The 57,671-nt window shown below is 69.7% G+C and carries 42 protein-coding genes and 4 pseudogenes (2 of these 46 only partly in view); 15 read left to right on the top strand and 31 right to left on the bottom strand.

Annotated features, from left to right (window positions below; translation table 11 throughout):
* Both JNO44_RS33130 and JNO44_RS33125 read left to right on the top strand, forming a co-directional pair.
* On the top strand, window positions 1-374 hold the 3' portion of the coding sequence (locus JNO44_RS33130) for a winged helix-turn-helix transcriptional regulator (RefSeq protein ID WP_205367541.1). 79 nt of this gene lie to the left of the window's left edge; the window shows 374 of its 453 coding nt (coding positions 80-453); its start codon lies off the left edge, out of view; the stop codon is at window positions 372-374.
* Window positions 375-566: 192 nt separating this feature from the next.
* Window positions 567-986 carry a hypothetical protein gene (locus JNO44_RS33125; protein ID WP_205367540.1) on the top strand — a complete coding sequence of 140 codons (420 nt, stop codon included), beginning with the start codon at window positions 567-569 and terminating at the stop codon, window positions 984-986.
* Window positions 987-1,140: 154 nt separating this feature from the next.
* On the opposite strand, the gene JNO44_RS33120 is transcribed toward JNO44_RS33125, so the two are convergent.
* The 3 genes from JNO44_RS33120 to JNO44_RS33110 all read right to left on the bottom strand — a co-directional run bounded on the left by JNO44_RS33120 (window position 1,141) and on the right by JNO44_RS33110 (window position 5,147).
* Window positions 1,141-3,276 carry an alpha/beta hydrolase gene (locus JNO44_RS33120; protein WP_205367539.1) on the bottom strand — a complete coding sequence of 712 codons (2,136 nt, stop codon included), beginning with the start codon at window positions 3,274-3,276 and terminating at the stop codon, window positions 1,141-1,143.
* A gap of 482 nt (window positions 3,277-3,758) precedes the next feature.
* Window positions 3,759-4,319, bottom strand: coding sequence for a cysteine hydrolase family protein (locus JNO44_RS33115; RefSeq protein WP_205367538.1), 561 nt, complete (start codon window positions 4,317-4,319; stop codon window positions 3,759-3,761).
* Window positions 4,320-4,619: 300 nt separating this feature from the next.
* Window positions 4,620-5,147 carry a hypothetical protein gene (locus tag JNO44_RS33110; RefSeq protein WP_205367537.1) on the bottom strand — a complete coding sequence of 176 codons (528 nt, stop codon included), beginning with the start codon at window positions 5,145-5,147 and terminating at the stop codon, window positions 4,620-4,622.
* A 104-nt stretch (window positions 5,148-5,251) separates the two neighbouring features.
* Here JNO44_RS33110 and JNO44_RS45265 point away from each other — a divergent pair.
* Window positions 5,252-5,764: pseudogene (locus JNO44_RS45265) on the top strand (hypothetical protein); the annotation flags it as partial.
* A 176-nt stretch (window positions 5,765-5,940) separates the two neighbouring features.
* Here JNO44_RS45265 and JNO44_RS33105 read toward each other — a convergent pair.
* The 5 genes and pseudogenes from JNO44_RS33105 to JNO44_RS33085 all read right to left on the bottom strand — a co-directional run bounded on the left by JNO44_RS33105 (window position 5,941) and on the right by JNO44_RS33085 (window position 10,691).
* Window positions 5,941-6,990, bottom strand: a complete 1,050-nt coding sequence (locus tag JNO44_RS33105; protein WP_240167762.1) for a chitinase — start codon at window positions 6,988-6,990, stop codon at window positions 5,941-5,943.
* Window positions 6,991-7,260: 270 nt separating this feature from the next.
* Window positions 7,261-7,787: pseudogene (locus JNO44_RS33100) on the bottom strand (dienelactone hydrolase family protein); the annotation flags it as partial.
* 55 nt (window positions 7,788-7,842) lie between these two features.
* On the bottom strand, window positions 7,843-8,964 hold the full coding sequence (locus JNO44_RS33095; protein WP_338058616.1) for a cytochrome P450: 1,122 nt from the start codon (window positions 8,962-8,964) through the stop codon (window positions 7,843-7,845).
* A 126-nt stretch (window positions 8,965-9,090) separates the two neighbouring features.
* Window positions 9,091-10,467 (bottom strand): annotated as a pseudogene (locus JNO44_RS33090) (NAD(P)/FAD-dependent oxidoreductase); the annotation flags it as partial.
* Window positions 10,464-10,691: a ferredoxin gene (locus JNO44_RS33085; RefSeq protein ID WP_205367536.1), complete on the bottom strand. Its 228-nt coding sequence runs from the start codon at window positions 10,689-10,691 to the stop codon at window positions 10,464-10,466. The gene JNO44_RS33085 and the pseudogene JNO44_RS33090, both read right to left, overlap by 4 nt.
* Window positions 10,692-11,280: 589 nt before the next feature.
* On the opposite strand from JNO44_RS33085, the gene JNO44_RS33080 reads away from it, so the two are divergent.
* Window positions 11,281-11,838, top strand: a complete 558-nt coding sequence (locus JNO44_RS33080) for a GNAT family N-acetyltransferase (RefSeq protein ID WP_205367534.1) — start codon at window positions 11,281-11,283, stop codon at window positions 11,836-11,838.
* A 107-nt stretch (window positions 11,839-11,945) separates the two neighbouring features.
* Here JNO44_RS33080 and JNO44_RS33075 read toward each other — a convergent pair whose 3' ends face one another.
* The 6 genes from JNO44_RS33075 to JNO44_RS33050 form a co-directional block, all read right to left on the bottom strand.
* Window positions 11,946-13,247 carry a cytochrome P450 gene (locus JNO44_RS33075; RefSeq protein WP_240167761.1) on the bottom strand — a complete coding sequence of 434 codons (1,302 nt, stop codon included), beginning with the start codon at window positions 13,245-13,247 and terminating at the stop codon, window positions 11,946-11,948.
* Window positions 13,248-13,727: 480 nt separating this feature from the next.
* Window positions 13,728-14,294 (bottom strand): DUF6529 family protein, encoded by a 567-nt coding sequence (locus tag JNO44_RS33070; RefSeq protein ID WP_205367533.1) that lies wholly within the window; start codon window positions 14,292-14,294, stop codon window positions 13,728-13,730.
* Between the two features lie 4 nt (window positions 14,295-14,298).
* A complete protein-coding gene (locus JNO44_RS33065; protein WP_205367532.1) occupies window positions 14,299-14,802 on the bottom strand; it encodes a hypothetical protein in 504 nt (167 codons plus the stop codon).
* 2 nt (window positions 14,803-14,804) lie between these two features.
* Window positions 14,805-15,284: a copper-binding protein gene (locus tag JNO44_RS33060; protein ID WP_205367531.1), complete on the bottom strand. Its 480-nt coding sequence runs from the start codon at window positions 15,282-15,284 to the stop codon at window positions 14,805-14,807.
* A gap of 241 nt (window positions 15,285-15,525) precedes the next feature.
* Entirely contained in the window at window positions 15,526-16,452 is a 927-nt protein-coding gene (locus JNO44_RS33055; protein ID WP_205367530.1) for a DUF4232 domain-containing protein, read from the bottom strand.
* A gap of 753 nt (window positions 16,453-17,205) precedes the next feature.
* Complete coding sequence (locus JNO44_RS33050) at window positions 17,206-18,018, bottom strand: maleylpyruvate isomerase family mycothiol-dependent enzyme (RefSeq protein WP_205367529.1); 813 nt, start codon at window positions 18,016-18,018, stop codon at window positions 17,206-17,208.
* A 472-nt stretch (window positions 18,019-18,490) separates the two neighbouring features.
* On the opposite strand from JNO44_RS33050, the gene JNO44_RS33045 reads away from it, so the two are divergent.
* A complete protein-coding gene (locus JNO44_RS33045; protein ID WP_205367528.1) occupies window positions 18,491-19,507 on the top strand; it encodes a glycoside hydrolase family 16 protein in 1,017 nt (338 codons plus the stop codon).
* A gap of 118 nt (window positions 19,508-19,625) precedes the next feature.
* On the opposite strand, the gene JNO44_RS33040 is transcribed toward JNO44_RS33045, so the two are convergent.
* Complete coding sequence (locus JNO44_RS33040; RefSeq protein ID WP_205367527.1) at window positions 19,626-19,832, bottom strand: hypothetical protein; 207 nt, start codon at window positions 19,830-19,832, stop codon at window positions 19,626-19,628.
* An 830-nt stretch (window positions 19,833-20,662) separates the two neighbouring features.
* On the opposite strand from JNO44_RS33040, the gene JNO44_RS33035 reads away from it, so the two are divergent.
* A complete protein-coding gene (locus JNO44_RS33035) occupies window positions 20,663-28,162 on the top strand; it encodes an SDR family NAD(P)-dependent oxidoreductase (RefSeq protein WP_338058590.1) in 7,500 nt (2,499 codons plus the stop codon).
* 185 nt (window positions 28,163-28,347) lie between these two features.
* Window positions 28,348-29,715, top strand: coding sequence for a cytochrome P450 (locus JNO44_RS33030; protein ID WP_205367523.1), 1,368 nt, complete (start codon window positions 28,348-28,350; stop codon window positions 29,713-29,715).
* 67 nt (window positions 29,716-29,782) lie between these two features.
* On the opposite strand, the gene JNO44_RS33025 is transcribed toward JNO44_RS33030, so the two are convergent.
* Window positions 29,783-30,829, bottom strand: a complete 1,047-nt coding sequence (locus JNO44_RS33025) for a hypothetical protein (protein ID WP_205367522.1) — start codon at window positions 30,827-30,829, stop codon at window positions 29,783-29,785.
* Between the two features lie 219 nt (window positions 30,830-31,048).
* Here JNO44_RS33025 and JNO44_RS33020 point away from each other — a divergent pair, with 219 nt between their 5' ends.
* Window positions 31,049-32,644: a helix-turn-helix transcriptional regulator gene (locus JNO44_RS33020; protein WP_205367521.1), complete on the top strand. Its 1,596-nt coding sequence runs from the start codon at window positions 31,049-31,051 to the stop codon at window positions 32,642-32,644.
* The gene (locus JNO44_RS33015) at window positions 32,644-33,231 is read left to right on the top strand and encodes a transcriptional regulator (protein WP_205367520.1); all 588 of its coding nucleotides are present in this window, start codon (window positions 32,644-32,646) and stop codon (window positions 33,229-33,231) included. Before JNO44_RS33020 ends, JNO44_RS33015 begins: the two co-directional genes overlap by 1 nt.
* 104 nt (window positions 33,232-33,335) lie before the next feature.
* On the opposite strand, the pseudogene JNO44_RS33010 reads toward JNO44_RS33015, so the two are convergent.
* The 3 genes and pseudogenes from JNO44_RS33010 to JNO44_RS33000 all read right to left on the bottom strand — a co-directional run.
* Window positions 33,336-33,956 (bottom strand): annotated as a pseudogene (locus JNO44_RS33010) (alcohol dehydrogenase catalytic domain-containing protein); the annotation flags it as partial.
* A gap of 53 nt (window positions 33,957-34,009) precedes the next feature.
* Complete coding sequence (locus JNO44_RS33005; RefSeq protein ID WP_205367519.1) at window positions 34,010-35,161, bottom strand: FAD-dependent oxidoreductase; 1,152 nt, start codon at window positions 35,159-35,161, stop codon at window positions 34,010-34,012.
* A 98-nt stretch (window positions 35,162-35,259) separates the two neighbouring features.
* Window positions 35,260-36,153 (bottom strand): NADP-dependent oxidoreductase, encoded by an 894-nt coding sequence (locus JNO44_RS33000; RefSeq protein WP_205367518.1) that lies wholly within the window; start codon window positions 36,151-36,153, stop codon window positions 35,260-35,262.
* Window positions 36,154-36,223: 70 nt separating this feature from the next.
* On the opposite strand from JNO44_RS33000, the gene JNO44_RS32995 reads away from it, so the two are divergent.
* The 4 genes from JNO44_RS32995 to JNO44_RS32980 all read left to right on the top strand — a co-directional run bounded on the left by JNO44_RS32995 (window position 36,224) and on the right by JNO44_RS32980 (window position 40,592).
* Entirely contained in the window at window positions 36,224-36,793 is a 570-nt protein-coding gene (locus JNO44_RS32995; protein WP_205367517.1) for a TetR/AcrR family transcriptional regulator, read from the top strand.
* A 220-nt stretch (window positions 36,794-37,013) separates the two neighbouring features.
* A complete protein-coding gene (locus tag JNO44_RS32990; protein WP_240167759.1) occupies window positions 37,014-38,255 on the top strand; it encodes an FAD-dependent monooxygenase in 1,242 nt (413 codons plus the stop codon).
* A 312-nt stretch (window positions 38,256-38,567) separates the two neighbouring features.
* Window positions 38,568-39,509, top strand: coding sequence for a VOC family protein (locus JNO44_RS32985; protein WP_205367515.1), 942 nt, complete (start codon window positions 38,568-38,570; stop codon window positions 39,507-39,509).
* Between the two features lie 102 nt (window positions 39,510-39,611).
* A complete protein-coding gene (locus JNO44_RS32980; RefSeq protein WP_205367513.1) occupies window positions 39,612-40,592 on the top strand; it encodes a helix-turn-helix transcriptional regulator in 981 nt (326 codons plus the stop codon).
* A gap of 40 nt (window positions 40,593-40,632) precedes the next feature.
* On the opposite strand, the gene JNO44_RS32975 is transcribed toward JNO44_RS32980, so the two are convergent.
* From JNO44_RS32975 to fabF, 8 genes are all read right to left on the bottom strand, one after another.
* Complete coding sequence (locus JNO44_RS32975) at window positions 40,633-42,321, bottom strand: MFS transporter (RefSeq protein WP_205367511.1); 1,689 nt, start codon at window positions 42,319-42,321, stop codon at window positions 40,633-40,635.
* Between the two features lie 493 nt (window positions 42,322-42,814).
* Window positions 42,815-44,308: a class I adenylate-forming enzyme family protein gene (locus JNO44_RS32970; RefSeq protein WP_205367509.1), complete on the bottom strand. Its 1,494-nt coding sequence runs from the start codon at window positions 44,306-44,308 to the stop codon at window positions 42,815-42,817.
* Window positions 44,301-45,350 carry an agmatinase gene (gene speB, locus JNO44_RS32965; RefSeq protein WP_240167758.1) on the bottom strand — a complete coding sequence of 350 codons (1,050 nt, stop codon included), beginning with the start codon at window positions 45,348-45,350 and terminating at the stop codon, window positions 44,301-44,303. Before speB ends, JNO44_RS32970 begins: the two co-directional genes overlap by 8 nt.
* A complete protein-coding gene (fabI, locus tag JNO44_RS32960) occupies window positions 45,344-46,120 on the bottom strand; it encodes an enoyl-ACP reductase FabI (RefSeq protein ID WP_205367507.1) in 777 nt (258 codons plus the stop codon). Before fabI ends, speB begins: the two co-directional genes overlap by 7 nt.
* A gap of 220 nt (window positions 46,121-46,340) precedes the next feature.
* Entirely contained in the window at window positions 46,341-46,427 is an 87-nt protein-coding gene (locus tag JNO44_RS45260) for a class III lanthipeptide (protein ID WP_205370947.1), read from the bottom strand.
* A 216-nt stretch (window positions 46,428-46,643) separates the two neighbouring features.
* A complete protein-coding gene (gene lanKC / locus JNO44_RS32950; RefSeq protein WP_205367504.1) occupies window positions 46,644-49,226 on the bottom strand; it encodes a class III lanthionine synthetase LanKC in 2,583 nt (860 codons plus the stop codon).
* Window positions 49,226-49,906 (bottom strand): GNAT family N-acetyltransferase, encoded by a 681-nt coding sequence (locus tag JNO44_RS32945; RefSeq protein ID WP_205367502.1) that lies wholly within the window; start codon window positions 49,904-49,906, stop codon window positions 49,226-49,228. Before JNO44_RS32945 ends, lanKC begins: the two co-directional genes overlap by 1 nt.
* A complete protein-coding gene (gene fabF, locus JNO44_RS32940) occupies window positions 49,903-51,183 on the bottom strand; it encodes a beta-ketoacyl-ACP synthase II (RefSeq protein WP_205367500.1) in 1,281 nt (426 codons plus the stop codon). Before fabF ends, JNO44_RS32945 begins: the two co-directional genes overlap by 4 nt.
* Before the next feature lie 273 nt (window positions 51,184-51,456).
* Here fabF and JNO44_RS32935 point away from each other — a divergent pair, with 273 nt between their 5' ends.
* Together JNO44_RS32935 and JNO44_RS32930 are read left to right on the top strand one after the other, a co-directional pair.
* Window positions 51,457-52,404, top strand: a complete 948-nt coding sequence (locus JNO44_RS32935; protein ID WP_205367498.1) for a ribonucleotide-diphosphate reductase subunit beta — start codon at window positions 51,457-51,459, stop codon at window positions 52,402-52,404.
* 37 nt (window positions 52,405-52,441) lie between these two features.
* Complete coding sequence (locus tag JNO44_RS32930) at window positions 52,442-52,681, top strand: acyl carrier protein (protein WP_205367496.1); 240 nt, start codon at window positions 52,442-52,444, stop codon at window positions 52,679-52,681.
* Between the two features lie 145 nt (window positions 52,682-52,826).
* Here the strand turns inward: JNO44_RS32930 and JNO44_RS32925 are convergent, their stop codons facing one another.
* The 4 genes from JNO44_RS32925 to JNO44_RS32910 all read right to left on the bottom strand — a co-directional run.
* Window positions 52,827-53,729, bottom strand: coding sequence for an ACP S-malonyltransferase (locus JNO44_RS32925; RefSeq protein WP_205367494.1), 903 nt, complete (start codon window positions 53,727-53,729; stop codon window positions 52,827-52,829).
* A gap of 31 nt (window positions 53,730-53,760) precedes the next feature.
* Window positions 53,761-55,479 (bottom strand): thiamine pyrophosphate-binding protein, encoded by a 1,719-nt coding sequence (locus tag JNO44_RS32920; protein ID WP_205367492.1) that lies wholly within the window; start codon window positions 55,477-55,479, stop codon window positions 53,761-53,763.
* Window positions 55,476-56,735 (bottom strand): aldehyde dehydrogenase family protein, encoded by a 1,260-nt coding sequence (locus tag JNO44_RS32915; RefSeq protein WP_205367490.1) that lies wholly within the window; start codon window positions 56,733-56,735, stop codon window positions 55,476-55,478. Before JNO44_RS32915 ends, JNO44_RS32920 begins: the two co-directional genes overlap by 4 nt.
* A gap of 92 nt (window positions 56,736-56,827) precedes the next feature.
* On the bottom strand, window positions 56,828-57,671 hold the 3' portion of the coding sequence (locus JNO44_RS32910; RefSeq protein ID WP_205367488.1) for an MFS transporter. The gene runs 392 nt beyond the window's last position; 844 of the gene's 1,236 nt are visible here — the last part of the coding sequence; its start codon lies off the right edge, out of view; its stop codon occupies window positions 56,828-56,830.

Genomic DNA, 57,671 nt, shown 5'->3' with positions numbered 1-57,671 from the left:
TGCTGATCGTGCGGGACGCCTTCGATGGAAGCCGGCGCTTCGGGGAGTTCCAACGCAGCCTCGGAGTGGCGAAGAACATCCTCACCGCGCGTCTGCGCACCCTGGTCGCCGGCGGCGTCCTCGAATCCGTCCCCGCCTCCGACGGCAGCGCCTACCGCGAGTACGTACTGACCCCGAAGGGCCAGGCGCTCTTCCCCGTCATCGTGGCGCTGCGACAGTGGGGCGAACAGCACTTCTTCGCCCCCGACGAACCACACTCACAGCTGGTCGACCGCCGCCAGGGACATCGCCTCCGCCCACTGGAAGTGCTGTCTGCGGACGGGCGGCGACTGAACCCCGACGACACCGCCGTCCACAAGATCTCCACCCACTGACCCGAGCCGAACACCCGACGCCGACACGCCGCTCCACCGAAAAATGACGCAACGCGGGGCAACGGCGCTTCCCCGTTCGCCGTCTCACAGGATGCATCGGCGAGTTGATACGGCGCCTGCGGGCCGAGGAACGGCTTCGCCTCCCTGCCCTATTCACCGCTGCCGAGCGCAAGACCATCCGAAGGGGGAGACATGGCGATGGCGATGGGCGTTCTCAACCGACGTGCCGCGCGTGCGGCCGTCGTCGCGGCAGTGGGCATCTCCGCACTCGGGCTGAGCGCGGTGACGGCTTCCGCGAAGATCAGCTATGAATTCAAGGCGAGCCCGCACACCGTGAAGGCCGGCGCGCGCATCCACGTGAAGGGGTACGCCTCGAACGACGACGACCTCTTCCAGAAGTTCTGTGTGCAGCAGCGACAGGCCACCGGAACCTGGCACACGGTGAAGTGCGCTCATGGCGCGGTCTTCGACGGCGGCGCGGTCGACACATGGGTCCGGGCGAACCACCGTGGCACGCTGCAGTTCCGCGGTGCGCTGTACGAGACGACCTGGAACTCGAACAAGCTCCACCTGCAGATGGTCACGCCCACCGAGACCGTCAAGGTGCGCTGACCGGGCCTTCGTCGAGAACGCTCGACCTTGGGCGCGACGGGCCAGCTGATGCAGCTGGCCTCAGACATGCCGACGTGGCCCGTCGTAGGCGTGCTCCAGCCGTCGCGCCGGCTGCTGGAGCTCGCCTGTGCACGGGCGCATGGGATCGCTTGGCTCACGGTGGGGGGAGGGTGCCGCGCAGTGGGGTGTCTCCTGCAGTGCCTGTCACGGACGCCGGGGTGCGGGGAGTGAGGGTGTTCCAGGTGACGTCGAGGGTGACGTCGGAGTCGGAGCCGGTGGTGGCGGCAGTTTCGGTGCCGGAGTCGCTGTCGGGCGTGATTCTCAGGTGCGCGGTGACGGTGCCGTTGGTGCGGTCCCATGTTGCGGTGCCGTTGACGGTGGCGTCGGTCACCCAGCGGATGTCGGTGAGGGTGAAGTGCGCTTGGGGAGCGCCGGTGACGGTCAAGGTGCCGCCGCGCAGTCCGGTGTCGCGATCGTGGGTCAGGTAGCCGCTTCGGACGATCGAGTCGCCGACGGCCGATGCGCCGACGGAGGCCGCGCGCAGAGCGCCTGGGCGGGCCTGGTTGCCGGGCGCGGGGGTTGCGGGGGTGGTGTCGGCGAGGCGGGTGGGGTAGTCGGCGAGGGCGGGGATGGCGGGGGTGTGCCGGGTGCAGGACACGTCCAGGTGCTTCAGGTCGGCCGGGTTGCGCAGGAATTGGCGGTAGAGGGACTGTCCGCACGCTTCCGGTCCCGGCCGGGTCCGTTCGGGCATGGCGGTGATGTGGGTGACGTTGGGCACGGTGATGAACCGGGCGGAGCGCCCGAGTTGGGCTGCGACGCGTCGGCCGCCGGCGGTGGGGGTGAGGGAGTCGAGATCGCCGCCGAGGACGAGGGCCGGCAGGGTCGGGGGCACCAGGGGCGGGTGGGTCGTGATGGGGGTGTGCGTACGTTGGGGGGCCGGCCAGTTGAGGCAGCCGTCGTAGGCGTTGGTGTAGGCGTTGACGGTCGTCCACTCGGCAGCGGTGAAGGGAGCGAAGGTGCCGGCGGGTTGGGCGGCGATCCGGTTCTGGAGTTGGCGGGCGCGCTCGGTGCTCGGGCTGGTCATGGCGAACAGCTGCGGATAGTCGGTGCAGGCCACGGCGAAGTACAGGGTGCTGGAGAAGTCCGGGGGCGGCGCGTTGGTCCCGTCGTGGGCGGTGGTCTGTTCGGCCAGGCGGAGCAGCGGGACACTGTCGCCCCTGGTGAGAAGTGCGTGGGCCGAGGCTTGCAGGCTCCGGTAGATCCCTGGGTCGGAGCCCGCGTCGTTGACCAGGTCGACCAGAGTGGTCACGGTGACCGTTACGGCGGTGGGCTCTCCGTCGAGGCCGGTGGTGGTGCCGGTGAGCGGTGCGGTGCGCAGGCGGGCGGCCAGGGCGGAGAGGAGGGTCCACGCGTCGGTGGAGGTGTGGGCGGCGCACTGCGGCGAACGTCGGCAAACAGCGGCGAAGGCGTCGCGGGCGGAGGTAACGCCGCTGGTGTACCAGGGGTCCAGGCCGAGGACTTCGTAGGTGGCGTCCAGGGTGAGGGAACGGAGCAGGGACGGGTGCCGTGCGGCGAAGACCTGGGCGAACCAACTGCCGTAGGAGTCGCCGTAGAGGTCGACGCCGGAAACGCCGAGCCGGGTGAGGACATCGGCGAGGTCCTGGGCGGAGTCGGCGGACCCGAAGAGCTCGGAGGCGTGGATCCATCTGCCGTCGGGGCGCTTCCAGGTGTGATCGAGCCGGTCGCCGCAGGCGCCGACGGTCCGCGCGAAGTCGGGCCCTGAGGGCTGGTCCGCGTAGTGCTCCAGGTCGGGGCAGGTGAGGGCCTGTGAGCGGCCCGTTCCGCGCAGGTCGAACAGCAGCAGGTTCCGGCTGTCCCGAAGCGGCCCGAGCATCTCCAGGTAGGCACTGCGGGAGTGGCGCGTCGCCCAGCCGGGGCCACCGTCGACCACGACCGCGGTGCCCTGGGGCCGTCCGGTGGCCGGTACCCACTCGAAGCCGACGTCGATGGTCGGGCTGTCGGGGGCCCGGCGGTCCAACGGGAGTGCGGCGGTTCCGCACCAGCCGCTCGGGGGCTGTTCGCACGGGGTGAGTTGGAGGGAGCCGAGGCGGAGTCCGGGGCTCGTTCCACCGGTGGTGGCATGGGACGGCGGGGCGAGCATTGCTCCGAGGAGGGCGAGGGCGGCCGCGAGGACGGCGACGGCGAAGAGACCGCGGTGGTGCGGTGTCCGGCGGATCACGGTGGAACGTTGGTAGGAAGGGCGGTTGGTGGCATCGGCGGCAACGGTCATGTGGATCCTCTGGGGCGGCCTCGGTGCGGCTACGAGTCGGCGCTGCACGCAGTGCCGGCTGGTCGAGCACATCCCCCGGCTCATCTATGCCCGACGCGGCGGCATCAACTCGCACTGGGGGAAGCCGGTGTGAGGAGCGACGGAATGCCGCCGCGTGCCCGCCGGGCTCGGGCGATCGAGCCCCTGCATTCGCGAAGTAGCCGGCCAGCAAGGCTCGTTGAGAGAATTCGTTTCGTAGCTACGCACCCGCTGCCCACGACTCCCTTCCGTCGAGCCCGGGAGCAGCGGCCGGACGCCGGGGCGGGGGAGCGGTCTTGAGCTGGAGCGCGGTCGCTTCTCGCGCGCCGGGCGGAGCGGGGTGGCCGATTGGTGCGTGCGTGCGCGTCACGCTGGTGCCCTGGCCGGCCCTCCCCGTGGCGACAGGGAAGGCCGGCAGGCCCGCCGGAGTTGATGGTTGAAGTGGCTGTGCGTCTGGCTTGTTGCTATTGGGGTGTGATGGTGGTGAGCCAGTTGTTGATGGTGGTGACGTCCGCCCATTGCGGGAACAGTTGCTCGATCAGCATGTGGTGTATGCGTGGGTCGGTGTCGAGACAGCCGTCGGAGAGGACGGTGAGGTTGAAGTCGAGGTCGTTGGCTTGGCACAGGGTGTAGAGCACTACCGCGCTGGTGGCGATGCCGGTGAGTACGAGGCTGTCGGTTCCGCGTGCTCTGAGGACCATGTCGAGGTCGCTGCCGGAGAAGGCACTTGCTCGTTTCTTGGTGACCACGATGTCGCCGGGCTGGGGTGCCACGTCGGGGTGGATCTCGGTGCCTGGGGCGCCTTCGACGTAGAGGCCGGCCTGTGCGATGGCGGCGAGGGCTCTGTTGTGCGCCCCGACTTCAGGGAAGCCGGGGCGCAAGGCGATGACCACGTAGATCACGGGGATGTTCGCGGCCCTGGCTCCCTCGATTGCCTTGCGCAGGCGTGGCAGATAGCCGGAGCCGTCGTCGGCGATGTCGACGATGGCCTGTTGGACGTCCATCACGAGAAGGGCGGTGCTCATGTCGCCTCCAGGAACGAAGTTGATTGGGCGTGGGAACGGATGAGGTCTTCCGCGTTCGTATTCAGCCTGCCTGCCTGCCTCCGCCGATCGTCGCCGCTCATCCCGTTCCACCGACGGTGAGGTGGAAGGAAGGCGCGGGCGCGGCAGCGGGCGTGCGCAGCGTCATGGATCCGCGTGGCCAGCCCGATGCGTGACCAGCCCTCTGCGTGCCCCGTCCGACAGCAGCGGCTCGATCCGCGCCCACGCGTACCAGTTGACGACATGCCCGAACCATCGATCGACCGATCCCAACGAAGCCGCCTACGGCGTCGGCAGGCTCCATTCCCCCGAATGGCCGGGCGGGAGCGCGAGGTCGCGCCGAACAGCCGCGTAATACCCCTCTCGCGCGGCGCGCTGCTGCACAAGCATGGCCGACCAGGTCTCGGGGCTGTGCGTCCGGTCTCGCAGGAACCGTTCCATGTCCATGACCGTGACGACCCATTCCCGTGCCTTCGTCACCACGTCGGGGCTGCCGAGCATGAGTAGCGCCTCTCCAGCGGGATCCCGGGCATCGGTTGCGTTGGTCAGATGCGGAGCGGCCTCCTCGGGCGACAAGGGGTGCGGATGAGGATCGTTGCCCAGGTGGGCCGCAACGCGATAGGTCAGGGTGACGGTCTGCTTGAGCACCCTCGCGTATTCAGCGTAGACCGCCAGCCGGCGCTCCTCCCAACGAGCTGTCTGCTCACGCCGGAAGCGGGCTTGATCGCCACGAGTGACTGCCAAGTATGAGCCGATGGCACCGATGATGACCCCGACCAGTGCGGGAAGCTGTTGTATGAACGCGGACATGATCCCAAGCTACCGGCCCGTAGTCGCGACAGCGCACCGTTCCCGGGCGAACTGTGCGCGATCGCTGCCAGCCCCCCGGCTCCCGAGGTCACACCGCCTGCACCATGGGGCCGTTGTCGCACTTCAACCAGTTCGGCAACCGCCCGCTCACCGTCCCGCGGCCCTACGACCCATGCCGTCCCGCGCAGCTTCAGGTGGCCCGCGTGGGGCGGACCCATAAGTTACTGACCGGTTGGAGTGCTGGAAAACCGCAGGTGGCACCCAGGAAACCAGCCCTGAATCCGGAGCCCCGGCGGCCCCAAGCACACCTTCCCGGGCGTTGTTCCGGCATGGTCTGGATGCTGGCCGCCTCCCTGCTGATGGCGTCCGTGATCGTCGTGCCACTGGTGCTTTCCGGCGCGCGACGCATGGTGCTGCGCACCGGCCGTCCCAGGTGGTTGCGAGGGCTTGTGCGCACATTGACGACGGGCGGTGGCGGCACCGGTGCGGTGGCGGCCCTCGCCGATGAGCTGGCTGCCGCATTGAACCCGAACAAGCGGGTGGAGATCGAGCAGCGCCGCACGGAGCAGTTGGTCCGTCATGACAGCGAGACCGGTGCACGGCCACACGTCACCGGGGTGGACCTCCGCGGGGCCGGGCCGTCATCAGGCGCCGCTAGACCTCTCACGAGGGCCGTCAACGGCCTTGCGCGGGACGGAGATCGAGGATCCTGTCGACCTCGGCCGGTGTGTCGGCGGCGTCCCCGGCCGAGTGCAGGAGCGCACCCTCGACGACGCGCCGGCCACAGCGGGCGTCAGCCGTTGCTGAGTGCGTCGGTGAAGGCGAACGGCGATTGGGCGACGCCGCTGCACACCGGCGAGGAAGCCGGCCTCATGATGCGCGCGGGGTCCATGCCGCCATCGGCCAACGTCTGGGCCTTCGCAGCCGCGCCGCACGCTTGGTCGCGGCTGACGGACCAGTAGGACATCCGGCCGACCCCGTTGCTCGCCGCCCAGCTCGCCACCGAAGCGGCGTCGGCCAGGCTGAAGGTGGAGCCGTCGTCGTTCACGCCGATCATCGGGGTGATGCCGAGGTTGGCGTAGGTGTAGCCGGAGTCCACGGACTGCATCTGCGCCAGGGTGGCCTTGCCCGCGCTGATCGCGGCCGCGCCCATGTCGGTGCCGGTCCCCTGCCCGTAGTCCATCGTCATGATGTTGACGTTGTCCAGCTTCACACCGGCCGCCTTGGCGGCCTTGAGCACGTTGACCCCGTCGGCGGTCAGGCCGGTGGGCATCACCGGCAGCGTCACCGAGGCGGTCAGCCCGGAGTTACTCGCCTTGAGGTCCCTGATCGCGGTCATCTGCCGAGCCACGCCCGCGGTGTCCGCGACGGCCGCGCCCTCGATGTCGAAGTCCAGGGAGTCGGTGCCGTAGGCGGTGAGTTCCTTCTGGTAGCCCGCGTCGATCTGGCTCTGGTCGGTGCAGGTGAAGGCCAGCGGTTCACCGCTTGCTCCGCCGGAGGAGATGATCACGTTGGCGCCCTCGGCCTTGGCCTTGGCGATCTCCGGGTCGACGTTCGGGTCGTTGCCGACGGGCAGCGTGTCGCCCCAGATGTTGTTGCAACCGGCGCCGATGGTGAAAGCGGCGGTGTAGGTCTTCACGCCATGGCTGGTGATGGCCGCATCGAGCTGGCTCTCGGCGGAGTTGCTCATGTCCACGAACGGGGCGAACTGTCCCGCGTCAAGGTGGGCCGTCGGGCGGATCGCCTGCAGGTGCGTGGTGTCCGCGCTGGCGGCGGTGATTCCGAGGGTGGACAACGCTCCGGCGGCTGCCGCCGCCAGGGCTATGCGGGGGGATTTCCTCATCAGGTGTCCGGTCCTTCCGTGGGGGAGGAAGAAAAAGCATGACCGTTCACCGACACAAGCTGGACTAGACCAAGGCTGCCGTCAAGAGCTCTGAAGGCCGCAACCATCCCACCTTTACAACGGCTTGGGGCGTTTCTGAAGCCGAGGTTGCCGTTGGCACGGAGAGCGAGGTGTCCTCCGCGATCAGCACGGCGGAGGCCGGCGCCGATGATCGTGACGGGAGGGTGCATGGGGTGGTGCTTCGCCGGAGAACCGGGCGCCGAAGTCCGGCGCACCGCGACCGGCGATGGGCGGGTCTTCCGACCCGACCCCGGCCCACACCTTGCAGCGAATGCGCGCCGCCTCGCCCGGTCGGCCAGTGGTCAGGGCGTTGACCGTCCCGATCACGCGCAGGTCGACGCCGTCGCGCCCGAGTTCCAACACGATGGCGCCGCCGGTGCCATAGCCGATGCCGGCGATCCGGTCGGGGTCCGTCCGCGGTTCGGCGCGCAACACGTCCAGCGCCGCGTGGCCGATGCCCCGCATCCGGTCGGGGTCGGCGAGCAGGGGGGCACACGCGCCAGTATTTCCTCGGGGTCGGTGAACCAGCGCCCGCCGTGGAGGTCGAAGGCCAGCGCCACGTACCCCAGTTCGGCGAGGGCGTCGGCCCGGCGGCGCTGGAAGTCGTTCAGGCCCGGCCCCTCGGGCCCGATCAGGACTGCGGGCCGGCGGCCGACACCGGCGGGGAGCGCGAGGTGACCGATCATCGTCAGGCCGTCGGCCGGGTATGCGACCGTGCGCGTTGTGACCGTCGTCATGAGACTGGACTGTAGCGACTGTCGAACCCGGTCGGGCCTGCCCTCGGCTGCCGCGTCAACCGTGCCCCTGCTCGACGTCCAGATGGATCGGGCCCCGAAGAACGGGGCTGGGCCGGTACGGCGGCGGGTCGGCGACCAGCCTGGGGCGGTCGAGCCGGCGCACCAACTCGGTCAGCGCGATCTGGGTTTCCCGCCGGGCCAGCGGGCCGCCGAAACACAGGTGGATGCCGCTGCCGAACCCCAGGTGCTGGTTGTCCGGCCGATCCGGGTCGAAGCGGTCCGGATCGTGGAAGCGCTTCGGGTCGCGGCTGCCCGAGGCCAGCATGAGCATGACCTGCGAGCCTTGGGGGATGACGGTGTCGGCGACGGTGAGGTCGCTGTACGTCGTCCGCCAGGGAATGATGTGCACGGGGGGCTCGTAGCGCAGCAGTTCCTCGACCAGCGGCACCACGAGGTCCGGTTCGTCGCGCAGTCGCTGCAGCACCTGCGGGTGGCGCAGCAGCGTCAGCATGCCGTTGGTGATGAGGTTGACGACGGTCTCGTGGCCGGCTATGAGGAACAGTCTGGCGGTGGCGACGATTTCGGCGTCGGCCATCCGACCGTCGGGCCCGTCGTCGTTGGCCAGCCGCGACAGCAGGCCGTCTCCCGGCCGGCCGTGGCTCCGTTCCACCAGCTCACTGAGGCACTGGAGCAAGTCCTTACGGGCCTGTACGCCCTTGTCCAGTTTCTCCTTCGGGTCGGTCTCGGGGTTGTAGTCGATCGAGTGCATGATGTCGTGCACCCAGCGGTGGAACCTCGGCTCGTCCTCGTACGGCACGCCGAGCAAGCGACAGGTCACGGTTACGGGGAGCGGGAAGGCGAAATCATCGACGATGTCGATCCGTTCCCTGCCCGCCAAGTCGTCGATCAGGCCACCGACGGTGGCGGTCACGAAGCCGTCAAGCCCGGTCACCAGCCCAGGGGTGTGCGGGGGGCCGAACTGACGCATCGCCATACGCCGCAGACGATCGTGCTCGGGCGCGTCCATGTGGATGAACGACGACGTGGCACCTCCCTCGGGTGCGGGCGGCGGACGCGACAGATTGCGCAGGTCGGAACTCAGATGCGGGTCGTTCAGTACGTCCGTGATCTCGCGATGGGTGCTGATGACGTAGCTGCCGTCCTCCTGCCGAGCCACCGGCGTCTTGCGCAACTCGGCATACAGCGGGTAAGGGTCGGCCCGGGCGGAGTAGTCGAAGATCCGTTGCAGCGTGCCGGGCGTCCCGGTCGTGGTCGTCCGGCCTTCCCCCTGCCGATGCCGGTGCACGGTCGTGACGCGGCGCTCACCCGGGTCATGGTCTGCGACGACCGCCGTGGCGCCCTGCGCGAGCAGGGCGGGGCCGGGGAAGTCGACGGGCACCGGTTTCCTGTCGGCCGGCTGGTCCGGCGTCGGGCACGAGGGCGGGAAAGGCGCGGCCGTCTCGATCAACCGTCGGTAGTAGTCAAGCCACTTACCGTTGTTGAAGCTCACGGCAGCCGTGACGCGGCCCCGATAGCCATATGCGGTGACGAAACGGCGGTCGTCCGGCGATCCCTGGGTGACGACCACCTCGTCGGCGAAGGTCGGCACGCCGACGGACTTGATGTTGACGCCGAACTGGATCGACCAGAACAGCGGGATGGACAGGTGGGGCCGGCGGTCCGCCCGGGCACTGACCATGTTGTGTGCCGCGACCCCTGCCTGCTCCACGGCGTTGGCCCAGTGCTCCAGCGAGATGAGCCGGTCTTCGTAGAGGGGGTTCGGGCAACGTGCCACGTCTCCCGCGGCGAAGACGTCGTCGGTGACGCGGCCGTTGATGTCGAGGGCGCGGCAGCCCGTGTCACAGGTGATTCCCCATACGCCCGCCGCCAGTCCCGACTCCCGCAGCCACTCGGTGTTGCGGATGCTTCCGAGCGCCACCACCGCCACTTCGGCGTCGACCGTACTGCCGTCGTCGAAGTGAGCACGGCGAAACCGTCCCTGCGCGTCGCCCTCCAGCCGGGCGACCTCGACACCGCACCGCAGGTCGACACCGTGAGCGCGCTGCATGTCGGCCGCAACCTCGCCGATCATGGTGCCGAGCGCCCCGACCAGCGGGGCCGGCGCGAGTTCGGCGACGGTCACCGGGATGTCCCGCTCGCGGCAGACGGAGGCGATCTCGGAGCCGGTGAATCCCGCACCGATGACCAGCACACGGGAGGGCCCGGCGGCGAGGGCCCGCTGCAGGCTCTCGGCATGCTCACGGGTACGTACGACGAACACCCCGTCCAGGGCCGCCTCGGACTCGACGAACCACGGCCGGGCTCGTACCCCGGTGGAGATCAGCACCCGGTCGTAGGGAACCTCGCGTCCGTCGGCGAGACGCACGTGGTGCGCCGCGAGGTCCAGCCCGCTGGCGGGCACACCCAGCAGCCACTCCGCATCGATGTCACGACGGCGGGGCAAAGCGGTGCCCCCGGCCGGCACCCACCCGGTCAGTACCTGCTTGGACAGGGGAGGCCGGTCGTAGGGCTCGCCCAACTCGTCACCGATCATGGTCAACGATCCGGTGAAACCCTCGTCCCGCAGAGCCTCCGCGGCCCGCAGCCCCGCCAGCGAAGCCCCGACGACCACGATGCGGCCATCGCGCCTGAACGCACGCAGGTCGTCGGCACCGGTCATGACGGGGACGCCTCCGCCGGTGCGTGCCGCGCCTCCAACCGGTCGACCAGGATCGCCTGGACCGGACAGGCCGCCGCGGCGCGTAGCACCTGGTCGCGCTGGGCGTCGTCGGGGTTCGGGGTGTACATGAGCGCTTCCTCACCGTGCATCCGGAACGCCTCCGGAGCCAGGAACGCGCACTGCGCATACCCCACACATCGGGAGAGATCAACGACAACTTTCACCCCGGCCTCCACAGGGAGTGGGAGCTGCAGACCCTTGAGCCAGCGCCACTCCGGCGCGCAACGAGGGAGGACCCGGCCGCTGCCCACCCCTGCGAAGTGCGAAGGGGTGCACCGCGCTCGTCGGGCCCCATGGAAAAATTGATGATCGCGGCTAAGGCGATCGGCGCCTGACCAGGGACGTATCCCTGGTTGCGGCTGCATTTTGGTTACCCAAGCGGCGCTCTTTTGGATTGCCGTTTCGACGGAAACCGTGGGGCACGGTGCGCCGGAAAACCGTCACAAAATCAGCGTAACAGCGGCACCGATACCGGCGAGTCCGATGGCCCGGGAGGCGACCGCCCGACATCCAACGAACTCCTTAAAGCGGTGACTGGGACGGGCGCTTGGCCGGGCCATGGAAACCCCGTCGATCGCGTGGTCAGGCTCCGACGACGGGATCCCGACGTTCACGCAGTCGGACTTGCGCCCGCTGCGCGACCCCGCGGCTCGGGACGAGGACGACGATCAGCGGTGAGACGGAGCACGGCGGGCAACGCCTGCCTCGGCGTGCCTGTCGGCCTCGCGCACACAGCAGCGTTCAAATAAGGGCATGGCATCGTCCTGGACCGGAAATCGGGTACGCCTGCGCGCTGTCGAGCCCGAAGACTGGACGGCGTTCGCGCGTTTCGCCGACGATGACGAGCCGCGAGGGGGCCGGCTGGATCTGCCGCGGTCCGCCGAGAGCTACCGTGCCCGGGCGAAGGAGCAGGCCGTTGCCGAGTGCGATGACGACCGCTTCCGGTTGGCGGTCGAAGCGAAGGTCACGGGAGAGCTGGTCGGTACAGTCGGCTCACATCGCACCGGCCGTCGCTCAGGCTGGTTCGAGTTCGACATCACCATCGGCGCCGGCCACCGGCGCAAGGGCTACGCGGCGGAAGCCGTGGTGCTGCTGCTGCGCTTCATGTTCGCCGAGCGGCGCTACCACAAGTGCCTGGCGGCGGTTTTGGCCCACAACGAGGCATCGCTGGCACTCTTCCGTGGGCTCGGCTTCACCGAGGAGGGGCGCTTGCGGGAACACGTCTTCTTCGCCGGCCGGCACCACGACCTCGTCATGATGGGCATGCTCGTCAACGAGTTCGACAGGCGACACGCGATGAGCGAACCATGAGCCGGTGATCCGAGCGCGTGTGGAACGGCACTCGGACTTGATCGACGTTCGTTGTTGCGGTGGGGGAGTGGCCTGCGAGGCGGCCGCCACCGAAAGGAGGACTGCCCTCAGCCGCGCAAGGTGGCACGCAGGTGCAGGCCGGCGGTTGCGAGACCTTCGAAGGTGGTGACCCGGTACCCGGGTTCCGCGCCGGGTGGCTCGCTCAAGTGGTAGCGGCGGGCCGTCTGCGCGGTCATGAGCGTGAGCATGGCCATGGCCAGGGCGGCTCCCTCGCAGCCGTGCGGTCCGGTACCGAAGCCGAGGAAGACCCCGGGTTTCGCCGGCGAGCCCGAATCGTCGAGCCAGCGTTCGGGCCGGAACCGGTCCGGCTCGGGGTGTTCCCGGGCGTCGCGGTGGGCGGTGTAGGGGCAGACGAGCACGGTGGACCCGGCGTCGATGGTGTAGTCGGCGAGCTGAGTCTGTCGCGGAGCACGCCGGGTGAGCAGCCAGCTCGGGGGGTGCAGTCGGAGCACTTCGCGCACCAGCGCCTGGGTGTATTGCAGGTTGTCGAGGTGGGTGCTGGTCGTCGTGGCCGGGTCGGCGGGCAGCAGGTCGGCTTCGGCCGCGACGCGGTCCGCGGCCTGGGCGTATCGGGCCAGGTGGAGCAGGACCCATCCGGCTGCCCGGGAGGGCGTCTCGAACGTCGCGACGGTGATTCCGGGGAGGGTGTCGAGGACGGCTTCTTCCGACAGGGCGCCGTAGCGGGCGGAGGGCCGGAGCATCTGTCCCAGCACGTCGTCCCCGAACCGGCCCGATGAACGGCGTCGGCGGACGATGGGCCGCAGAGCGTTGGTGAAGGCGACTTGCCGCCGTGTGCGGAACCGTCGTGCCGGTGTGGGGACCCAGCGCGGCCACACCCAGCGCGAGGGGCGTACGAGCACCTCCCGGGCCACGAAGAGCTGCCAGGCGAAGGGCAGCAGGACGGGAGCGTCTTCGGAGAAGAGGTAGCGCACGCCGATCTCTGCCAGGACGGGCCGGACCAGGGGCAGAATCTCGACGTCCCGGTCCGTGGGCCACTGGTCGGCAAAACGAGCGGTCCCGGGCGCGATCTCACCGATCCGGGCCGCAACCGCCTGCGGACGCAGTCCGCGCATCCGAGCGGCACGAGCGTGCGCACGCTCCTCGGGCGTCGGCGCTCCGCCGGGCCGCTTCAACGGCGGGAAAAGGGGCGAGGACGGCTTGGGAAAGTCCTGCGCGCGGTGCAGGACCGCTTCACACACCCCCGCCGTAGCGGCTACGTAGACACCCGGCTCCAGCTGCCAGACGTCCCCGCACTCATCGGCGCCACGGCGCGCCAGTCCCAGCCGGTCGCGGCTCCAGGCCGCGAAGCTGCCTCCGGGCAACCGCGGCGGCTCGTTCACTGGGCCCATGGGACCGCCCCTGACTTCTCGCACCAGTCAGGCCGATAGCGTCGGCAGCGCGGCCAGGAGCCGGCGGGAGCCCGTGGCGTCCGCCGACCCGTGTGGTCACACCCTGTCGTCGCCGGTGTGCGTGCCCCAGTCGTGGGCCCCGTATGCACCGTAGTTGCGGGTGAAGGACAACTTGGCGAGCAGCTTGGCGATCATGAGGCGCTCCTCTCGCTTGCCTTCAGCGCCATGTGCCGCACGTGCAACTTTTTCACACATAGCACATATGCCCTATTTTAGGGCATCGGTCGCACGCGTGGATACAAGGCACGTGCTGGCGGGCCGGGCCCGCAGCCGGCTCAAGACCGGCGGCACCAAAGCCCCGCAGGAACGGAACGGCTTTCGCATGAACCGGTCACCTCGCACCCCGGCAAGGCGGCGGGTTGGCGAGCCGTGACCACTGCCGATAGTGGCCGACGACGGCACCGATTCGACGTCGTCCGCCTACAGGCCGGGCACCCGGAAGCCGTTCAGGTACCACAACGCCGCCGAGTACCAAGCCAAGGCGATCACCGTGACGAGCGTGCCACCGGCGAGCGGAAGCGCCCAGCCCGGCCAGCGGCGGTGGCGCACCACGACGACCTTGGCGACGAATGCCCCGTAGAGAAAACAGCCGGCGAGCGAGTGCAGCGCCTGGCGGGGCCCGGTCAGGCTGACGCCGTAGGCGAGGATGCATTGCCGGGCGATCGGGATGGAGAACAGGAAAGCGAACACACCGATCACGCGGTGCACGGTGCCCACGGGGTGCGGCGCGGCGCGCAGGCCGGGCAGCCGGCCGTACATCCACAGCGCGAGGACCAACTGGATCAGAGCCAGTCCCAACAGGGCGCTGCCCAGCTGGGACTTGAGCAGGATGACGGCGGGGCCGTGCGTCCCGAAGAAGCTGCGCCGGTGCTGCGGGGTGTGTACCAGGCCGAACCAGAGCAGGGCAGCGGTCACCGCCAGGGGCAGCAGCAGCCACAGCAGCCCCAGGAGCTGCCGGGGTTCGGCGCGGAGGGTGAGGCGTGGCACGTGATCAGCCGCCCCCGCCGTCGGCCTTGTCGCTCTGAGGAGCGCCGGCCCGAGTCGACGCAGAGCGCGGCGGGCCGGTGATCAGAAAGCCGCCGAGCGCGGTCATGGCACCGACGGCCTCGGCGATCGCGCTGGCGGTCTTATCCGGCCACCAGACCGGCTCGTACATGTTCGGCAGCGGACCGAGCGGGCCCACGTTCACGTACCGATAGAGCAGCACGGTGCCCAGGGCGGAGACGGACACCAGGAAGGCGAACGCCCACACCGGCCGTCGGCGACCGAGGAGCAGGATCAGCAGCGCGGCCAGGGACGCCACGGCGGCTTCGAGGCGGAACAGCGTTCCCTGGCTGATCTGCTGCCCGACCGGGTCAAAGGCGGCGGCGAGGCCGGCGTGCACGTAGGCGTTCACGGCCAGTGCGGCCGCGGTCACCGCTTGGAGCAGCACGCGCGCGACCGTGCGCCGGCTGATGGTGGTGCGGTGCGTGCGGCCGCCGGGTCCGGGAGCCATCGCTACTGCCCGGTCGCGGTCGCGGCGGGGCTGCCGGGGGCCGGTGACGCCGGTCTGTTCCCGCCGACCTGGAGGTGGGTGTCCATGCCGAGTTCCCGGTGTTTGCCGATGGGACACCACAGTTCGTAGCTGCCGGCCTTGAGGGTGACGGTGAGCCGCGCCTGGCCGCCGGGCGGGACGGTCGAGGTGTGCGCGTCGGACACGCCGGGCCCCGCGACGGTCAGTGCGTGTGCGACGGCGCCGGCGTTGTCCGCGACGAACGTGACGGTCCCCGCGGCCGCCTGGGCCGGCGAGAGGGCCAGCGAATACTCCTTCATCGTGACGGTGATCGTCCTGGCCGGCTTCGCGCTCGCGCTCGGACTCCCGGTCGGGGTCGGGGCCGAACCGTTGGAGCACGCGGTGGCGGCGGTCAGCACGAGGAGCGCCAGGAACTTCACTCCGTCGCGGGCGGGGCGCGGAGATCCGAAGCAGTGCACGGCCATGTTCGGCGGGCCTCCCTTCCGCGACGAGACTGGCCCACGTTCCTGGCCGCGCCAACGCCGACACTCTCCGCGGGCAGGCCATCACCCGATCGGGCCGCCGCGGCCACCATCAGCAGTGAAACGGCCGCAGCCCCAACCGCGGCCGGTGACCGACTGCCTTACGCAGGCGAAAGGTCCTACGCAGGTATGCCGGCCGGTCGACGTCCACCGCCAGGTGCACGAGGCCCTTTGTGGATGCGCCCTAGTGCTCCGCCTTCGCCCATGGTTTGACTCCGAGCTTTCCGGTGGTTCCCAGGTCGAGGTCCGGGGTTACCGTGACCGGTGCGGCGCCGGTCTTCGCCCGGACCCGCACCGAGGGCACGTTCAGCGGCGTACCGGACCCGGTGGTGTTGCGCCAAACCAGGCCGGCGGTCGCCGACTCGCCGGGTTTGAGCGTGACGGGCCGGGGCTGCTCGTCGGGCCCGGCGCTGGTGGTGATCTCGCCGCTGCCGTGGAGGATCTTGATGCCGTGGACGGGCTGGAGGTCGCCGTCCAGGAGTTCCAGCAGCGGGTAGCCCTCAAGGGCGTAGTCGCGTGTGCCGCAGTTGTCCAGGTGCAGGCTCACGACGCGCAGTCCCATGGCTGCGTCGCCCCGGTCGACATTGACGCGGACTCCGGAGGCGGGGCATGTGCCCGGCTCGGCCGGCGCCTCACTCGCGGGGACCTTGGTCACTTTGAGGACCTTGGCCCGTGTCACCCGCGGCGCCGCGGACGGCAGTTCTCCGGCCCGGACTGTGCCTCGCACGGTCTTCCCGGGGCCGACGTCGCGCACGATCACGGTCTGATTGGTCACCGCCCCGCCATCACCACCCATGAAGGTGAACATGACCGAGTAGGCCAGCGTCTCGGTGCCTCCATTGGTCACTTCGTAGGAGGCAGAGGCCCCTGAGCCCGTGGCGAGGTTGTCGGCGGAGACGGAAGTGCTGCGGGTGGGCGGGGCGGAGGCCGCCGGGAGGGTCAGTGAGGTGATCCGCACGCCGTCCTTGCCCGGATCGTCGACCTGCGTGGGGGATGGCGGCACGGCTGCGCGGGCGCCGGTGTTCCCGGCACCCGCACGCTCCGTCCCACAGGCCGTCAGGAGCAGGCCGGTCGCGGCGAGAGCCGAAATGAGGGAAACAGGTCGTCGCATTCGATCACTCCACCAAGGCATGGACTGCGCGGGCGTGATGGAGGCCATAATTCCGGTCACAGGAGTGTCACAAAGCCGGGCTGCTGCGGCCATATGGGGTGAATGCGGCGACGCCGATGGCGCCGTCGCCGCCCAGAACCGAGCGCTCGGTGAGTTCTGTGAGGACCTGCTCCGGGGTGTCCGACCGGCCTGTTCCGCGATGTCCGCAGGCGTCGGCGCGTAGCCACGGAAGCCAGATGAGCCCCCGCAGGCCGACGTCGGCTGAGCTGGCGCCAAGTGCCGCGCCAGCTCAGCAAAACGCCCCGCCTTCGCGTTCACGAAGACGGGGAGTTGTGCACCGGAGAAGGTGTACGCATGGCCATCCTGGACGCATACGGTGCGTTCGGCATCTTGACGAGCATGGCCTGTAGGCCGTTTGGTCGAGCGCCTGGATGGAGCGGGGCCGGCGAACCCATGCTTTTCCTTCGATCTCCCTGCTCACGCAGCGGGTGGGCTGCGCCGAGCCGGCCTCACGGGAGAACGCGCCCAGGTGGTACTTGACCGTCACCGGTGCCACATCGTCGCGGGCGAAGGCGGTGCCGTCGTAGAGCGCGGCGCGGGTGGCACCGCCAGGAATCCGCCGCTGTGCACGAAGACCTTGACCGGGTTGCCGTGGGCGCCGGGTGGGGCCCATACGTCGAGCGCCAGGTAGTCGGAGCCGGGAACCCGACCCGGACCGAAGCACGGTGTCACCGGCCCGCGCTCCGGCGCCGGTCAGAAGGCTGTATGGGCGAACCAGCGGTCGAGTGCGGTGGGCTCTCCCGAGACCTCGAATGCGGCCTCCTGGTAGGACCTGCGTCCGTACAGCAGCAGCAGGAGGTCCGCTGCCTTCCCTCGTACAGCCGCTTGCGGATCGGTCGGCGGGACACGGGTTCCTGCCTGCGGCAGCAGGCGGAAGCCATCCGGATCCAGTCGCACCTGCCACTCCTTTCCGGCTTCACCGGCGGGATCGGTGCACCGGAAGGCAATGGTCTCGCCGTTGCCGCGCAGTTTCGCCACAGCCGGGGCGAAGATGCCCGCGTAGGGCAGATTGACCAGGAATTCGTCCACCCCGTCCGCCGCCAGCGCGGGGTCGATCTCCGATTCCCGACCCAGGGCGTGTTCCGCGTCCACCCGGTGCACCAGCGTTTCGAACAGCATCCGGCGGGCCCAGAACCGCGCGTGCTGGTCCTCACCCCAGGCCCACATCGCCGCCTGGGGGTCGATGGCCCGCAGCACGCCAACCACTTCGGGTACGCCCGTGGCCAGCCAGTCGGCATACTCCTCCACGCGGTGCGGCAGCCCCAGCTCCACGTCACGGCTGGACGGAGGTTCCTGCACCATCCGGGTCAGCAGTGCGCAGAACCAGCGTTGCACCGCTCCCACGTGCCGGGTGAGCTCGGCCAGTGTCCAGTCCGGGCAGGAAGGCACGGCGGTCGCGGGATCCGCACCCCTGACCACCTGGGCGAAATGCAGCGTTTCCCGCTCGATCGCCTGCTGGTAGATGCCGTACGGCAGAGGGTGCCCCGCCCGGCCTGTCGTCTCCATCGCCTGCCACCTTTTCTGTCTTCTCTGTCCGCAGCACGGTCTCGTCGTCAACAGTGTGAAGGTTGGAGCGCGCTCGAAGGCAAATCCGACAGCACAGGGCGCGTGCTCATCGCCCAGGGGGCCGACGCGTGATGGAAAGCCACGCCTGCCTGGTGGCTGCCTGTGCGGCCGAGCGTGAGCTGATCGTGTTGTGAACCAACAGGGGACCGGCCGGCTGTCGGCACGAACGGCGGCAGCCGCACCACTGCCGTCGGTGAGCAGTCCACAGCCCGCAGCTTGGTGCCGACGTCGAAATCACTGGGGCCGAGTGGCGCACGGCGACAGCGACACATACAAGTCCGTTTCTTTCGTTGCCACTTGACGGCACGTCGCCGAATGGGCAGGGTGCGCCGGACCGGGGTGGGAGCGCTCTCATTCCGGGTACGACTGCACCGAACTCCTCACCCCCCACCACATCGAGGAGCAATACGACATGGGCCTGAAGAAGAAGACGGTGTTCTGCGCCGCGAGTGCCGTGATCGTCACCGCGTACGCCCTCGCCCTCCCCACAGTCTCCGGAAGGGCGGTGGCTGCTCCTGCGAGGCAGGCCGCTGCCTTCGAGCAAGTCTGGCGTGCGGATTTCGACGGTGCCGCCGGATCGTCTCCCTCCGCCGACGACTGGATCGTCGACACCGGTACCGGGTACCCGGGAGGCCCGCCCAACTGGGGCACGGGTGAGCGTCAGACGTACACCGACCGTCCGGAGAACCTCCAGCTCGACGGCGCGGGCCATCTCAAGATCACCGCGCAACGGGACGGCGCCACCTGGACCTCGGGTCGGATCGAGACCCGGCGTACCGACTTCGCGGCCCCCGCCGGGGGCAGGCTCCGGATCGAGGCGAGCATCCGGGTGCCTGAGGTCTCCGGTGGCTCCGCGCTCGGGTACTGGCCGGCCTTCTGGACGCTCGGCGCCGACTACCGAGGCAACTACCAGAACTGGCCGGGCATCGGTGAGTTCGACATCATGGAGAACGTCAACGGCCTCAACAAGGTCTGGGGAACGCTGCACTGCGGCGTCAACCCGGGTGGGCCGTGCAACGAGACCCAGGGCAAGAGCAGTTCCCGTGACTGCCCGGGCAGCGCCTGCCAGGCCGGTTTCCACACCTACGCACTGGAGCTCGACCGCACCGACCCGGCCAACGAAGCACTGCATTGGTACGTCGACGGGCAGCAGTTCCACACGGTCAACGCCTCCGAGATGGACGCCGACACCTGGGCGAAAGCCACCCACCACGGCCACTTCCTGCTGCTGAACCTCGCCATGGGCGGGGCGTTCCCGGACGGCGTGGCAGGATCACCCACCCCCACCGACGCCACCAGTGCCGGCGGGTCGATGCTCGTCGACCACGTCGCCGTCTCCGTGCAGCAGCCTGCCGCCGGCAGCGGACCGGTTGTCCCCGTCGCCAGGCACGCGCCTGTCGAAGCGTTCCGGGTGTTCCGCGGTCGGTGAAATTCTCCTTGCGCGTCAGCAGCGCACCGATGCCCGGCGCCGGGCAGGTGCGACGGCGACCTGCCCGGCCAGCTTCCCACAGCGGGGCTGGTGCTTGTTCCCGTCGGCGGGACGCACCCTAGGAGAGAACGTTCACGTTCGGGTTGTCGAGGTTGTTCCGAGCCACCAGGCACGCGACGTTCTGCAAAGGATCAATGGTGCCCATCAAGGAACCTGGCTCGCTGGGCGCACCCGACGTGGTGCAGTCGCGGGACAGCGGCAGCTCACCCCCGCCACAGTGGTTGAGCGGAGTATCCGCCGGAGCAGCCGCCACCAGTCCGTCCACGGTCCCGCTCCCGTGACGGGTGTCTGCGTTGGCACGTGAGGCTGCGTGATGGTTGGCACAGCCGTTGTCGAACGATGGCGACAGGATGACGCCGACGCCGCCGGCGAAAGCGGGAGCGCCAGTTGCGAGGGATGCGGCGAGTGCTGCTGTGGTGAGCCCAACGGCTGCGGAAGTCCTACGAGTGGTCACACCCGGTCAACGAGGCGCAGGCCGTTCCGGAACCGCTGCGTCGCCCGTATGGGCGCAGCCCGAGTACGAGGACCGGCGGATTCCAGTCGCCGGTGCCGTGGCAGCAACGGCTGATGCGGCCCGCACTCCGGCGGATGAGCGCCGATCCGTCGGACGCGTCGTCGCCGTCGCGTGCCTCGTCGTGGTGCAGGCGGGTGTTGGGGTCGGTGATCCCACTCCAGGGCCCAGGGTCGCAGGGGCGTGATCTGGTCGTCGGTGAGGCCGTAGGCGGGGAGGCCCGGTCCGCTCTTCATCATTTGTCACGGCTGCCTCAATGAGGTCTTATCCCCACAAGGGTGAAATTGTTTTCACTCCGACTGCCCGATGCCCTCGTTCGATCAAGTAACGGTGCAGTTCAGCAAGTTGAGCTGGCTTACGAGTCGGGCGCCGGGGGCGCGGTGCGGATTTCCTGCCCTCGTGCCGCGTCTGGGTTTCTTGGAACATGGCGGTGTCGGCGTTAGTGGGTAGCGGCGACAACCGGCCGCGCATGTCTCCGTATCCGTCTCCAAAGGCGCAACCTTCACACGGAACCGGAAGGGGCGGCTGACCTGACCCCTCGGAGCAGCTGGCATTCCCGGATCCGCCCCGGCACAACGTGAGGAATGCACATGAGCTTCAGCCACGTCCCTGGACCGAATCATCCGATCGCCATCGTAGGGGCCGCATGTCGACTGCCCGGCGGCATCGTCGATCTGGAGGGATTGTGGCGGGTTCTGAAAGAGGGACGGGACCTGATCGGTGAAGCGCCCGCCGAACGGTTCGACCCCACCCGGTTCATCGATACGAGCGTGCCGCGCACCGGGAAGAGCTATACCGTCGCAGGTGGATTCCTCTGCGATATCGCGTCTTTCGATGCCGAATACTTCGGTATCACGCCGAAAGAGGCGGCGCAGATGGACCCCCAGCACCGGCTGCTGCTGGAGCTCGCCGCGGAGGCGCTGGACGATGCGGCGATCTCCCCGCGAGTGCTGGCGGGTTCGGACGCCGCGGTCTACGTCGGAATCTGCGACGCCTCCTATGGTGCGCTGCAATTGATGAGGCCGCGCTCGGCCAACGCCTACACCATGGCAGGAGCCTCCTCGTCGCTGGCCGCGAACCGTCTCTCGCACTGCCTGGACCTACGCGGCCCCAGTCTGGCGATCGACACGGCCTGCTCGTCCTCGCTGGTGGCATTGGACCACGCGTGTCGCACACTGTGGAACGGCACCAGCGGACTGGTACTGGCCGCGGGTGCGAATGTACTGCTCAGCCCGTATCACTATGTGGGTTTCTCGCAGGCGTCCATGCTCTCCAAACGGGGCAGATGTGCGGCCTTCTCGGCCGAGGCGGACGGTTTCGTCAGGGCCGAGGGCGGCGGCCTCGTCGTCCTGAAGAGGCTTGAGGACGCACAAGCCGACGGCGATCGGGTACACGGTGTCATTCTCGGCAGCGGCACCAACAGCGACGGCCGCACCGCCGGTATTTCGCTGCCCAACCCCGATGCGCAGGAAGCGCTGTTGCGCACGGTGTACGAGCAAGCACGCGTCAATCCGGATGAGTTGGTGTACCTGGAGGCACATGGAACCGGCACCCCGGTCGGCGATCCGGCCGAGTGCCGCGCCGTAGGCCGCGCGCTGGGCCGCCGTCGGCACGTGGGGGCGTTGCCGATCGGATCGGTGAAGTCGAACGTGGGCCACCTGGAACCCGCCTCCGGAATCGCCGGGCTGCTCAAGGCACTTCTGGTGCTGCGCCACGGCACCGCCCCGGCTACGCTGCACAGCCAACCGGCGAACCCGGACATCGACTTCGCCGGCCTGAACCTGGTTCCGGTGGTCGAGGCCCTGCCCCTGCCGGATGTGGCCCGGCCGGTTGTGGGAGTCAACTCCTTCGGTTTCGGCGGTTCCAACGCCCATGTCATCGTCGGCGCCGCCAAGGACGTACCGCGCACCGCGGGCGCGGCGGCAGCTGCCATGGACGCGGCCTGCCCGGTGCTGGTATCGGCTCGGACCCCGCAGGCCCTGCGCCAGACAGCGGTCCGTATGACCGAACGACTGGCGCGGACCGAGGCCGAACAGTTCCACGACCTCGCCTACACCACGACCATGCGACGCGGTGCGCACAGGCACCGGGCCGTGGTGATCGCGACTGGGCCGAAGGAGGCGGCCGACCGGCTGGCGGCGACCTTCCCGGGCGAGGGAGAGCCGCTGGAAGCGGCCGAGGAGGTGCCTGGGGCGAGTGGCGGCGCGGTCGGGGAGGCAACGGAGCGCGGGCGGGTCGCGTTCGTCTTCTCCGGCAACGGGGCCCAGTGGGCGGGTATGGGAGCCGACCTGTTGGGAGGCGGAGGCCCCTTCGCCACTGCCCTGGCCGCGGTGGACGAAGCGCTGAGGCCGCATCTGGGCTGGTCGGTGGCCGACAAGTTGGCCACGGTGACAGAGTCCGAGCTGCGGGCGACCGAGGTGGCCCAGCCGCTGCTGTTCGCCGTGCAACTCGGTGTGACGGCCGTGCTGCGTGACCGCGGCATCACACCGTCCGCCGTGATCGGCCACAGCGTGGGCGAGGTCGCCGCCGCCCACGTGGCCGGGTCGCTGAGCCTTCAGCAGGCGGCGCGGGTCATCGCGGAGCGCTCCCGGGCGCAGGCCGCTACCGCTGGCTGTGGTCGGATGGCGGCCCTGGCCCTGTCCCAGGAAGAGGCGGTCGCCGCCCTCGCCGGCTACCCGGGACTGGCGGTGGCGGCGGTGAACACGGACCACGACGTGACCGTCTCGGGCCCCGAGAGCCAACTGCTCTGCCTGGCCGCCGATATGACCGCTCGGGGTGCCTTGTGCACCGTGCTGGAGTTGGACTACGCCTTCCACAGTGCCACCATGGACGCCCTACGGGAACCGCTGCTGCGGTCGTTGGAGGACCTGGCGCCCTCGGCGACCCGTCTACCGCTGTTCTCCACGGTGACGGCACAGCGGATCGACGGCAGAGAGCTGGACGCCGCCTACTGGTGGCGGAACGTGCGGGAGCCGGTGCAGTTCGGCCCCGCGATCGAGGCCGCGATGGATCACGGGGCGGACGTCTTCCTGGAGATCGGGCCGCACCCCGTCCTGCAGACCTATCTGCGCCGCACCACCGGTCGCGCGCGTACCGGCGCCCGGGCCGTCGTGCCCACGCTGCGACGTGCGACGGGGGGCGACCAGGCACTGCGTACGGCGGTCGAGGGGGCGATGGCCGCCGGCGCTGACATCGACTGGACGCCGTACTTCCCGCGCCAGGGCCGGGTGGTGGACCTCCCTTCCTACCCCTGGCAGCGCGAGCGCCACTGGAGTGGCTCGCCGCGCGGCTGGGTGTGCAGCAGCGGCAACGGCCAGGTGGAGCATCCCTTGTTGGGGGAGCGGATGCCCGGCCCGCATCCGGTGTGGCACGGTGCCGTCGAACCGGTGCTGGTGCCGTGGCTGCCCGATCACAGGTTGGCAGGGTCCGTCGTCGTGCCCGCAACGGCCTATGTGGAGATGATCCTGGCCGCGGGCGAGCGGGCGCTGCGGAGCGCGGTGGCGATCGACCACCTGGACATCAGCAGCCCGCTGATGATCCCCTGGGCGGAAGCCTCCAGCGTCCACACCCAGCTCGCGCTCAACCCGGACGACGCGGTGGTGACCATCACCAGCACCGACGAGAACGCAGCTGAACCGCGGCAACATGTGCGCGCACGAGTCCGTCAACGCATCGGCCGCGCCCCCGGCCCCTTGGACCTGGCCGGCCTCCGGGCCCGGTGCCCGCGCCACATCGCGGCCGCCGACCAGTACAGGGCACTGGCGGAGCGGGGGCTGGCCTACGGGCCGGCGTTCCAGGTCCTGACCGATCTGCAGGTGGGGGCGGGCGAGGTGCTGGCCGCCTACCGACACACGGAACCGCAGGACCAGTTCACGGCACACCCCGCACTGCTCGACGGCGCTCTGCAGGCCGGTGCACCGCTGCTGGACGGGCTCATGGCCGACGGTGGCGCCTACCTCCCCTCGGCCTTCAACGCCGTGCACGTCTGGCGTACCCCCACCGCCGAGGGGCTGGTGCACGTACGCGAGCGGTCCAGTACCCCGACCGAAGCGTGCTGGGACATCACCGTCACCGACGAGGACGGCGCTGTCGCCGTCGAGATGACGGGCTGCCGTCTCCGCCGCCTCGTCAACCCCACACAGGCACCCGTGACCCGGCATCACACCGTGCTCCGCGCCGCCCCGCATCCCGATGTCCCGGCCGAGGCGAGCCCCCTGCCCGCCTCCCGGCTGATCGCCGCCGCCTGCGGGGAACGGATCGCCGAACTACGCCGGGCCTGGCGGCCATGGAGGGACGCCGGGGGAGTCGAGTTCGCCCAGGCATACTTCGCGGCGTGCATCGCGGCAGCCCTGGAGCGCCTCCTGCCCGGCCCTTCCCGCCCCTTCACCCCGGCCGCGCTGACCGAGGCGGGGATGCTGGCGAAGCACATCCCCCTGTTGGAGACGGAACTGCCGGTCCTGGAACGGCACGGCTTCGTCACCCGCGTGGCCCCCGACCACTGGCTGCTCGCGCCCGCCGAACGCCGGCCTTCGGAGCTGCACCGCACGACGTTGTGGGATTTCCCTGCCTCCGTCAACGAGGCGGCACTGGTGGAACGCCATCGCGTGCGGATCCTTGCGTTGCTTCGCGGGGAATGCGACCCACTGGAGCTCCTGACCGGTGAGGGAGCGGGACACGCCCTGGAGCTGTTCTTCGACACCGCGCCCTTCAGCCGCTTCCACAACCGCATCGCACAGGCGCTGGTCGGCGAAGTGGTGCGGCGCTGGCCGGCCGACCGACCACTGCGCGTCCTCGAAGTCGGTGCCGGCACCGGCGGACTGGCCAGCGCCTTGCTGCCCGCCCTGCCGGCCGACCGGACCATGTACGTATACACCGACGTGTCCGCCTTCTTCCTGCCACGCGCCCAACAGCGCTTCGCACGGTACGACTTCGTGCAATACCGCACCTTCGATCTCGACGGGGATCTGGCAGATCAGGGCCTGGCCGACGGCGGCTTTGATCTCGTAGTGGCCTCCAACGCCCTGCACACCTGCAGGGATCTCACCGCGACCCTGCAACGGATCGCCCGCCTCCTGACCCCCGGCGGTCGCCTGCTGAACTTCGAGAACCACAGCGCCGAGTGGCTGGCCCCCTGGTTCGGGACCCTGGACGGTCTCTGGCACCATCACACCGACCGTGAGCTGCGCCCGCGCTCGGCCCTGCTGTCCGCGGGAGACTGGCTGCCGCTGCTGGAGCGGTGCGGCTTCACCGATATCGCCCAGCTCGGGGACGACTGCGCATCGGACCTCGCCGCCTCCGTCGTACTGGCCACCGCCCGCCCGAGGCCGCGCGTACTGCGCCCCGCGCTTCCCGTCGGTCCCAGGACCGCGGAATACGTCATCGTCCCGGAAACGCCGGCCGAGGCACCGCTCGCCGACTCCATGGCGGAACTGCTCGCCGCGTCGGGACGGCATGCGGTACACCGCGCCCAGGCAGACGAGGACGTACCGCAGTGGCGAGGCGGCAGCGACGAGCCGGCCGAGGAACGCCACCTGGTGCTGGTCCTGGCCGACACCACACCCTCCGACGTCGACGGGCTCACGGCGCGTGCGGCACAACGCGCCACCCTGCTGGGCAAGTTGGCGCGGTCCGAAGGAGAGCACGGGCCCCACGGCCGCGTCTCGCTGTGGCTCGTGACCCGTCCCAGCGGCGCCCTCCCCGCGCCCGAGCGTGCCCAGGCACCCGCCGACGCGGCCGCCTGGGGCATCGCCCGCACGCTGGACAACGAGTACCCGGACCTGACCGTCCGACGCGTCAGCCTCGACCGGTCCGGCATCGTGGCCGACGACGCCCACCGGTTGGCGCGCGAGCTCCTCTCCCCCTCGCAGGAGAACGAGATCCTGCTCACCCGCGGGGGACGTTTCGTCCCCCGCGAGACGCCGCTCCCCACCACGCCCGCCGGTGCTGCGGCCTCCTACACACTGGACGTGCACAATCCCGGTCTCTCCTACGCCGTCGGCTGGAAGTCGTCCGAGCCCCGGGAACCGGGCGAGGGGGAGGTCACGGTCGCCGTGCGGGCCGCCGCACTGAACTACCGGGACGTCATGTCCGTGACCGGATTGCTGCCGTCGGAACTCAGCGAAGGAACCCTGTACACAGCGCCCGGCATCGAATACGCCGGCATCGTCACCGCGGTGGGGCCCGGGGTCCGCACGCCGGCCGTCGGCGACCGTGTCTTCGGCCTCGCGAGCGCAGCCCTCGCCTCGCACGTGACCGCCCCGGTCGAGGGGCTGTGGCCCCTCCCCGACGGCATGGGCTTCGAGGCCGCGGCGACCCTTCCGGTGGCCTTCTCCACCGTGCACTACAGCCTGGAGCACCTGGCCAGGCTCCGGGCGGACGAGACCGTACTGATCCACGGCGGCGCCGGCGGTGTCGGGCTTGCCGTACTCCAATTCGCCTCCCTGCGCGGTGCCCACGTCATCGCCACCGCAGGCAGCGAGACCAAACGCGATCTGCTGCGCTCGCTCGGCGCCAGGCACGTGCTGGACTCCCGCACCCTCGACTTCGCCGAAGAGATCAAACGCCTCACCGGTGGGCACGGCGTCGATGTCGTGATCAACTCCCTCGCCGGTGAGGCCATCGGCCGCAGCCTCGAACTGTTGCGTCCGGGAGGTCGGTTCATCGAACTGGGCAAGCGCGACATCCACGAGAACAAACCCCTCTCCCTCGCACCGTTCCACCACAACCTCGCCTTCTTCGGCGTCGACCTGCTCGCCCTGATGCACCGTCCCGACGAGGCGCTCGCCGTGATCGACGAGGTCGGCGCACGCGTGCACAGCGGTGCCTACCGGCCACTGCCGCACACCGTGTTCCCGGCGGCCCGAGTGCGCGAGGCGTTCGAGCTGATGCAGCACTCCCGGCACATCGGCAAGGTCGTGGTCGCCTTCGACCCCCTGGACGAACCCCTCACCGTCGAAGCGGATGCCGGCCGCCCCGCCCTGGACCCGCAGGGCACCTATCTCATCACCGGCGGGCTCAGCGGTTTCGGGGCCGCCACCGCACACTGGCTCGCCGACCACGGAGCCCGCCATCTCGCCCTGGTCGGCCGACGCGGCGCAGCCACCCCCGAGGCCCCCGCCCTGCTCGACGCGCTGGCCCGCCGCGGAATCCAGGTCACCGCGCATGCGACCGACTGCACCGACACGGCGAGCATGTCCGCCCTGCTGGAGAGCATCGACGCCGAAGGACGTCCGCTGCGCGGCGTGGTGCACTGCGCCATGCACCTCGACGACGCGCCCCTGAGCGAACTGTCCGAAGAACGCTTCGCCGCCGTACTGGCCCCCAAGGCAGGCGGCGCGCTGGTGCTGGACCGGCTCACCCGGGACCGGCGGCTGGACCTGTTCCTCCTGATCTCCTCGGTCACCGCGTGCTTCGGCAACCTGCACCAGGCCCCCTACGTCGCGGGCAACCTCTTCGTCGAAGCCCTGGTACGCCAGCGGCACGCGGCCGGGCTCCCGGCCCAGGCCATCGCGTGGGGAGCGCTCGGCGAAACCGGATACGTCACCCGCAACGACCTGACCGCCCAGCTCTCCGCCATCGGCCTGGAACCCCTCCGCCTCCGTGACGCGTTCGCCGCAGTCGACGATCTGCTCACCCGCGACACCCCGGTGGCCGGTGTGGGCCGCTACAACTGGGGCAGGTTCCGAGGTCTCCTGCCCACCCTCAACAGCCCGCGCCACACCCTGCTGCTGCCCGAGCACAGCGAGACGGGCGGCGCATCCCGCGAGGAGATGTTCGCAGCACTGGCAGTCCTTCCCCCGGAAGAGGCCCGCGTCGCACTGCAGGACGCCATCACCCAGCTACTGGCCAAAGTCGTGCAGATGGACCCGGCCGCCCTGGACCCACACCGCAGGCTGGACGAGTACGGCATCGACTCCCTCATGGCCGCCGAACTCCTGGCGTCGATGCGCCACCAATTCGACATCGACATCCCCCCGATGGAGCTTCTGCGCAGCGACCGGACCATCGACGGCCTCACCGCGCTGCTGCACCTGCGACTCGGGCTGCACAACGACCAGCCCCCGGCCACCGAGCCGCGATCGTAGTGAACCGCCCTCCTCATCCAACAGTCCGTGCCTCTCCCTTCCACGCCGCACGCCCACCACTGAACGCTCGGACAAGGCCGCCGGAAACACACCCCACCCGCACGTCGAACACGACCACCCGCATCACGATCTCGACCTCCACGCCGCGCTGCTCACGCCACTCGCAACCCTGATAAGGACAGCTCATGCAACAGCGGTCACCCGTACGAGCGTCAACTCTGGAGACGGTTCTGCTGGGCGTCACCGTCCTCATCCCCACCCTGGCCCAGGGGGCGATCCTGCGCCGCCCCCGTATGGTCCGCCTGGCCGCCAGGTTCGACACCAATCGGATGGCCAATCGCACCCTCACACGTCTACGCCGACGGCACGGCGCGGGCCCGCTCTCGGTCGTCGTCCCGGGGCGGCGGGCGCTCGTACTGCTCTCCCCACAGGACGCCCGGCTCCTGTTCGCCGCCACACCTGCGCCCCTCACCTCCGCCAACCGGGAAAAGACCGGCTGCCTGCGCCACTTCGAGCCCGACGGCGTCATCATCGCCCCCGGCGAAGTCCGCGCCGAGCGCCGCGCCTTCAACGAGACGGTCCTCGACTGGGGCGCTCCGGCCCACCGGCTCTTCCCTGCCCTCACCCCCCGCATCCGCGAAGAAGCCCAGTCTCTGCTGGACCTCCACCACAGCTCGGGCCGGCCCCTGGACTGGGACGCGTTCTCCGCCGCCTTCTGGCGCATCATCCGCCGCGTCGTCCTCGGCGACGCCGCCCGCGACGACCACCACCTCACCGGACTCCTGGCCACCCTGCGCACCGACGGCAACTGGCTCAACTTCCGCAAACCGAAGAACGCCACCCGCACTGCATTCCTCGCCCGCGTACGCTCCTATGTGGACAGCGCCGAACCCGACAGCCTCGCCGCCCTGGTCGCGGCCACCCCGTGCGCCGAAGCGGCCAACGCCGTGGGGCAGATCCCGCACTGGCTCTTCGCCTACGACGCCGCATCCATCGCCACGTACAGCGCCCTCGCCCTCCTGGCCAGCCACCGCGACCACGCCGACCGGGTACGCATCGAACTCTCCGGCACGGACGCCGACCAGCCGGCCACCGCCGACACACTGCCGTTCCTCCGGGCATGCGTCCTGGAGTCGCTGCGCCTCTGGCCCACCTCCGTGGCCATCCTGCGCGACACCACAGCGGAGATCACCTGGCACAACGGCACCACCACCCCGGTCGACACCGGCGTCGTCTTCTACAGCTCCTTCTTCCACCGCGACGCCCAACACCTCCCACACGCCGACCGGTTCGAGCCCGACGCCTGGCTGGACGGCCGCAACGAGGACAACTGGGCCCTGGCTCCCTTCAGCCGCGGTCCGGCGAAGTGCCCCGGGCAGGATCTCGTCCTGTTCACCGCCGCAACCCTCCTCGCCGCCCTCCTGCGCGACCACACAGCCCACCTGCTGTTCTCACGCCCCCCACTCGCCCCGTCGGAGCGGCTCCCGCACACCATCGACCACACCACACTCCGCTTCGCTCTCGTCCCGACCCACAGGCAGGGGCGCGGATGAGCGTGCAGACAGGGCGGTGACGCACGCCAGGCACATCAGCAGCACCTGACGTGAAGGTGCGTGACGATCAGGCCGCCGTCGTCCCGTCCATGTCGCCATGGCGGTTCCCGTCGAAGGAACCCGTGGCACCCGCGGCATCCTCGGCATCTGGATCGGCGATGAGTTGGGCGTGTCGTGAACGCAAGTTCTTCAACGAGTCCTGGGCGATCCGGGCGAGGGCGACTGGGCAGAGAAGGTTCTCCAGCGGCGGGTCCTCGTCCTGCCGGCGGGTGCGTTCGTAGCGGGCGCGTCCGCCGGGGGAGGAGAGCTGGATGCCGAGTTCGGCGAGGTCCGGCGCCCAACGGGGTGGCTCGGCGTGCTGGGTGTGCCCACACGTCGCGTCCGCGTAGTGGGGCAGCGTCTTCTCCAGGGCGTTGATGAGTTCCTCGACGACGGATGGTGCTTCGCACATGTCGGACGCGGCGTAGGCCGCTATGGCGTGGACGGTCAAGAGGCATCCGGGCCGGTCTTGCGACGCAGCGGCGGCGAGGTCCAGCGCCGGGGCGGTGAGTTCCCATGCGAGGTCGGTTCCGGCCCGGGGGTAGCCATGGAGCACCGCGGACAGTGTCTGGATGCTCTCTTCCGTGCCGATCGGCAGGCGAGGGGGGACATCCCGGGTCGTTCCGGGCTCGATGATGTCCAAAGCGATGCGCGCGAAGCCGGCAATGTTCCGGGGGCACAGCCATGCCTCTCGGCAGTGGTCCTCGTCCCACGGCGCGGTCGGGTCCGACAGGCCGAGCAGTTGCTCGGCCAGGTCGAGGTCGAATTCCTCTTCGTGTTCCCGGTAGAGGTGTTCGTCATGGGCGCAGGGGCGGTCGTGGAGTGCGCTGTCGGCGGCCTGCAGCGCGGCGACGGCTTCGGGCTTGCCGGTGTCGTCGATCGCGTAGCCGAGGTAAGGAGCCATGAGCACCAGACCGAGCGTCCAGGCGTAGGCCGTCTGGCCGGCCGGGTCGGCGGCCAGGCGTGCGGCACAGTCAAGGACGCTCTGGTCGTACTCGTCGTTGGAGCGTGTGTCGTAGTCCTCGCGGATCGCTTCCCAAGTGTGGGCAAACTCATCCAAGTTGTTGATGCTCATGACGCAACCCTACGGGCATGTGTCCGGGCCACCGGCCCGTGCCGGCCGAGCGCCTGGTGCGGACCGGCTCGACCACGTCCGGGACGACGGCCATACCTGAAGGCCGTCGACTGCACTCTTTGCCGGGTACGGACCGGGATCCCTCCAGCTGTCAAACAGGTGGCTATTCACCGCCTATTCCTGCGCCAGAAACTGCCTAGCATCGTGTAGTTTGGGGGTATGAGCGAGGGTCGGCTGGATGGTGTTGAGGCGTTGTTGGAAGAGGCGCGGCTGATGGCGTGGATGCCGTCTCCTGCCGAGCGGCTGCGCCTTCGTGAGGCGGCGGGGTTGTCGCGGGCCCAGGTGGCGGCCGCGGTCGGGGTGGGCCGGCAGACGGTTGCCAACTGGGAGTCGGGCGAGACGGATCCGCAGCCGCCGGGGCGGGGGAGGTACCTGAAGCTGCTGAAGGGCCTCGCCGAAATCCACCCCGCCCCTGTGCCCGCGGCCCCTTCCCCTGCCGCCGGGAGTGGTACACCGTGCGCCTCCGACGAACCGACCACCCCACAGGTACTGCCTTCTGCTGCAGAGTTGCCGGCGACGGCCTTCCGCCCGGACGGACTGGTGGTCCAGGGCGCGCCGGAACCGTGTATCCGCTGTGGTGTGGTGACGCCGTTCAAGGCCACCGACGGCCGCTCTTTGCACCCCGGTGCGATGTGCCAACCTTCGCTGGCGGCGCCGTCGGCTGCCATCGCCCCTCCAGTCACGCAAGCTCCGGCACCGGCCGCACCTGCACATCCTTCCCCAGTTCCTGCGCGCGTGCCGTCGAGGCCGCAGCGTCGGGCCCAGTCCTCCGCTCGTGCCCAGGCGGAGACCGACACATTGATCACCGGCGCTGTGCACGAGGAACTGGAGCGTGCCGAGGGCGATGCGGATGCCGCGCTGCAGGCATTGGTCAAGCGCGCGATCCCGGACGTGATGCGGCTGTTCGAGGAGACCCGGGCGACCGCCCGCTACCAGTACACGGCGTATCCATCGTTGCCGGACATCCTGCACAAGCCCTCGAAGCGGGAGCCGGACCAGATCTGGGAGGCCCGCCCCAACTTCCACCACCCCCACTACTCCCTCAAGGCCCCCGGCGACATCCGCGTCACCGCCCTCGATGCGAACGCCGCCTACCTTTCTGCCTTGAAGTGCTGGCTGCCCATCGGAAAGTTGGAACACCACCTGGGCAGTGACGGCGTTGACGCGAAGCGCTCCGGCGTCCACCTGATCACCCCCGCACCGTGGAACCACCCGCACCTGCCCGACCCCCTCGGCGACCGCGAAGAACCCGGCGCGCTGTGGATCACCGATGCCACCTTGCGTCTGCTGCTGCGCCTGTCGGGCCCGAAGTACGGCCTGATCGACGCGCCGACGGTGCACGAGTCGTGGACGTCGGGTGCGACGGAGAACTTCCTCGACGCCCTGCGCAAGGTCCTGGCCGCAGCCCGCGAGACGGCCCTGGCGCAGGACGACTCGATCACCGAGGGGTATGTGAAGGCGATGTACTCGAAGTTCATCTCGACGATGGGGGAGTCGATCCACAACCGCGAGATCCAGCGGCCGGACTGGATGCACATCATCCACAGTCAGGCGTACGCCAACCTGTGGGGCAAGGCATACAAGGCCCACCAGGCCGGTCTGGAGGTCGTCGCCATGATGGGTACCGACGAACTCCACGTGACCGGTGACTGGCGGCAGGTCTTCGCCGAAGGCCGTGGTCTGGCTCAGATGAAGATCAAGCACAGCGACGCCAAAGCTTCCGGCGAATACACCGTCGGCCAGGTGGCCCGGTAATGGCCCTCGATTCCCGGTGGCGCAGGATCGGCCACTACGGCGCTCGGGCCCTGCCCGGCTGGGTCTGCACCGCCGAAGGCATCGACCGGATGGTCACCGGCATCGAATCCCCGGTCACCTCCGAGCGTGGCCTGTCCGCCCGCCTGCGCTACCTGACCGCCTCCGACGCCGGCTACGAGGCGATGGACCGCGCCGGTATTCACGTCCGCCCCCGCACCCTCATGGCCTGGTTGGCCGAGGAACGCACGCCGAGCAAGGCGAACCTCGCGCGCCTGGACGTGGCGTACTGGGACCTGCGGCGCCGCAACGTCGTCGCCGACCTCAAACGGCGCTTCACCAACCGTGGCCGCGGCACCCGCATCGAGATCGACCCCGCCGACCAGTCACAGGTCGACCCCCGTCACCGCCGGGACGTCGAGACCCGCTCGATCAACGTCCGCGGCCTGATCTGGGACCGGGCCGTCGACGCGTGGATCGCGCACGACGCCCGTGAACTCGAAGCGATCTGGGACGAGATCATCCAAGGCGGCCTCGGCACCGACTGGGACGCCTACACCTATGTCTCCTCCGTCGGCTGGGCCGCCTGACCACCGCTGTAGGGTCTCCTGCCGGCGTGTCGAACGGGAGCATCGCGGTACCCGGGGGCCCGGCGGTAGGCGAGGGGCGGCGAGTGCGATCAGGCCCACGGCTGTCAGGGCACGGTGATGACAATCTTGCCGCGCGCGTGGCCGGTGGCGCTGACGTCGTGAGCTGTGGCGGCCTCCTTCAGCGGGAACACGGCGTGCAGTGGGACGGCCAGACGGCCGTGGTCGGCGAGGTCGGCCGCCAGTGGCAGTCCTGCCCAGCCCGGCGCCTCTCCCGCTTCGTAGCGGGAGTACCGCACTCCGTGTCGGTCGGCGTCGAAGTCTGCGATGGTCGCCACGCGGTGTGGGTCGCCGGCGATGGCCACCAGTTCGGCAAGAGAGCCCTTACCGGCCGCGTCCAGAACCACATCGACGCCGTGCGGAGCCAATGGGACAAGGCGATCGGCCAGCCCCGCCCCGTAGGTGACCGGTACGACGCCGAGCTGGTCGAGGAAGTCGTGGTTGCCTTCGCGGGCCGCGGCGCCTGCCAGATCCACGAAGGGGACGAGGCCGAAGACCGCATCCCCCACGGCGGTGCCTGTCACCCCCGCTCCCACCTCGTCGACGATTCCCGCGGCATCCATGCCGGGTATATGGGGGAAGCCCACCGTGGCGATGTCCCGCAGCATCCCTGAACGCAGGTACCAGTCAGCTGGGGTGACGCCGGTGGCACGCACCGCGATGCGGACCAGACAACCTCCGTATAGATGGCAAGTCGTTCACCAGGAGAGCTTGCAGTCGCTCACCTCTGCGGCACTGTCAGATTCCCGGTTGTTCTCGGTTGTTCTCGGTCGCTGAAGAAGTTGATCATTTCCTGGGGGGTGGGGTCGTTGGCGACTGCGGCGGCGGCCGCGGCGCCGCGGGGGAACAGCGCTCGCTCGTACGCGATGAGGGCGGTTTCGATGTCGTCGGGGTGTGCGGCCAGGGCCTTGCCGAGTTCGGCGCCGTCCTGCATGGCCAGGTTGGCGCCTTCGCCGTTGGGGGTTGAGAGGTGGGCGGCGTCGCCGAGCAGGGTCACCCCTGGTACCCGGTCCCAGCGGTGCCCGACCGGCAGGGCATGGAGGAGGCGCAGGACCGGCGCGGTCCCGCCGGCGGTGATCAGGGCGGTGAGTTCCGGTGCCCAGCCGTCGTATTCCTGCGCGATGCGCGCGGCGGCCGCGGCGGCATCGGTGAAATCGATGGTGGCGAACCAGTCCTGCGGCTTGGTCAGTGTGATGTAGGCATGGAGGGTCCCGCACCTCTCCCGGTGCGCCACGAGCCACTTCCCGTTCCCGTCCGGGTCGAGCGCGACGAGCGTCCCGTCGCCGACCGCTTGCGCGGTGGCCGGGTGTCGGGTGTCGGCGTGGTGCAGGTAGGTCTCGACGAAGGACCGGCCGACGTATTCGGGTGTGGCGTCGGAGAGCAGCGGTCGCACTCGTGACCACGCGCCGTCCGCGCCGACCAGCAGGCTCGTGACGACGGCGGTGCCGCATGCGAAGGTCACCTCGTGGCGGCCCTTGGCGAGGGCGCGGACGCCGGTGGCCTTGTGGCCCCATTGGACGGTGTCGGCGGGGAGTGCGTCCAGCAGGATCTGTCGCAGTTCGCCGCGCTGTACCTCGGGGCTGGTGCCCGTGCCGTCGTCGGCCTTGTCGAACAGGACGGTCCCGTCTCGGTCGAGGAGCCGTATCGCTTGGCGTCCCTCCAGGATGAGGTTGCGGAACTCGTCCATCAGGTCCGTTGCCTTGAGGGCGAGTTGGCCGCTGTCGTGGTGGATGTCGAGCATCCCGCCCTGCGAACGCGCCGTCGGGGAGGGGGCCGCCTCGTAGACCGTGGCCGGGATGCGGTGGAGGTGCAGGACGCGGGCCAGGACGAGGCCGCCGAGTCCGGCGCCGATGATGGTGACAGGAGTGTGCATGGGGCTCCTTGGGTGTCGCACACCTGCCAGGCGGGCCCAGGCAGGATCCGCTGGAAGGAAGGCAGCCTGGCCGGCCGTGCAACCAGGCGGGAAACCGCTCAGACGACTACGACCCGGCGCCCGCGCGTGTGACCGGCCTGGCTGTCGATGTGTGCCGCCGCGGCCTCGCTGAGCGGGTACGTCTTCTCGACCGGGATGTGGAGCTGTCCTCGCGAGATGAGGTCGGTGGCCTCGGCGAGCGCTTCCGGCACGTTTCCGGTCACGCCGGAGTACCGGGCGCCGAGCTCAGGTGCGCCGAGATCGGCGATGGAGATCACTCTTTGCGGGTCCCCGGTCAGTTCGAGGAGTTCGCGGATCACGCCCGAGCCGGCCAGGTCGAGGGCTGCGTCGACATGGCCGAGCTGGCGCACCCGCTCGACCCACCCCTCGCCGTACGTCGTGGGGAGGGCGCCCAGGCTGCGCAGGTAGTCCTGGTTCGCGGCGCCGGCGGCGCCGATCACCGTGATGCCTCGGTCGCGGGCGATCTGCAGCACCGCCGAGCCGACTCCGCCGGACGCGCCGCTGACCAGCAGCGTCTGCCCGGGCTGCACGCCGACTTGGCGGATGATGCGCAGCGCGGTCTCCACCACGGAGGGGTACCCGGCCGCCTCTTCGAACGTCAGGCCCACAGGTATGCGGGCCCAGGCCGACAGCACGGCGAACTCGGCATAGGTGCCCGAGCCTCGCCCGAGGACGTGGTCGCCGACCTCGACCCCGTCGACGCCCTCGCCGACCTCGTCCACGATCCCGGCGGCGTCCTGCCCGACTCCGGCAGGCAACGCGATCGGGCGGACCTTTTGGAACTGGCCTTCACGGATCCTCCAGTCGACGGGGTTCACACCCGCCGCCCGCACAGCGACGCGTATCTGGCCGGGGCCCGCATGGGGCTCCGCGGCGTCCATGAGTTGCAGAACGTCCGGACCGCCGAACTCGGCGAAGCTCACCCTCTTCATGCGGTGACCGTAACACTAACGGTTATTGTTTAGGAGCTGTTATTTCTTTAGATTTGGTAGTGTCAGTGGCATGACCGTGCCGACCGGACGCCGTGAACGCAAGAAGGCCGCGACCCGCCAGAAGATCGCCGACACCGCCCTGCGGCTCTTCCTGGAACGCGGATACGACGCGGTGGGCATCCGCGATGTGGCCGCCGAGGCCGACGTGGCCGTCACCACGCTCTTCTCCCACTTCGCCTCCAAAGAGGCCCTGGTCTTCGAGCAGGACGACAACTTCGAACAACGCCTCACCCAGGCGGTCACCAACCGGGCACCCCACGAACCGCTCGTCCCCGCACTGCGCCACGAGATCCAGGCCATGGTCCGGCACTGCACGGCGGAGGGCACCGCCCCGATCTACCGCATGATCGACGAGTCACGTGCCCTGCGGGAGTACGAGGAGTCGATGCGGCTGCGCCATGCGGAGTCGCTGGCCACGGCCCTCGTCGCCGATCCCGACCTGTCGCAGAGCGCAACGGCCTGCCGGACGATCGCGAGGTTCGTGATCGACGCCTTCTCGCTGGCCCGCGAGGCGGCCGATCCGCAGGCCGCCGTGGACGAGATCTTCCAGATGATCGAGGCGGCCTGGGAAGTCGCCTGACTGCCTGTCAGCAGTCCCAGGGCCGCAGTTGGTTGCGGCCGAGGGCGTGCGAAAAGCGTCGGCCACCGCGACGGCACACGAAGCCGGCGCCGCCGAGGCGGACGACGGTGAGTTAGGCGACGGCGAACCCTTCGAACTCGCTGCTGGCAGCGGAAGTGCCGCCGTGGACGCGTTGTCGGCTGGGGCTGCACGCCGACGAGGTGGTACAGGTCCGGCTCCGGTGTTCCTCTTGGACGATCGCTTGCCGACAGCGGATGGCCGCCGCCCGATTCGGACAAGGCCGAGCGCCCACGCGCCCTACGGTTTCGAAGAAATCGGCGCACTGGAGGCGTACATGGACAACTATCGCGGCGCGCGGACGGCCGTGATCGTGGGGGCGGGCGTGGCTGGTCTGACAGCGGCCACGGCATTGGCACGCGATGGGTGGCAGGTGGAGATCGCCGAGGTCGGACCGCTGGAGACGACTTCTGGAGGAGGGTTGTGCCTGACCGGTCCTTCGCTGCGCGCCCTGGACGAGCTGGGTCTTGCCGATGCATGTCTGGCCGAGGGCTACGGCATGAGCACGATCACGCACGTGGACGTGAACGGCGAGTTCGCGGGCGAGGTCCGGTTGCCGCGTCTGATCGGCGCGCGGCGGCCGGCGACGGTCGGTATCGCGCGCCCCGCACTGCATCGGATCCTGCACACGGAAGCCGAGCGGTGCGGTGTGGTGGTGCGCCACGGGGTGACCGTTGCCGCGGTGGATCAGGAGGGGGAGCTGGTCCGTGTGCGGTTGTCGGACGGGACGGTCCGGCAGGTCGCGCTGCTGGTGGGCGCGGACGGGATCCGTTCGTCGGCGCGGGGCCTGCTGGGACTTGAGACGTCGCTCGACTTTCACGGGCAGATGGTCTGGCGGGCTCTGGTGCCCCGCCCGCTGTGGGCCACCGGGATCCATCAGTTCGCCGGGAAGGCCGACACGGCCGGCCTCGTGCCCCTCTCGGCCAGGCAGGCGTACGTGTTCCTGACGGAGAACGGAGTGGAGCGGAGCGTCCTGCCCGATGCCGAACTCGCACCGCGTCTGCAGCAACTGCTGGAGGCATTCCCGGGCCGGGTGGAGGAGATCCGCTCCCTGGTACCCCTGTCGGAATCGGTGGTGCGCCGTCCTGTGCTGACGGCGCTCCTGGAGGGCGCCTGGAACCGGGGCAACGGCGTGGTGATCGGTGACGCCGCGCATGCGCCCGCACCGCAGATGGCCAGTGGTGCTGCCCTGGCCGTCGAGGACGGGCTCGTGCTGGCCCGGGAACTCGGGCGGCACGAGTCCGTCGGCGCGGGGCTCCAGTCGTTCGTCGGCCGGCGCGCGCAGCGGTGCCGAACGCTCGTGGAGACCTCGGTGGCGATCGCCGGCCTGGAGCAGGCGCAGCGCCACCATGAGGCGTATCGGCTGGTCGATTCCTGCCACCGGCTCATGGCCGAGCCCGCGTAACCGTCCGGCACGCAGGGCGTACCGGGGGCCTGCCGCTCGCGCGACGGACAAGGAGAGCCCCAGATACCCGTTGCAACATCCCCGACCCCAACCCCGACCCCGACCCCGACCCCGACCCCAACCCCAACCCCAACCCCAACCCCAACCCCAATCCCAAGCCGGACCTGATCCTGCTCGATTGCGGGGACCCCAAGCCGGCAGACGGCCCGTATGTTCCCCGGCGGCCACGTGGGCGAGGGGCCCGTGCTGCCCACTGTCCTGGACTGGCTGACCGAACGACCGAACCGACCCGCGCGACTCAAGGAGTGCACCATGAGGAACCGCAGTCTGATCACCCACCTGAGGCACATCGATGTCGCCATGCCGAACTTCGCCGAGCAGCGCCGGTTCTACACCGAGTTATGGGGGCTGACGGAGACCGCCGGTGACACCGGCGTCTCGTTCCTGGCGGCCGAAGGCTCCCCGGAACAGTACGTGGTACGGCTGCGCGAGGACGCCCACAAGCGCACCGACCTCATCGCCTTCGGTGCCGCCGGCGCCGACGACATCGACACCCTGACCACACAACTGACCGCGCAGGGCGTGCAGTTGGTTCACGAACCGAAAACGCTGGACACCCCCGGAGGCGGCTACGCGGTGCGCTTCTTCGACAACGAGGGCCGCGTGGTCGAGGTCTCCGCCGACGTCTCAGCCCGCCGGCACCGCACGGTCGAGGCCCGCGAGCCGGTCCCCGTGCGCCTCTCCCATGTGCTGATGAACTCCCCCACACCAAAAGCCACGGTGGCCTGGTACATCACGCACCTGGGGTTCCGCCTCTCGGACACGATGACTCTGGGCGACCGCGGCGAGATCATGTGGTTTCTGCGGTGCAACACCTTCCACCACAGCTTCGGCATCGTGCGCGGGCCGCACGCGGCCTTCCACCACGCCTCCTTCGAGATGCGCGGAATCGACGAGTTCATGCGCGGCACGGGCCGGATGCAGCGCCTGGGCATCGAGCGGCTGTGGGGACCGGGGCGCCACCGCGCCGGTGACAACTCCTTCAGCTACTTCCTCGACCGGGCCGGCAACACCGTCGAATACACCACCGAGCTGGAGATCCTGGACGAGGACACCTGGCACCCTCACCTCTTCGACCTGCGCGATCCCACCAACGCGGACCAGTGGGGCACGGCCGACGAGATGGACGAGTTCATCGCCGCCAAGTCCCACAACGACGTCGACCCGGGGCTGTTCACGGCCCCACCGATGTGAGCGCAGAGCCCGTGAAACCCCTGCGCACCCACCTCGCCGGCAGCTGGCCGCCGGCCGGCCGCCATGGCTGACAATGGACTCCAGGGAGGTGACCCCACCATCATGCCGACGCCGCTGCGCAACCACCTCATCACCAGGTCCCGGAACCCCGTTGACCTGCTCAACGCCGCCACCTGTCTGTTCGGCGGCTCGATCGCCGCATCGCCACTGGACGAGCTGCGCGGCGGCGATCACGAACTGCGCGGCGTGGCTGCACATGACTTCGCGGTCGGCTACTTCGTCTCGCCACTCGATGTGCGCGTCGCCCCGGCCGGGGGCGGTAACCATGGCTCCTACTTCGTCAACGTCGGTGTCTCCGGCGCCATTTCGGCATCGCGTGGTGGATTGCGGGCGACCCTCGACGAGGTGACGGCGGGAATCGCCAACCCCGGAGACACCCAGGAACTGCGACCCCTGCCCGGCCGCAGGACGCGGTTCCTGGGCCTGCGGATCGATGCTGCCTTGGTTCATCAGGAATTCGCGGCGCTGACTGGGCATCTGCCGGTGTCCGCTGTGCGCTTCGATTTCGCCCTCGATTTGGCCAACTCCAAGGGGCAGGTGGTGCGGTTGCTGCTCTGTTCCCTCCTGGAGCTGTTGGACTCGCAGGACCCTCTGTTCCAGCGCGTAGAGTTGCAGCGCAGCCAGTTACGTTGTCTGGTCACCGCGCTTCTGCTGGCTCAGCCGCACTCGCATACCGGCGATTTGCGCGACGGTCCGCAACTGGCTTTTCCGCGCGCGTTGCGGGCAGCTCTCGCGTTCATCGAGGCGAATCTCGCCGAGCGCATCAGCCTTGGCGACATCGCCAAGGCTGCAGGTTGCAGCCCGCGGACCCTCAGTTCGGCATTCCGTAGTCGGCTCGGCCTTTCGCCCATGTCCTACGTCCGTAACCTGAGGTTGGACCGGATCCGTGAGGACATTCTCGCCTCCACGGACCCCGTCGGCACGATCGCTTACCGGTGGGGTGTCTGGCACCTTGGCCGCTTCGCCGGCGAGTACCGCGCCCGCTTCGCCGAACTGCCCTCCGACACCGCAGCCCGCAGATAACCCGACCTCCCCTTCCTCTCCCTGTCCCCTTTGTGGTGGGTTATGACTTTTTTTGGCGTGGCCAGATGGTGTAGGACCAGGACCAGAGGGTGTCGATGATCCAGATGGTGAGCCAGACGCGGCCGATCCAGAGCATGGGTCCGCGGTGTTCGTCGGGTACGGCACCATTGGTGATTTTCCATACCAGCCAGTTGGCTTTGAGGGCCCACAGGACGACGTTGGCCACGAGGAATGCGGCGGTGTGGATTAACCAGTCGCGTCGTTCTTTGCGGGCGTGTTCTTGTGGTGTGAGGGTCGGCTTCTGTGACGCCGTTTCTGGTTCCTGCTTCCCCAGGTCCACCATGGGCTTGCGCTCCTGTTCTTCTTCTTTTTCTTTGTGATTGTTTTCGATGGTGAGGGTGTCGGTGGGTGTGTGTGCCGAGTTGCTGGTGTCCGGCAGGATTCCGGGTGTGCTGGGGGGTTGGGCTCCGGCGGTTCTTGTCTGTTTGGGCAGTGCCAGGGTGCGGATTGCGTAGGGCACCGTGATGGCTCCGAGTATGGCGGCGCCGGCTGCCAGGGAGCAGGCTGCGAACCATCCCAGTTCTTGGTAGGCCACGCCCATCAGGCCGGGCCCGGCGACGACGCCGCAGAGTCGTGCGCTTTCGTAGAGGCCCATTCCGCGGCCGATGCGTTCGCGGTCGACGGCGGCGACGGTGGCTTGTTCCACGGGGAGTTGTGCGGCGAAGCAGGCGGCGGCCACGGCCCATAGAGCAGCGATTGCCACGGGGGTGGCTGTTAGGCCCAGTCCGAGGGCGAACAGCGCGCTGGCGGCGAAGGAGATGACCATGGTCGGGGTGCGGCCCAGTCGGTCGGTGACGCGATGAGCGTGTTGCGGCAAGAGGATGAAGACCACGAAACCGGGTGCGAAGACCATGGCGATTTCGCTGGGGGAGAGCCCTAGGTCTCCTTGTAGGCGGAGTAGGAGGAGCATCCATAGGCCGGCTTCGCCCGTGGACGTCACTGCCGAGACCACCATCAGGGGCAGCAACCGCATCCGTGCCGTGCCGGGCCGGCGCACACCACCGCCCCTGCCCTCGACGCCGTCGTTGTCGGTGCTCGTTGCCGCACTCGGTGCCCCGACGCCGGCCCCGGTTCCGGCCCCGGTTCCGGCCCCGGTTGTGGTGTGTGGGGTGCCGGAGTTTGTGAGGAGCGCGAGTGCAGCTCCTGTGCAGGCTGCGCAGCCCAGCCAGAACAGAACGGGATAGCCGCCGCGCTCCAGTAGGGAGAATGCCACCAGGTAGCCGACGAAGGCGCCTTGTCCTTCTGCTGAGAGGAGTTTGCCGTAGGCGCTGGTGTGGTTTTCGGTCCGTTGCCCGGTCCAGGAACGTAGGCCGACCCAGAACAGCGCGCCGCCGGCTCCGCCTACGGCGGAGGCGGCGAAAGCCAGAGGCAGGGTGTGGGCCATGGCGTATCCCGCGAACGACACGGCGTACAGCAGTGCACCTGCCGCGGCTACCCGCCGCTGGTCGAAGCGGTCGGAAAGTTCCCCTGCCAAGGGGCGTACGAGCAGGGACAGTACTGCTTCGACGGCGATCAGTGCGCCGACCACCGATGCGCCTGCTCTGAGTGTGGAGCCGGCCCATAGCGGTAGCAGGAAGTCGAGTACTTCTGCGGGGGCGCTGGCGAACATGGCGGCCGATAACACCCGCCGTCCTGCTGGGTCGTTGAGCGTGTCTGTGGGGCCGCTCATGCCTGGATCGCCTTCTGCCGCGTGGTCGGCCGGCCTGGGAAGGGGGCGCGGGTGTTCCGGTGGGGTGTGTTGCCTTGCCTGGCGGAAGTGTTGGCGATGGGGCTCATGTTGCTTCCCTGCTGTAGCTCTGGCGTACCGTGCGTTGCGTCAATGTCGGGCTGGGGCGGGTGGCGAGACATGCCGTGGCTCAGGGTGCCGGGCTTGTCTCGTGGCCGTCCGCCCGAGGCTGTAGACGCATTCCGTGCACCACCAGTTGAGGGGCTTGGCGTAATGTCCGGCACTGTTCGGTGTCGGACTGGTAGCCGGTGGCGGGGGGACGGGCCAGATGCGTTGTGCGCCGGGAATCGAGTGTGGTGGGAGTCGGTGACGCCGCGCGGCCGCTCTTGTGTGGTGTGGCCGGATTTCGTCATCGCAGAGCTGGCCTTGCGAGGGGCGTGAGAGGGCCGGTCTGTGCGGATGGTGGTCCGTGGGAGGGCTGGTCTGCATGGGTCGGTTATCGGGCGGGGATGTCCAGGAGTCGGCGCAGTGCGCCGGTGTCGACCTTGCCGTTGGCGCTTAAGGGGAGGTGTTGGACGACGTGGACGACGTTGGGTTGTTCGTATTCGGCCAGGTGCGGGGCGATCAGGCTGCGCCAGTGCCGGGGTTCGCCGCCGGTGGGGTCTTCGATGACGAAGTGGAGGGTGCAGCCGCGGCGGGCGTCGTCGACGGCGAGGACTTCGACCTGCTGGCCGCAGCCCTCCGCTTTGCGGGCCAGTCCTTCGGGGTAGAGGGTGAAGCCCAGTCGGTGTACTGCCTGGTTGCGGCCGATGACGTGGACGGTGCCGTCGGCGTCCATGCGGCCCAGGTCCGCCGTGGGGTACCAGGCATCGCGCTCTACGGGCAGTACTGTGGCGTCTGCGCCTAGGTAGCCTTCCATCAGGCCGGGTGAGCGTACCTGGATCTCGCCGGTTGCGCCGGGCGGGAGCGGCTGGCCGTTTGTTCCTACGATGCGCAGGTCGATGCCGGGTAGTGGGCGTCCGCATCCTCGTGGGGAGTCGGGGGTGGCCAGGGCGACGTTGCCGAGTTCGGAGAGTCCGTAGCCGTCCAGCAGGGGCAGTTTCATGGTGGCCAGGAACGAGGCGGCCAGTGGTTGGGGCAGGGGTGCTCCGCCCACTCCCCATACGCGTACTTGGGACAGACCTGCACGTAGTTCGGGCCGGCGTCGCAGCAGGCCCAGGAGGGCGTGGTAGGTGGACGGTGCGGCGTCCACCGCTGTCGCGCCCGCGCGGGCGGCCCGCGCGGCGGCGAGGTCCAGGCGTTGGTAGGGCGTGACGGCCAGCGTGCACCCGGCGACCCACCACAGCAGGATCACCGAGAGCCCGTACTGGTGGGAGAAGGGCAGCAGCGGGGCGAGCACGTCGTCGTCGCGGTATCCCATGGCTTGGATCGTGCGCACGGTGTTGTCGCGCACGGCCCGGCCGGACTTGACGATCCCCTTGGGGCGCCCGGTGGTGCCCGACGACCACAGCACCACGGCGTCCTCCCGGTCGAACCAGGCACTGAGATCGACCGCCCCCGCGCCGTCCCGGGGACCCGCGCCGTCCCGGGGGGCCGGCTCCTGTGCGTTGGTGTCTGCCGTGTCGGGGAAGTGCAGTACGCGGTGGGCGGGCAGGTAGTCGACGCCACCGCTCTCGCACAGTAGCCAGCGGGCCTGGGAGCGTTCGGTGGCGTCTTGGCCTTCGGCGGCGGACTGGCGGTGGTCGACGGGGACCAGCGAGGCGCCCAGGTGCATCAGGGCGAGCAGTGCGATGACGTAGTCGGCGGAGTTGTCGCCCTTGACCACTATGCGGTCGCCGGGTCGGATGCCGCGGTCGGTGAACACCTTGGCGGCGCGGTGGACGCGGCGAGCCAGTGTGTCGCTGGTGAGGGTGTTCGTGCCGTCGGTGAGCCGGGTCGTGGTTCGAGTGAGGGGTCGGGCGGGCGCGAGGTCGGAGGTGAGGTCAGGCATGTGCTTCTCCGGTGGTGCCCGGGTGTGGTGGGAGGGGGCGTTCGAGCAGGGGTGTGCGAGGGTCCCAGCTGGTGCCGTCGGTGGCGTCGCGGCGGCGGCGGGCGATGCCGGCGAGCGCTTCGAGCACGACGCGGTTGCCGAGGTAGGCGGTGATTTCGCTGTGGTCGTATGGCGGGGAGACCTCGACGACCTCCACGCCCAGGACCGGTGTTTCGTAGGCGACGCGGCGGACGGCGTCGAGGAGTTGTCGGGAGGTCAGGCCGCCGGGTTCGGGGGTTCCGGTTCCGGGGGCGTGGCCGGGGTCGACGACGTCGACGTCGACGGAGAGGAACACTCCCTCGCAGTCGTCTTGGGCGAGGGCGAGGGCTTCGTCCAGGCAGGCGTCGAGTCCGCGGGAGGTGACCTCGCTCATCTCGTAGGAGCGCATGCCCTGGTCCGCCATCCAGGCCAGCGTCTCGGGTTCGGGGTAGTAGCCGCGCAGCCCGATCTGCAGGAAGCGGTCCCCGCGTACGGCGCCGCATTCGATGAGTTGACGCATGGGTTTGCCGTGTCCGTAGAGCGGGCCGTCTTCGATGTCGCCGGTGTCGGCGTGGGCATCGAAGTGGACCACTGCCACACGTCCGAAGCCGTGGTGGCTGGCGACGGCCCGCATGTCGGGCAGGGCGATGGTGTGGTCGCCGCCCAGGATGACGGGGATGGCTCCCAGCGCGGTGACCCTGCGGACTGCGCCTTCGATCCGGCGGATGCTGCGGGCGAGGTCGCCGGGTTGGCAGGGGACGTCGCCCGCGTCGTAGACGCGCAGTTCGGTCAGCGGGTCCACGCCGAGTGCGAGGCTGCGGCGGATGCCGTTGTGCGGGAGGTAGCAGGACTGTCGGATCGCGGCCGGGCCGAAGCGGGTTCCGGGCCGGTGTGAGGTCCCGCAGTCCAGCGGCGCGCCCAGGATCACCACGTCGGGGTTTTCCTGGGGCTGTTGGAGGTCGAGGGGTTCGACGCCGAGGAAGGTGATGTCCGGGCCGTAGTAGGAGCCGAGGTTGTTCAGCATGGGCTTCCCATCATGTGATGCCCGCCGTCCACGTGCACGATCTCGCCGGTGGTGGCGGGGAACCAGTCGGACATCAAGGCCAGGCAGGCGCGGGCTGTGGGGGTCGCGTCGCTCGGGTCCCAACCCAGGGGTGCGGTGGAGGCCCACTGCTGTTCGAAGCCGGTTCCGTCGCCGCCGATCGCTCGTGCGGCGATGGTGCGCACCGGTCCTGCGGCGACGAGGTTGACCCGTATGCCTTCGGGGCCCAGATCGCGGGCGAGGTAGCGGCTGCACGCCTCCAGGCCGGCCTTGGCCACGCCCATCCAGTCGTAGCCGGGCCAGGCTCGTGAGGCGTCGAAGTCCAGGCCGACGAGGGAGGATCCGCGGCGCAGCAGGGGCCGGCAGGCCCTTGCCAGGGCCGGCAGAGAGTAGGTGGAGGTGTGCAGGGTCGATGCCACGTCGGGCCATGGGGCGGTGAGAAAGCCGCCGTCGAGGCAGGTGGCGGGGGCGTGGGCGACGGCGTGCAGGATCCCGTCGATCCCGTCGAGGTGTTCGCCCACCCGTTCGGCGAGCGAGGCGAGGTGGCGCTCGTCGGTGACGTCCAGTTCCACGACGGGCGCCTCGTGGGGAAGGCGCTGGGCCAGACGCTGGACCAAGGTGGGTCGGGCGTATGCGGTGAGCACGATGCGCGCGCCCTGTTCCTGTGCGAGCCGGGCCGCGCAGTACGCGATCGAGCTCTGGCTGATCACGCCGGTGATCAGCACTTTCTTGCCCTGGAGCAAACCGCTCACCGGGTTCCTCTCCCTCCGGTCGGGGCCAGGCCGTGTTCGCACAGGCCCCTCCTGTCCTTCGGCGCCCGGCACGCACGCACGCCCGCTCGCCGCCCGGGCGCGGGCGGTCTGCGACGTGTGCGCAGACGCATGTGCAGGTGTGTGTGCAGATGTGTGTGCAGGCGAAGCGGGGCCCGGTGCCTGCTCGGGGCAGGCACCGGACCCCCGTTTATTTCCAGCGTCAGCAGTTGGTGCTGGCGGTGCTGAGCAGCAGCTCAGCCTCCTCGGCGGGAACCTGGAGACCCTGCAGGTCCAGAACGTTCGTCATGGTGTTTCCTCCTCTCCTGAACTCGTCATGTGTGGCGGTAACAGTCGGGGCGTCAGCAGTTGGTGCTGGCGGTGCTGAGGAGCAGCTCGGCCTCCTCGGCGGGAACCTGGAGACCCTGCAGGTCCAGAACGTTCGTCATGGTGTTTCCTCCTCTCGTGGTCTTGCGGGTGTTGGTGTACCGGTCGGTCTGAAGCCGGCCGGAGCTTGGGGGACGGGTCAGGGGCGCAGAAAGGGCAGGAATGCGCGGCGCCCGTCCAACGCCGCGGCGAGCGCGAGCAGGATGCCGGCGTTGCCCGTTGCCAGGTCCATCGAGAGCCTTCTGAGCTGCTCCCCGGGGAAGGCGACGTGCCCGCGGTAGGACATGGCGTGCCAGTGGAGGCTCACCAGGTGGCCCTCCACCGCCGCATCCGGGGCCTTCCCGGGGCGATGCCGGTCCAGGGCGGTGAGCGTCGCGAGCAGTCCGGCCCTGCCGTTGAACAGGTTCGGCTCCAGGACGAACTCCGGTACGGCGGCCCGGCGCAGGGCGGTCATGGCGTGTGCGAGCCGGTCGTCGTTGCGGTGCGCCAGGACTTCGTCGGCGACCAGCGCGATGCCCGCGCTGCCCACTTCGAGGTAGGGCAACAGCCGGTATCCGCCGTCCACTTGGAGGGTTTGGTCCGGCCCGGTGCGGCACAGGTCGAGGTCGCGGTGGAGTGCGGCGAGGGCGAGGTCGAGGTGGCTGCGCTCAGCGGTGTGCTGGTACAGGCGCAGGAAGAACAGTGCCGGCCCGCTCCAGCCGCGCAGCAGTCCTGCGCGGGCGCCGCGGTCGGTCCCGCGCAGGATACCGGGGGCGGTGCCCGCGCGGATCGCCTCGGCGATGCCTTCCGCCAGCTCCAGGGCCTGGTCGCGGTAGCTGCCCTGGTTGGTGCGGGCGGCGAAGTGCAGCAGGTTCAGTCCGACGCCGGACGCGCCCGCGAACAGGCTCACATCGCGCACCGCGGACAGTCCGGGCCGGCAGTCGGCCAGCAGGCGCGTGGCGCTGTCGCGGTACCCGAACTCCTCCAGGACGTGGGCGATTCCGTGCAGCCCGTCGTAGAACCCCGGCCGGTGCACCGACCTTCGTTCCACGGCGCGCACCAGCCACTGCTCCAGCTCCACGTAGCGGCCGGCGCCGGTGTGGTGCAGTGCCCACAACACGCCCGCCGCTCCGTAGGCGAGGTTGAGGCCGTCGAGGAAGAACTGCCGGATGTCACCGGGGAAGAGCCGGTCGCTCCGCTCGGGTGTGGCACTGAGCACGATCGCCTGGGCCATCGACGCGCGCACCTTGTCCCAGTCGGGCGCTTGGGCGTCCAGCAGGGCCGGGCCTGTTGCGCGCAGGGCGTCGGGCACTTTGGTGAGCGCCTCCGGTGCGGGCTGCAGTTCGCATCGGAGGGCGTCGAGGGTTCCCGCAGGCAGAGCGAACCGCCTCTCGGCGACCTCGATGTGGCCGAGGACCCGTTCGGGGTCCAGTTCGGACAATACGGTCAGGGGGAAGAGCAGCCACAGTCGCAGCGCGGCGAGGGCATGGCGGTCCAGTGCCAGGCCGGTCTTGCCCCGGCCGGTGAAACCGGGGTGGCCCAGGCCGAGCCGTTGCGCCTGCTCGATGGGGACGGCCAGTTCGAAGTCGACCAGCGAGACCTCGTCGTGATCGTCGACGAGCACGTTGCCGGGGTGCAGGTCGCCGAAGACCATGCCGCGTTGGTGGATCGCGGTGACGATGCGTTCGATCCGGTCGGCCAGTGCCAGGGCCCGGCGGGCGTAGCGTGCCAGGTCCTCCTCGGTCGCGTCCGCTCTGGTCAGCGGGTAGTTGCGGGCGAACCAGGACTGCAGGGTGTCGCCCGGCATGCGTTCCACGGCGAGGAAGTGGTGCTCCCAGACCAGGTGGTGGCCATACAGCCGGGGCACGCCGGGGATGTCGGCGAGCTGCTGCAGGGCGCGGCGCTCCCGCTCCAGGCGGGCCAGGGCATCGGTGCCGCGCCCGTCGAGGCCGGCGTGCGGTCGCGCCTCCTTGAGGACGACGTGCCTGCCGTCGGTGTGGCGGGCGGTGTAGACGCCTCCGCCGTTGGAGAAGTGCAGGGCCTGCTCGATGCGGTAGGGGAAGTCGGCATCGGCGCCGGCGGACTGACGGGCTGTGAGCTGGGGGGCGAGGAAGTCCGGCAGCCGGACCCAGTCGGGCAGTTCGAACACCGGGCGCCGCCGGTCGGGCACCAGTACCCCGTCGGGCCGCTCGATCGCCGGCACGGTGGCGCCGTCGTCGTCGGTGCAGTACCGCATGACGAAGCCGCCGTAGCGTACGTGCAGCGGGCCGTTGCCCCACCGCAGATCGGTGAGGATGTAGGGGCCGGGTTCGCCCTCCAGCGCAGGGGCCAGTTCGGTGAGGGTGTCGTGCAGTTCGTTCTCGTTCGACGGGTAGATCGTCACGATCTTTCCGCTCGCCGAACGGGGCGCGTACTTCAGGCTGTGCGTGGTCACCACGTTGCGGCTGCGCAGGAACTTGAAGGGGATGCCCTTGCCGAGGCAGTACGCGAAGGCGACGTCCACGAGGCGGCCTGCGTTGTCGGGCAGACCGGAGATGTGGATTTTCCATCCCTGCTGCGGCATGACGTGGCCCTGCGGCGTGTAGACCGTCCACACGTCCCGGTCGTGGCGCTCCCAGCCCTGGGGGGCGGGGGCGTGGGCTTGGGGGAAGACGGTGTCGTCCTGCGTGGCGGCACCGTTGCCGGTGTCGTAGAAGACGGCGTCGGCCAGGCAGTACGCCTCGGCCGGCGGCCTGGAGTTCATCACCGTTCTTCCTCCCCGTCGGCCAGTTCTTCCAGCAGGAGTTGGATGGAGGTCTCGGCACCCGGGCGTTTCAAGTGGTCGCGCAGGACTGCTCGGGCGGCGGCCTTGTCGGACTCGGGGATCTGGTCGGGGTGGACGAAGTGGGGCGATTGCCGGGAGAGGATGTCGACGGCCTCGTAGTACTCGTGGCGCAGCAGTGACCACATGGCGGCGTGGTGGTGCCGGCCGTCGAGGTAGAGGTAGTCGCGCAGGATGCCTTCGAGGACGAAGCCTGCCCGGGTGACCAGTCGGATGACGGGCTTGTTGAACAGGCCGGTGGTGAACTGCACCCGGTGTGCGTTGCGGCCGTGGAAGAGATGGTCCAGCAGGAGGTCGAACGCCTCGGCGCCCATGCCCCGGTGCCACATGGCCGGGTCCCCGATGGCTCCGCCGATGGTGTAGCTGCCGGGGGTGCCGCTTTGGCGGTAGTTGACCGTGCCCACGGTCTGGCCGTCGCAGTCCCGGACCGCGAACTGGCGGATCTGGCCGGTGGTGTTGTGTTTCTTCAGTTCCTCGGGGGAGAGGAACTCGTTGGTGTCGACGGACAGGACGGCCGTCAGTGAGGCGGGGCCGAGCCAGTCCGCGATGAGTTCGAAGTCGGCGTCGGTGGGCCGGTCCAAGGTGACCAGTCTGCCCTTCATTGTTCCCCCTCCATCGGGTTGTGCTGGTGCGCGGTGCCCGGCCACTCGCGGACCACGAGGACGGCGTTGTGGCCGCCGAAGCCGAACGAATTGCTCATGGCCGCCCGGGTGCGGTGCGGCCGTGCCCGGTGCGGTACGAAGTCCAGTTCCCGGTCCTCGGGGTCGTCGCAGTTGAGGGTCGGGGGCACCAGGCCGGTGCGGATCGTCTGCACGGTGGCGATCAGTTCGACCGCTCCGGCGGCGCCGATCATGTGCCCGGTCATCGATTTCACCGAGCTGATGGGCGTGGTCAAGGCGTGGGGCCCGAACACCTCACGGATCGCCGCGCTCTCGATGCGGTCGTTCAGTGGGGTGCTGGTGCCGTGCGCGCAGATGTAGTCGATGTCCTGCGGGCGCAGTGCGGCGTCGGCCAGGGCGTCGCGCATCGCCTGCTGGGCGGCCAGACCCTGGGGGTGCGGCCGGGTCGCGTGGTAGAGGTCGGTGGTGACCCCGTATCCCGCCAGCTCGGCCAGGATCGTGGCGCCGCGCCGCTCGGCGTGCTCGGCGGACTCCAGGACGACCACTCCCGCGCCGGCCCCCATGACGAATCCGTCGCGGGCCCGGTCGAAGGGGCGGCTGGCCGCGGCCGGGTCGCACCTCCGGGACAGCGCCCCGACGTTTGCGGTGGCCGCCAGGTCGAGCGGGTTGACGGCGTCGTCGGAGCCGCCTGCCACGACCACGTCGGCGTAGCCGTGCCGGATCAGCCGCAGTGCGTCGCCGATGGCGGTGGCCCCCGAGGCGCAGGCGGCGACCGTCGAGCCGGAGGGGCCACGGGCGCCGATGCGGACGGCGATCTCGGCGGCCCCGCTGTCCGCCCCGCCGCCCGAGGCCAGGTAGGGGGTCATCGCACGGCGGCCGTCGCGCGCCAGGTCCAGGACGGCGGACTGGATCAACTGGCCCGGACCGTAACCCGATCCCAGGAGGACCGCCGTGCGGGGGGCGAGTTCCTCGCTCACCTCGAGCCCGGCCTCCTGCAGTGCCTCCAGCGCGGCGGCCAGCGCGAACTGCGCGAAGCGGTCAAGGCGTCGGGCCGTGCGGTTGGGCATGTAGTCCCGGGGCTCGAAGTCGGTGATCTCGCCGGCCAGTTGGGTCGGCAGATCACTCACGTCGTAGCGCGAGATGCGGCGGATACCGCTGCGCCCCTGGGACAGTGCGGCCCAAAAGTCGCGGACGGTGTGCCCGATGGGGGAGATCACTCCGGATCCGGTGACCACTACACGGCGGTCGGCGTGCTGCATGTGCCTGGACACCTTCGAGCACTCCTCTCTGGGCGTATCCACGGCCGTGGGACGGTCGGCGTGGCCGCTGGGGCGAACCGACGAGAGAACATTGACTCATCGGTCGAGGATTGTCAAAAAGCATGACTGCGTGGGTTACGATGATGCCCTGAAGAGCCCGTAGTCGAAGGCGCACGCTACGCCCAACGTCCTTGACGGTGAGCCGAACACTGCTATTCGCTGCCGACTCGTCAGGTAGTCATAGACTTTACTTTCTAGTCATGGAGAGCTGACATGACTCGCTGGAGCACCTTGCTGCTCGACGACGCGTCGCTCGCGCAGATGCCGGACCTTCCCGTCGACCACGTGCTACGGCACGCCGACGTCGTCGCGGCGCAACAGCCCAAACCCCAGGCGCTCTACGAACGCTGGGAGAAGCAGCAGTGGTCCGCGCAGGCGATTGAACTCGAACCCGACCGACACGACTTCGACAAGCGGCTGTCCCAGCCGGCCAAGAAGGCGATCCAGGAGTCGGTCGCCACCTTCATCATCGGCGAGTACACCGGCCTGGACCTGCTCGCCCCGATCCTCACCGGCGCACCCGAGGAGACCGACCACCTCTACCTCGGCACCCAGATCGCCGACGAGACCCGCCACACCCAACTGATGCTGCGCCTGGGCGAAGAGATCCTGGGTCTGGACTCCGACCCCAAACGGATGCTGGTCCAGGCATGGAACATGTGCACGCCGCCCCATCGGGAGCTGAGCCGGCTGGAGACGGAGGTCATCCGCACCCTGCAGAACGCACCCTCCGACTACGGTCAGTGGCTGCGCGCGGTGGCGCTCTTCCACTTGATCTCCGAAGGCGTCCTGGCACTTGTCGGCCAACGCGCCATCGTCCAGTCCCTGCACAAGGTCCCGCTGATGCCCGGCCTGAAGGCAGGGTTCACCGCGATGTGCCGTGACGAGTCGCGCCATGTCAGCTTCGGCCTGCACGCCCTGCGCCAAGGGGTGCGCGAGGGATACACCGACGAGATCTGCGACATGATCGAGCAGTCGGCCCCGCTCGCACTGCGCATCGAGGAGGGCGGCGAGGCCGAGTACGCGCCCGGCATCCCCAGCATGCGCCAACTGGGCATCGACAGCCTCCGCAGACAGCTGCGACTCATCGGCATCGACCAGACCTTCACCGAGCACGTCGTCGGCCTCATCGGCAAGCAGCCGGCCGCCGAGGACAGCTGAACCCGCACCGGATACACCGATTCAGGAGAGAACAACCATGACGCGTGAAGAGATCATCAAGGGCATCGCCGAGATCCTCAACGAGGTCGCCGACGTCGAACCCGCCGACGTCTCCGAGGAGAAGTCCTTCGTCGAGGACCTCGACGTCGACTCCCTGGCCATGGTGGAGGTCATCGTCTCCGCCGAGGAACGCTTCGGGGTCCGGCTCCCGGAGGAGGAGCTCAAGGAACTGCGCCTGGTGTCCGACGTGGTCACCCGGATCGAGAAGCAGATCTGACCCACCGGCGCGAAGTTCCGCGCCCACCAAGCGCTCTGCCCCGGCCTGGACGGACCGGGGCAGAGCGCTTTCGTATGCCGTTGTCACGAAACACAGACACCGGGCTCGGACACCGAACTCAGGCCCCTGGCCCAGGTGCCTGAGTTCAAGTTCCCAGGGCCATCTTCGGAGTGATGACACGGGTGGGGAAGGTCTTGTCGGTGATGCGGGCGAACATGGTGCGCGGGCCCGGAATCCACACCTCGGTGGTGCCGGCGGCCCGCAGGCCGCGCACCACGGTCTCCCAGTGCACCGGGGTCGTCCAGCCATCGAGCAGATCCTGTTTGATCTCCTCGGAGTCGGTCAGCAACCGCCCGTCCACGTCGGAGACGAACGGGATCCGGGCGGTGTTCCAGCCGATCGTCCCGTACACCTCGTCGTGCAGACGCTGCCGCAGCCCGGCGACGGCGGAGCAGTGTTCGGCACGGTTCATCGTGTAGAAGGGGAAGCCGCCCTCTTCACGGACGCGTTGTTCGAAGTGCTCCAGCGTGTGCAGTTCGGCGGAGACCGCGTGCACCCCCTCGTCCATGATGACCGAGAGCTCGACCCATTGGCCCCGCGAGCGGAACTCCTCGACCAGGGCACCCACCGTCTCGTGCGAGAGCCGGTAGAAGAAGTGGCACCCCAGCGGCGTCTCCAGCGACGTGAAGTAGTCCGTCTCCACCACGACGCTGCGGCGGACCAGCAGCAGCGCCTCCTGATAGGTCAGCGCCCCCGACCGGACGGCCGCCATGAACGAGCCGAAACTCTGGCCGCCGCACAGCGCGGGACGCGCTCCCCAGTGTTCCTCCGCCCAGTCGGCCAACGCGAGGGTCAGCGCCATGAAACCGGACTCGTACACCTCCCAGTCGTAGATCGACGCCTCCCGGTACGCCTCGGCGAGCGAGTAGCCAAGGACCTCGTCGGCCTGGGCGAACCGGCGCTTGCCGTGCGTGCTGGCCGTGATGAAGTCCCGGATCGCGTCGTAGCGGCTGGGCACCAGGCCGGGAAAGAACATCACCATGGACATGCGTTCTCGCCTTCTTGTGGTCCTAGGGCGGTCATGAGTCCTCGCGCAGGGGGAAGTCCCCCGCCGGCTCGTCGATGCCCGGCGGGGTGTCGGTGAGGCGGACGCGCACTTCGACCACCGCCGCACTGCCCGACGCGCAGTGGCGCCACGCCTCCGCCACGGCCCGGTCAAGGTCCCCTCGGTCCTCGACACGCCAGTGTCCAAGGCCGTAGGCGCGGGCGATGCCCTCGGTGCCGGTGGGGCGCGCGGCGGTGAAGGCGAAACGGGAGTCCTCCCCGCAGACCCGGTCGAGGTTGGTCTGCAGCCACCCGTAACCGCCGTTGTCCAGCACGATGTAGAGCACCGGGGCGCCGGAGTCCGCCACGGTCGGCAGTTCGCCGCGAAAGACGTTGAACGCCCCGTCGCCGACGACCGCGACGACCGCACGCCCGGGCAGCGCGAGCTGGACGCCGACCGCGGCCGCGGCCCCGAAACCCAGCGGTGTCTGCTCGCTGGGCACCACGGAGCCCCCCTGGGCGCCGCAGGACCAGTGCGGGAAGAAGTACGACCACATGTCCTGCAGCCCGTTCTCCTGCACCAGGACCCGGTCGGCCGGGACGGCACGGTCCACGGCGGCCAACACCTCGGCCACCGTGGCGCCGCCCTCGCCCGCGGGGCGGACCGCTGCCGCCGCCTTTGCCGCCCGCCGCACGGCATGCTCGTGGAGGCCGGCGCGTACCTCGCGCACGCGCCCGGCCCACTGCGCGGGACGCTGGTGGCCCCCGAGCAACTCCGTCCAGCCGGAGACGGCGTGGTGCACGTCGCCGAGCAGGCACACTCCCGGCCGGTCGGTCACGGCGGAGTCCTCCGCCGAGACGACCTGGATCACCGGACGGTCCGGATGTTCCGGCCAGCCGAAGGTCGCCGTCTCCTCCAGCCGGCTGCCAAGAGCGATCACCAGGTCGGCGTCCCGCCACAACTCGGTGGCGGGGGCCACCGTGTAGAGGCCGGAGACCCCGCAGAACAGCGGGTGATCCTCGCGGAGCGTGCCACGCCCGGAGGCGGTGCAGAACATTCCCGCGCCCAGCAGATCGGCCAGGCGCTCCACCGACCGATCGGTGTTGCGGTGCCGGGCACCGCCGCCGACCAGCAGCAGCGGGCGATGCGCGGCGGAGATGAGGTCGGCGGCGGCGCGCAGCGCCTGCGGGTCGGGCGGGAGCCGCTGCGGCGTGGCGGGCCGCCAGGGCGCCGGGACCGTCACCGGCTCCTGGGCGATTTGCTCGGCGATCTCCACATACACCGGCCCGGGGGTGCCGTTGACCGCGATCAGGGCGGCCTTGTCCAACGCCGCCGGCAGGCGTTCGGAGTGATCCACCCGCACCGCCCACTTGGTGAACGGGCGTACCGCCGCGAGCTGGTCGAGCTCCTGGAACGCCCCGGTGCCCAGCCGGTCCAGGCCGGTGCCGCCCGCCAGCAGGATCACGGGGGCGGCAGCGGACCTGGCCTCCAGCAGGCCGGTGAGCGTGTTGGTCAGCGCGGGCCCCTTGCCGACCGCGCACACGGCAAGGCGTCCGCTGGCCAGGGCGTAACCGGTCGCCATGTGCACGGCGTGGCGCTGGTCCCGGCACAGCACGACCTCGGTGGTGCTCTGCTCCAGTGCGCCGAGCAGGTCCATGTCGTCGCCGGGCAGGCCGAAGACGGCACCGACGCCGAGGTGGCGGACGTGGTCGGCGACGGCGGCCCAGGCGGTGGGGTGGCTGTGCGAGGTCATCGGCCCGCCTCCTTGACGTTCCCGGCTCCGGTGAAGTGCTCGGCGACGGCCTTGGAGAGGAGGATGGGCTCGGCCCGCAACTCCCCGTCCAGGGCGACGTAGTTGGCCATGCGGCCGTGGCCGCCGAAGGGGGCGTTGCCGTTGTCGATGGAGAGCAGGTTGCACTGCACGGTCACCGTGGTGCGGCGGCCCAGCGCCTCGATGAGGCCGGGGGCATCGCCGTAGACGCTGGCCCCCAGGGCCCGTTCGGTGAAGATGCCCGTGGTGAGCGTGGCGGCGAGGGCCTGCGTGTCGCGGTAGCCGACGATGTTGAAGACCGGCGCGAAGAACTCCGGGAGCTGGGTGCGGGGTGTGACCTGGCCGCCGACGGCCACCGCGGGTTCGATGCGCCGGGTGCGGAAGTCGACGCCGCCGCCGTGGACGATGCGCTGGCGGTTGCGAGCCAGGTACAGCGCCGCCTCCTCCAGGGCCCCCTCGTAGAAGATCGGGCCGTAGTCGGCGTCGGGATCGGTGTAGGGGCCGTAGCGCAGCCCTTTGACCTCTTTGACCAGGGCGTCGACGAAGGGGTCGAGCAGATCCTGGTGGACGCAGAAGAGGTCGGGACCCAGGCAGTCCTGGCCGGCGTTGAGCAGTCGGATCTCGACGGCGTCACGCACCGCCTGGTCGAGGTCGGCGCCTGGGGCCACGACGAAGGGGTTGACGCCGGAGCCGAGAAACAGGAAGAGCTGACCCGGCCTCAGCTGGGGGCGGATCTGCTCGGCGTTGTCGTAGGCGCCGGTGAAGACCACGACTTCGGCCGGGCGCACGTAGTCGTGCAGGAACGTTCGCTGACTGGCCTCGGTCAGCTCGATGGGCAACCGGTGGTGCCGCGCCAGCATCTCGTGCAGCCGCCGCATCTGCCCCTTGACCTGGCTGGACGGGCGGAAGACGAGCCGCTCCGCGTAGAGCGAGGGCACCAGCAGGTACAGCACGTACGAGTAGAGCATGACGTTGGACGGCATGAAGACCGCGAGGCTGGGCACCCTGCCCGGGCGGTACTGCTCCACCTCGGCAAGCGCACCGTCCAGGGTGCTGATGGCCGCCTGGATCTCGTAGCCCGCGGCACGGTGCGTGGAGATCTCGCACAGCAGGGCGTGCACCTCTTCGGGTTCCTCGGCAAGGAATGCCCGGACGCGGCGCAGTGCTTCGTAGCGCTCGGCGAAGGGGATGCCCTCCGCCACGATCGCCGCCCCCGAGACGTCGGCAACAGGTGTCATATGTCCCCCTCAGGATAAAAGTCCACAGGGAAGTAGAGTCAGCATTGAGTCGTTACTTGTCAAATAAAGTCATGGCGAGCGACCGGGGGTGCTCACATGTCGCGGAGCGCCGGGGCGGCCCAGCAGCCCAGGACGATCAGCAGGTAGACGCCGGCGATGATCAGGATCGTCGTCGGCAGCCCGGCGCCGCCGATCAGGGCGACGGTCGCCGAGGCCCCCAGCGGCACCGCGGCCAGCGAGAGGGTGTCGATCGCCGACGTCACCCGCCCGTACTGCTCACCGGGCACCTGCTGTTGGAGCACGCTCGTGCGCAACGGGCCCACGGGCGCCGCCACGACGCCCACCACGGCCAACAGTCCGGCCGCGACCGGCAGCGACGGCAACGCCGCCAACGGGGCGAGCAACCCGCCCACCAAAAGGCCGGACCGCACATACAGCGTGCGCCGCCCGAAGCGGTGCCCCACCGCGGCGTAGCCGAGCGTCCCGGCGAGCGTGCCCAGGCCGAAGCAGGTCAGCAACACACCCAGGCTGGCCGCGCTGCCCAGATGCTCATAGGAGAACGTCACCAGGATCACCCCGGAGATCCCGCCGTCCAGCGCGTTGAAGGCGGTGGAGGAGAGCGTCAGGGCGCGCAGCAGTCGATGGTCGCGCAAGGTGCGCAACCCCGTGCACAGGTCGCTCAGATAGCCCTTGGCCGGGCCGTCGCCGAGTCCGCGGTCCCCGGGCGCAACGCACAGGGCGATGACGGCCGCCGCCAACACGCAGGCGATCGCGGTGAGGTAGAAGGTGCCCTCGGTGCCCAGCACCGCCATCGCGGCTCCGCCCAGTGGCGGTCCGCACAGCTGGGCGGTCTGATGGACGCCGCTCAGCAGCGCGTTGCCCCGCTCCAGGGGGATCCGGGCCGATGCGGCCAGTGAGGGCACCAACCCGGTGACC

The sequence above is a fragment of the Streptomyces noursei genome (assembly GCF_016917755.1).
GTDB classification, from domain to species: Bacteria; Actinomycetota; Actinomycetes; order Streptomycetales; family Streptomycetaceae; genus Streptomyces; species Streptomyces yunnanensis.
This window is presented reverse-complemented; position numbering and strand designations above follow the sequence as displayed.

Bases quoted from the DNA above. Each gene is read 5' to 3' on its own strand.
- JNO44_RS32925 (WP_205367494.1), bottom strand. From the start codon at position 53,729: ATGTCCATGGTGATGTTCTTTCCCGGCCTGGTGCCCAGCCGCTACGAC.
- speB (WP_240167758.1), bottom strand. From the start codon at position 45,350: ATGCTGAACAACCTCGGCTCCTACTACGGCCCGGACATCACCTTCCTC.
- JNO44_RS33080 (WP_205367534.1), top strand. From the start codon at position 11,281: ATGGCATCGTCCTGGACCGGAAATCGGGTACGCCTGCGCGCTGTCGAG.
- JNO44_RS32920 (WP_205367492.1), bottom strand. From the start codon at position 55,479: ATGACCTCGCACAGCCACCCCACCGCCTGGGCCGCCGTCGCCGACCAC.
- JNO44_RS33015 (WP_205367520.1), top strand. From the start codon at position 32,644: ATGGCCCTCGATTCCCGGTGGCGCAGGATCGGCCACTACGGCGCTCGG.
- JNO44_RS32970 (WP_205367509.1), bottom strand. From the start codon at position 44,308: ATGCCTGACCTCACCTCCGACCTCGCGCCCGCCCGACCCCTCACTCGA.
- JNO44_RS32985 (WP_205367515.1), top strand. From the start codon at position 38,568: ATGAGGAACCGCAGTCTGATCACCCACCTGAGGCACATCGATGTCGCC.
- JNO44_RS33045 (WP_205367528.1), top strand. From the start codon at position 18,491: ATGGGCCTGAAGAAGAAGACGGTGTTCTGCGCCGCGAGTGCCGTGATC.
- JNO44_RS33110 (WP_205367537.1), bottom strand. From the start codon at position 5,147: ATGTCCGCGTTCATACAACAGCTTCCCGCACTGGTCGGGGTCATCATC.
- JNO44_RS32975 (WP_205367511.1), bottom strand. From the start codon at position 42,321: ATGAGCGGCCCCACAGACACGCTCAACGACCCAGCAGGACGGCGGGTG.
- JNO44_RS33105 (WP_240167762.1), bottom strand. From the start codon at position 6,990: ATGAGGAAATCCCCCCGCATAGCCCTGGCGGCGGCAGCCGCCGGAGCG.
- fabF (WP_205367500.1), bottom strand. From the start codon at position 51,183: ATGCAGCACGCCGACCGCCGTGTAGTGGTCACCGGATCCGGAGTGATC.
- JNO44_RS33115 (WP_205367538.1), bottom strand. From the start codon at position 4,319: ATGAGCACCGCCCTTCTCGTGATGGACGTCCAACAGGCCATCGTCGAC.
- JNO44_RS33035 (WP_338058590.1), top strand. From the start codon at position 20,663: ATGCACATGAGCTTCAGCCACGTCCCTGGACCGAATCATCCGATCGCC.
- JNO44_RS33125 (WP_205367540.1), top strand. From the start codon at position 567: ATGGCGATGGCGATGGGCGTTCTCAACCGACGTGCCGCGCGTGCGGCC.
- JNO44_RS32945 (WP_205367502.1), bottom strand. From the start codon at position 49,906: ATGAAGGGCAGACTGGTCACCTTGGACCGGCCCACCGACGCCGACTTC.
- JNO44_RS33075 (WP_240167761.1), bottom strand. From the start codon at position 13,247: ATGGGCCCAGTGAACGAGCCGCCGCGGTTGCCCGGAGGCAGCTTCGCG.
- JNO44_RS32980 (WP_205367513.1), top strand. From the start codon at position 39,612: ATGCCGACGCCGCTGCGCAACCACCTCATCACCAGGTCCCGGAACCCC.
- JNO44_RS33055 (WP_205367530.1), bottom strand. From the start codon at position 16,452: ATGCGACGACCTGTTTCCCTCATTTCGGCTCTCGCCGCGACCGGCCTG.
- JNO44_RS33005 (WP_205367519.1), bottom strand. From the start codon at position 35,161: ATGCACACTCCTGTCACCATCATCGGCGCCGGACTCGGCGGCCTCGTC.
- JNO44_RS33050 (WP_205367529.1), bottom strand. From the start codon at position 18,018: ATGGAGACGACAGGCCGGGCGGGGCACCCTCTGCCGTACGGCATCTAC.
- JNO44_RS33065 (WP_205367532.1), bottom strand. From the start codon at position 14,802: ATGGCTCCCGGACCCGGCGGCCGCACGCACCGCACCACCATCAGCCGG.
- JNO44_RS33030 (WP_205367523.1), top strand. From the start codon at position 28,348: ATGCAACAGCGGTCACCCGTACGAGCGTCAACTCTGGAGACGGTTCTG.
- JNO44_RS32995 (WP_205367517.1), top strand. From the start codon at position 36,224: ATGACCGTGCCGACCGGACGCCGTGAACGCAAGAAGGCCGCGACCCGC.
- JNO44_RS45260 (WP_205370947.1), bottom strand. From the start codon at position 46,427: ATGACGAACGTTCTGGACCTGCAGGGTCTCCAGGTTCCCGCCGAGGAG.
- JNO44_RS33020 (WP_205367521.1), top strand. From the start codon at position 31,049: ATGAGCGAGGGTCGGCTGGATGGTGTTGAGGCGTTGTTGGAAGAGGCG.
- JNO44_RS33060 (WP_205367531.1), bottom strand. From the start codon at position 15,284: ATGGCCGTGCACTGCTTCGGATCTCCGCGCCCCGCCCGCGACGGAGTG.
- lanKC (WP_205367504.1), bottom strand. From the start codon at position 49,226: ATGAACTCCAGGCCGCCGGCCGAGGCGTACTGCCTGGCCGACGCCGTC.
- JNO44_RS33120 (WP_205367539.1), bottom strand. From the start codon at position 3,276: ATGACCGTTGCCGCCGATGCCACCAACCGCCCTTCCTACCAACGTTCC.
- JNO44_RS32915 (WP_205367490.1), bottom strand. From the start codon at position 56,735: ATGACACCTGTTGCCGACGTCTCGGGGGCGGCGATCGTGGCGGAGGGC.
- JNO44_RS33000 (WP_205367518.1), bottom strand. From the start codon at position 36,153: ATGAAGAGGGTGAGCTTCGCCGAGTTCGGCGGTCCGGACGTTCTGCAA.
- JNO44_RS33025 (WP_205367522.1), bottom strand. From the start codon at position 30,829: ATGAGCATCAACAACTTGGATGAGTTTGCCCACACTTGGGAAGCGATC.
- JNO44_RS32935 (WP_205367498.1), top strand. From the start codon at position 51,457: ATGACTCGCTGGAGCACCTTGCTGCTCGACGACGCGTCGCTCGCGCAG.
- JNO44_RS32930 (WP_205367496.1), top strand. From the start codon at position 52,442: ATGACGCGTGAAGAGATCATCAAGGGCATCGCCGAGATCCTCAACGAG.